Origin of the sequence: Paenibacillus sp. BR1-192 (genome assembly GCF_029542445.1) — a bacterium.
Taxonomy (GTDB): Bacteria; Bacillota; Bacilli; order Paenibacillales; family Paenibacillaceae; genus Paenibacillus_AQ; species Paenibacillus_AQ lautus_A.
Map to the genome: position 1 here is coordinate 7142501 of NZ_CP120718.1, position 57671 is coordinate 7200171.

Annotated in this window: 52 protein-coding genes, 2 rRNA genes, 4 pseudogenes and 1 riboswitch (2 of these 59 running past the window's edge); of the genes and pseudogenes, 55 read left to right on the forward strand and 3 right to left on the reverse strand. The window is 52.0% G+C overall.

Translation table 11 applies throughout. The features are described from left to right. The 3 genes from P0X86_RS32770 to P0X86_RS32780 form a co-directional block, all read left to right on the forward strand. A 23S ribosomal RNA gene (locus tag P0X86_RS32770) occupies positions 1-546 on the forward strand (it extends 2383 nt beyond the left edge of the window). Positions 547-696: 150 nt separating this feature from the next. Further along, positions 697-813: ribosomal RNA gene (gene rrf / locus P0X86_RS32775) — 5S ribosomal RNA — on the forward strand. A gap of 345 nt (positions 814-1158) precedes the next feature. Next, on the forward strand, positions 1159-1596 hold the full coding sequence (locus tag P0X86_RS32780) for a hypothetical protein (RefSeq protein ID WP_012818298.1): 438 nt from the start codon (positions 1159-1161) through the stop codon (positions 1594-1596). A 98-nt stretch (positions 1597-1694) separates the two neighbouring features. Here the strand turns inward: P0X86_RS32780 and P0X86_RS32785 are convergent, their stop codons facing one another. Then, on the reverse strand, positions 1695-2216 hold the full coding sequence (locus P0X86_RS32785) for a hypothetical protein (protein WP_277747434.1): 522 nt from the start codon (positions 2214-2216) through the stop codon (positions 1695-1697). Between the two features lie 233 nt (positions 2217-2449). Here P0X86_RS32785 and P0X86_RS32790 point away from each other — a divergent pair, with 233 nt between their 5' ends. The 10 genes from P0X86_RS32790 (at position 2450) to rsmI (ending at position 10532) form a co-directional block, all read left to right on the forward strand. After that, complete coding sequence (locus P0X86_RS32790) at positions 2450-2635, forward strand: sigma factor G inhibitor Gin (RefSeq protein ID WP_006207397.1); 186 nt, start codon at positions 2450-2452, stop codon at positions 2633-2635. 139 nt (positions 2636-2774) lie between these two features. Beyond that, a complete protein-coding gene (locus tag P0X86_RS32795; protein ID WP_277747435.1) occupies positions 2775-4442 on the forward strand; it encodes an aminotransferase class I/II-fold pyridoxal phosphate-dependent enzyme in 1668 nt (555 codons plus the stop codon). A 78-nt stretch (positions 4443-4520) separates the two neighbouring features. Next, complete coding sequence (tmk, locus tag P0X86_RS32800) at positions 4521-5165, forward strand: dTMP kinase (protein WP_012818301.1); 645 nt, start codon at positions 4521-4523, stop codon at positions 5163-5165. Between the two features lie 65 nt (positions 5166-5230). Continuing rightward, positions 5231-5560 carry a cyclic-di-AMP receptor gene (locus P0X86_RS32805; protein ID WP_006207400.1) on the forward strand — a complete coding sequence of 110 codons (330 nt, stop codon included), beginning with the start codon at positions 5231-5233 and terminating at the stop codon, positions 5558-5560. Positions 5561-5898: 338 nt separating this feature from the next. Next, the gene (locus P0X86_RS32810; protein WP_277747436.1) at positions 5899-6342 is read left to right on the forward strand and encodes a YaaR family protein; all 444 of its coding nucleotides are present in this window, start codon (positions 5899-5901) and stop codon (positions 6340-6342) included. An 83-nt stretch (positions 6343-6425) separates the two neighbouring features. Next, complete coding sequence (holB, locus tag P0X86_RS32815; RefSeq protein ID WP_277747437.1) at positions 6426-7412, forward strand: DNA polymerase III subunit delta'; 987 nt, start codon at positions 6426-6428, stop codon at positions 7410-7412. A gap of 57 nt (positions 7413-7469) precedes the next feature. Next, on the forward strand, positions 7470-8270 hold the full coding sequence (locus tag P0X86_RS32820) for a PSP1 domain-containing protein (RefSeq protein WP_009591910.1): 801 nt from the start codon (positions 7470-7472) through the stop codon (positions 8268-8270). A 32-nt stretch (positions 8271-8302) separates the two neighbouring features. Continuing rightward, on the forward strand, positions 8303-8671 hold the full coding sequence (gene yabA, locus P0X86_RS32825) for a DNA replication initiation control protein YabA (protein WP_009591928.1): 369 nt from the start codon (positions 8303-8305) through the stop codon (positions 8669-8671). Between the two features lie 203 nt (positions 8672-8874). After that, the gene (locus P0X86_RS32830; protein ID WP_096777326.1) at positions 8875-9642 is read left to right on the forward strand and encodes a tRNA1(Val) (adenine(37)-N6)-methyltransferase; all 768 of its coding nucleotides are present in this window, start codon (positions 8875-8877) and stop codon (positions 9640-9642) included. Further along, a complete protein-coding gene (rsmI, locus tag P0X86_RS32835; protein ID WP_012818305.1) occupies positions 9639-10532 on the forward strand; it encodes a 16S rRNA (cytidine(1402)-2'-O)-methyltransferase in 894 nt (297 codons plus the stop codon). The genes P0X86_RS32830 and rsmI overlap by 4 nt, the downstream gene beginning before the upstream one ends. A 265-nt stretch (positions 10533-10797) precedes the next feature. Here rsmI and P0X86_RS32840 read toward each other — a convergent pair whose 3' ends face one another. Further along, the gene (locus P0X86_RS32840) at positions 10798-11052 is read right to left on the reverse strand and encodes an AbrB/MazE/SpoVT family DNA-binding domain-containing protein (RefSeq protein WP_006207408.1); all 255 of its coding nucleotides are present in this window, start codon (positions 11050-11052) and stop codon (positions 10798-10800) included. 323 nt (positions 11053-11375) lie between these two features. Between P0X86_RS32840 and P0X86_RS32845 the strand changes: the two genes are divergently transcribed. The 13 genes and pseudogenes from P0X86_RS32845 to P0X86_RS32905 all read left to right on the forward strand — a co-directional run bounded on the left by P0X86_RS32845 (position 11376) and on the right by P0X86_RS32905 (position 24082). Then, the gene (locus P0X86_RS32845; protein ID WP_277747438.1) at positions 11376-12665 is read left to right on the forward strand and encodes an HD domain-containing protein; all 1290 of its coding nucleotides are present in this window, start codon (positions 11376-11378) and stop codon (positions 12663-12665) included. Between the two features lie 96 nt (positions 12666-12761). Beyond that, complete coding sequence (locus tag P0X86_RS32850; protein ID WP_009591897.1) at positions 12762-13526, forward strand: TatD family hydrolase; 765 nt, start codon at positions 12762-12764, stop codon at positions 13524-13526. A 205-nt stretch (positions 13527-13731) separates the two neighbouring features. After that, positions 13732-13946: riboswitch (cyclic di-AMP (ydaO/yuaA leader) on the forward strand. A 269-nt stretch (positions 13947-14215) separates the two neighbouring features. After that, entirely contained in the window at positions 14216-15403 is a 1188-nt protein-coding gene (locus P0X86_RS32855) for a resuscitation-promoting factor (protein WP_277747439.1), read from the forward strand. Positions 15404-15589: 186 nt separating this feature from the next. Beyond that, positions 15590-16135 carry a ribonuclease M5 gene (gene rnmV / locus P0X86_RS32860; protein WP_277747440.1) on the forward strand — a complete coding sequence of 182 codons (546 nt, stop codon included), beginning with the start codon at positions 15590-15592 and terminating at the stop codon, positions 16133-16135. Between the two features lie 3 nt (positions 16136-16138). After that, on the forward strand, positions 16139-17023 hold the full coding sequence (gene rsmA / locus P0X86_RS32865; protein ID WP_192570146.1) for a 16S rRNA (adenine(1518)-N(6)/adenine(1519)-N(6))-dimethyltransferase RsmA: 885 nt from the start codon (positions 16139-16141) through the stop codon (positions 17021-17023). A gap of 115 nt (positions 17024-17138) precedes the next feature. Further along, positions 17139-18041, forward strand: a complete 903-nt coding sequence (gene yabG, locus P0X86_RS32870; protein WP_012818311.1) for a sporulation peptidase YabG — start codon at positions 17139-17141, stop codon at positions 18039-18041. Positions 18042-18331: 290 nt separating this feature from the next. Beyond that, positions 18332-18607: a biofilm formation stimulator Veg gene (veg, locus tag P0X86_RS32875; RefSeq protein WP_006207415.1), complete on the forward strand. Its 276-nt coding sequence runs from the start codon at positions 18332-18334 to the stop codon at positions 18605-18607. Positions 18608-18838: 231 nt separating this feature from the next. Next, the gene (locus P0X86_RS32880) at positions 18839-19021 is read left to right on the forward strand and encodes a small, acid-soluble spore protein, alpha/beta type (protein ID WP_009591920.1); all 183 of its coding nucleotides are present in this window, start codon (positions 18839-18841) and stop codon (positions 19019-19021) included. 258 nt (positions 19022-19279) lie between these two features. Then, the gene (ispE, locus tag P0X86_RS32885) at positions 19280-20134 is read left to right on the forward strand and encodes a 4-(cytidine 5'-diphospho)-2-C-methyl-D-erythritol kinase (RefSeq protein WP_277747441.1); all 855 of its coding nucleotides are present in this window, start codon (positions 19280-19282) and stop codon (positions 20132-20134) included. 109 nt (positions 20135-20243) lie between these two features. Further along, the gene (gene purR / locus P0X86_RS32890; RefSeq protein WP_012818313.1) at positions 20244-21071 is read left to right on the forward strand and encodes a pur operon repressor; all 828 of its coding nucleotides are present in this window, start codon (positions 20244-20246) and stop codon (positions 21069-21071) included. Positions 21072-21254: 183 nt separating this feature from the next. Next, the gene (gene spoVG, locus P0X86_RS32895) at positions 21255-21539 is read left to right on the forward strand and encodes a septation regulator SpoVG (RefSeq protein ID WP_006207419.1); all 285 of its coding nucleotides are present in this window, start codon (positions 21255-21257) and stop codon (positions 21537-21539) included. A gap of 110 nt (positions 21540-21649) precedes the next feature. Further along, positions 21650-23045, forward strand: a pseudogene (gene glmU / locus P0X86_RS32900) (bifunctional UDP-N-acetylglucosamine diphosphorylase/glucosamine-1-phosphate N-acetyltransferase GlmU). Between the two features lie 83 nt (positions 23046-23128). After that, positions 23129-24082: a ribose-phosphate diphosphokinase gene (locus tag P0X86_RS32905; protein ID WP_006207421.1), complete on the forward strand. Its 954-nt coding sequence runs from the start codon at positions 23129-23131 to the stop codon at positions 24080-24082. A 160-nt stretch (positions 24083-24242) separates the two neighbouring features. Here the strand turns inward: P0X86_RS32905 and P0X86_RS32910 are convergent, their stop codons facing one another. Beyond that, complete coding sequence (locus P0X86_RS32910; protein WP_006207422.1) at positions 24243-24443, reverse strand: hypothetical protein; 201 nt, start codon at positions 24441-24443, stop codon at positions 24243-24245. Between the two features lie 107 nt (positions 24444-24550). Here P0X86_RS32910 and pth point away from each other — a divergent pair, with 107 nt between their 5' ends. The 29 genes and pseudogenes from pth to P0X86_RS33060 all read left to right on the forward strand — a co-directional run. After that, complete coding sequence (gene pth / locus P0X86_RS32915) at positions 24551-25114, forward strand: aminoacyl-tRNA hydrolase (RefSeq protein ID WP_012818314.1); 564 nt, start codon at positions 24551-24553, stop codon at positions 25112-25114. Positions 25115-25241: 127 nt separating this feature from the next. Beyond that, a complete protein-coding gene (locus tag P0X86_RS32920) occupies positions 25242-25472 on the forward strand; it encodes an anti-sigma-F factor Fin family protein (RefSeq protein WP_009591947.1) in 231 nt (76 codons plus the stop codon). A 185-nt stretch (positions 25473-25657) separates the two neighbouring features. Further along, positions 25658-29185, forward strand: a complete 3528-nt coding sequence (gene mfd, locus P0X86_RS32925) for a transcription-repair coupling factor (protein WP_213581012.1) — start codon at positions 25658-25660, stop codon at positions 29183-29185. Next, positions 29169-30254, forward strand: a complete 1086-nt coding sequence (locus P0X86_RS32930; RefSeq protein WP_192570144.1) for a peptidylprolyl isomerase — start codon at positions 29169-29171, stop codon at positions 30252-30254. The genes mfd and P0X86_RS32930 overlap by 17 nt, the downstream gene beginning before the upstream one ends. A gap of 322 nt (positions 30255-30576) precedes the next feature. Further along, complete coding sequence (spoVT, locus tag P0X86_RS32935) at positions 30577-31119, forward strand: stage V sporulation protein T (RefSeq protein ID WP_009591908.1); 543 nt, start codon at positions 30577-30579, stop codon at positions 31117-31119. 198 nt (positions 31120-31317) lie between these two features. Next, on the forward strand, positions 31318-32997 hold the full coding sequence (locus tag P0X86_RS32940) for a putative polysaccharide biosynthesis protein (protein WP_277747442.1): 1680 nt from the start codon (positions 31318-31320) through the stop codon (positions 32995-32997). Positions 32998-33091: 94 nt separating this feature from the next. Continuing rightward, the gene (gene yabN, locus P0X86_RS32945) at positions 33092-34609 is read left to right on the forward strand and encodes a bifunctional methyltransferase/pyrophosphohydrolase YabN (protein WP_277747443.1); all 1518 of its coding nucleotides are present in this window, start codon (positions 33092-33094) and stop codon (positions 34607-34609) included. A gap of 166 nt (positions 34610-34775) precedes the next feature. Beyond that, positions 34776-35048 (forward strand): HU family DNA-binding protein, encoded by a 273-nt coding sequence (locus tag P0X86_RS32950; protein WP_009591918.1) that lies wholly within the window; start codon positions 34776-34778, stop codon positions 35046-35048. Next, positions 35048-35326: an RNA-binding S4 domain-containing protein gene (locus P0X86_RS32955; protein WP_009591909.1), complete on the forward strand. Its 279-nt coding sequence runs from the start codon at positions 35048-35050 to the stop codon at positions 35324-35326. The genes P0X86_RS32950 and P0X86_RS32955 overlap by 1 nt, the downstream gene beginning before the upstream one ends. Positions 35327-35545: 219 nt before the next feature. Further along, positions 35546-35827: a sporulation protein YabP gene (gene yabP, locus P0X86_RS32960; protein WP_009591926.1), complete on the forward strand. Its 282-nt coding sequence runs from the start codon at positions 35546-35548 to the stop codon at positions 35825-35827. Then, positions 35824-36393, forward strand: a complete 570-nt coding sequence (yabQ, locus tag P0X86_RS32965) for a spore cortex biosynthesis protein YabQ (RefSeq protein WP_192570141.1) — start codon at positions 35824-35826, stop codon at positions 36391-36393. Before yabP ends, yabQ begins: the two co-directional genes overlap by 4 nt. Before the next feature lie 11 nt (positions 36394-36404). Next, positions 36405-36755 carry an FtsB family cell division protein gene (locus P0X86_RS32970; protein ID WP_009591911.1) on the forward strand — a complete coding sequence of 117 codons (351 nt, stop codon included), beginning with the start codon at positions 36405-36407 and terminating at the stop codon, positions 36753-36755. A gap of 114 nt (positions 36756-36869) precedes the next feature. Continuing rightward, a complete protein-coding gene (locus tag P0X86_RS32975; RefSeq protein WP_009591896.1) occupies positions 36870-37358 on the forward strand; it encodes a S1 domain-containing RNA-binding protein in 489 nt (162 codons plus the stop codon). 344 nt (positions 37359-37702) lie between these two features. Further along, positions 37703-40214: pseudogene (gene spoIIE / locus P0X86_RS32980) on the forward strand (stage II sporulation protein E). 165 nt (positions 40215-40379) lie between these two features. Continuing rightward, complete coding sequence (locus tag P0X86_RS32985) at positions 40380-41120, forward strand: vWA domain-containing protein (protein ID WP_009591933.1); 741 nt, start codon at positions 40380-40382, stop codon at positions 41118-41120. Further along, positions 41104-42024, forward strand: a complete 921-nt coding sequence (locus P0X86_RS32990) for a serine/threonine protein kinase (RefSeq protein ID WP_277747444.1) — start codon at positions 41104-41106, stop codon at positions 42022-42024. The genes P0X86_RS32985 and P0X86_RS32990 overlap by 17 nt, the downstream gene beginning before the upstream one ends. 459 nt (positions 42025-42483) lie before the next feature. Then, a pseudogene (gene tilS, locus P0X86_RS33380) lies at positions 42484-43913 on the forward strand (tRNA lysidine(34) synthetase TilS). Positions 43914-43981: 68 nt separating this feature from the next. Further along, positions 43982-44521, forward strand: coding sequence for a hypoxanthine phosphoribosyltransferase (hpt, locus tag P0X86_RS33005; protein ID WP_012818323.1), 540 nt, complete (start codon positions 43982-43984; stop codon positions 44519-44521). A gap of 99 nt (positions 44522-44620) precedes the next feature. Next, on the forward strand, positions 44621-46690 hold the full coding sequence (gene ftsH, locus P0X86_RS33010; protein WP_090914320.1) for an ATP-dependent zinc metalloprotease FtsH: 2070 nt from the start codon (positions 44621-44623) through the stop codon (positions 46688-46690). Positions 46691-46919: 229 nt separating this feature from the next. Further along, positions 46920-47857, forward strand: a pseudogene (gene nadA, locus P0X86_RS33015) (quinolinate synthase NadA). A gap of 38 nt (positions 47858-47895) precedes the next feature. Further along, on the forward strand, positions 47896-49512 hold the full coding sequence (nadB, locus tag P0X86_RS33020; protein ID WP_192570137.1) for an L-aspartate oxidase: 1617 nt from the start codon (positions 47896-47898) through the stop codon (positions 49510-49512). After that, a complete protein-coding gene (nadC, locus tag P0X86_RS33025; RefSeq protein ID WP_213581006.1) occupies positions 49502-50377 on the forward strand; it encodes a carboxylating nicotinate-nucleotide diphosphorylase in 876 nt (291 codons plus the stop codon). Before nadB ends, nadC begins: the two co-directional genes overlap by 11 nt. Further along, positions 50374-51138, forward strand: a complete 765-nt coding sequence (locus P0X86_RS33030; RefSeq protein ID WP_277747445.1) for a type III pantothenate kinase — start codon at positions 50374-50376, stop codon at positions 51136-51138. Before nadC ends, P0X86_RS33030 begins: the two co-directional genes overlap by 4 nt. Before the next feature lie 57 nt (positions 51139-51195). Further along, positions 51196-52080: an Hsp33 family molecular chaperone HslO gene (hslO, locus tag P0X86_RS33035; protein WP_009591925.1), complete on the forward strand. Its 885-nt coding sequence runs from the start codon at positions 51196-51198 to the stop codon at positions 52078-52080. 20 nt (positions 52081-52100) lie between these two features. Continuing rightward, positions 52101-53036, forward strand: a complete 936-nt coding sequence (locus P0X86_RS33040; RefSeq protein WP_277749111.1) for a peptidylprolyl isomerase — start codon at positions 52101-52103, stop codon at positions 53034-53036. A 429-nt stretch (positions 53037-53465) separates the two neighbouring features. Next, the gene (gene cysK / locus P0X86_RS33045; RefSeq protein ID WP_012818329.1) at positions 53466-54401 is read left to right on the forward strand and encodes a cysteine synthase A; all 936 of its coding nucleotides are present in this window, start codon (positions 53466-53468) and stop codon (positions 54399-54401) included. Positions 54402-54662: 261 nt separating this feature from the next. Further along, positions 54663-56327: an anthranilate synthase component I family protein gene (locus P0X86_RS33050; protein WP_277747446.1), complete on the forward strand. Its 1665-nt coding sequence runs from the start codon at positions 54663-54665 to the stop codon at positions 56325-56327. A gap of 1 nt (position 56328) precedes the next feature. After that, positions 56329-56910: an aminodeoxychorismate/anthranilate synthase component II gene (gene pabA, locus P0X86_RS33055; protein ID WP_009591892.1), complete on the forward strand. Its 582-nt coding sequence runs from the start codon at positions 56329-56331 to the stop codon at positions 56908-56910. Further along, a protein-coding gene (locus P0X86_RS33060; RefSeq protein WP_277747447.1) for an aminotransferase class IV crosses the window boundary here: on the forward strand, positions 56907-57671 show its 5' portion. The gene runs 123 nt beyond the window's last position; the window shows 765 of its 888 coding nt (coding positions 1-765); its start codon is at positions 56907-56909; its stop codon lies beyond the right edge, outside the window. Before pabA ends, P0X86_RS33060 begins: the two co-directional genes overlap by 4 nt.

Here is a 57671-nt window from a genome sequence, read left to right on the forward strand (position 1 = left end):
ACTGCGAGACCTACAAGTCGAGCAGGGACGAAAGTCGGGCTTAGTGATCCGGTGGTACCGCATGGAAGGGCCATCGCTCAACGGATAAAAGCTACCCTGGGGATAACAGGCTTATCTCCCCCAAGAGTCCACATCGACGGGGAGGTTTGGCACCTCGATGTCGGCTCATCGCATCCTGGGGCTGAAGTAGGTCCCAAGGGTTGGGCTGTTCGCCCATTAAAGCGGTACGCGAGCTGGGTTCAGAACGTCGTGAGACAGTTCGGTCCCTATCTGTCGTGGGCGTAGGAAATTTGAGAGGAGCTGTCCTTAGTACGAGAGGACCGGGATGGACGTACCGCTGGTGCACCAGTTGTTCCGCCAGGAGCATGGCTGGGTAGCTACGTACGGACGGGATAAGCGCTGAAAGCATCTAAGCGTGAAGCCCCCCTCAAGATGAGATTTCCCAATTAGTAAGACCCCTTGAAGACGACGAGGTAGATAGGTTGGAGGTGGAAGTGCAGCAATGCATGGAGCTGACCAATACTAATCGGTCGAGGGCTTATCCAAAAAACACCCCAAAAAGTGAAGCAAAGCTTTGAAGCAGATGCCGAATACTTTTCGGGGACCCCGATACCACATCGGGTGAATGCTACGGATTCTAATGTGCTGCAAATATCGTTTCGTATCTAGTTTTCAGGTGATCAATCATCTGAACCGTTTGGTGGCGATGGCGGAAGGGTTCCACGCGTTCCCATACCGAACACGACCGTTAAGCCTTCCAGCGCCGATGGTACTTGGACCGAAGGGTCCCGGGAGAGTAGGACGTCGCCAAGCGAAAAACCACTGTCGATGTAATCGATGGTGGTTTTTTTATTTGTTTATGGGACTTTTGATGCTTTGCCGTATTAAGAGGTCCAACGCTTAAAATAGCACCAAACGTAAGTGCCAGCGGCTTTTCTGTTATATAACATGATCATAAAATTGACGTAAACAGATGAAGATTTTGTTACCGATACCACACCGAAAATCAGTATAATAGAATTAGGCATAATCGGGTAAGTGTTTACCGATTTACGCAGGCTATAGGAATGAAGGCCTGATTGGAAGGTTCTCCATTAACCAACCAACTATGAATACTCATCTGGAGACCGGTTATTGTGGGGGAAGGAGGACAATGACATGTTGCGTAAAAGTGGTCTGCATGTGGCAGGAATGATCTGTGCGGGTACGATACTGTTAATCGGATCCGGATGCGGGGCATCCACGGAACCAAGCTGGAAATCCTTTGACGGGGCAGCGAATGTAAAATCATTCCCGGTTCCGAAGGAAGCGAATAAAACGGAGCAGACGACAGGCAATAGTGACTTGGATTATGTACGCTATGCGCTTCCAGGCTTGAAGGAAGACGACAGTATTCCTGAGCCTTACTTGGATGAAATCGAGTCCTGGGGATGGAAGCAGAAGGAAGTTGAAGACAACGGGTCTTCGTTAGTGTTTGAAAAAGGTAAAAGTATCGTCCACCTGTCGGTGCAAGACGATTTTCTCATAATCACGGTTCCTACTCAGCTTAAGAAACAAGTCATACAAGGATTGGAAAGCAATAAAGCGAATGAATAAAGACCTCTTCCGGCTTCGGAATGAGGTCTTTATTTCATGTACCAGAGAATATGGTTACAACGCTATGTAGTAAATTCAAACACGAAAAATCCTTTACTTTATTGCTGGTAGTATGAGATATCCTGCTCATTCATTTTTAACATCCCGTCTTTGCGCTGACCGCTCAGGCGCAGCATGGTATAACCTCGCGGAAGAAGCAGCCATAGATGCCAGAACACAATCGCAATGGCAAACGGCAGCGATGACCAGAAGGCCATGATAGCGCTTAAGACTATCCCTACCCAACAGGTATAGAACTGCACCAACATGAATACGCGACGGCTGACATGTTGATCTGGGATATAACCAAGCCAAGGCAGCCTCAGCCTGAAGCGCCAGCGCTTCCGATAGCCTGTTCCCAGGAGGACAAGCACGGTATGACCGATAACGTACTGGATCCATAACATAAGCGGAAAAGCGATGAGCATATAGAGCAGAATGTACGGAGACACCCATAGGGTCCCTGCAGCTGCAGCAAGCCAAGGCAGACTTAAGTAGAGGATGAGCAAGCTTCTGGAAATCTGGATTTTCTTGATTAATCGGTAGTGATAAAAGGTGGCTTGACCGTGTGGATCTGCCATTGGGCTATGCCGTCCCCCTTTAAATAGAAGATAAATTTCGATAGACGAAAAGTTTTAGTCTTTTATGTTTTTATCGGACAAAATCATATTTTTATTAAGCTGAAAAAAAAGGTACAGACACAAGGCCATCAAGGGGTACATATAAATAAAGCGTAGAAAGATATCCTATGAAAAGGTTTAAAATAATAGAAACTGTGTCATACTAATAGGAAAAGGATCAAGGTGGGATGGTTATGGAAGAATTGACCGAACACGTGTGTATCATATGCAATCAGTCGAAGACCGATGGAATCACCATTGTATCGCAATTCGTATGCGAGGAATGTGAATCGGAAATCGTCCATACCAGTGCGGAAGATGCCAAATATCATTTTTTTATCCGTCAATTAAAACAGATTGCGATGCCGAAGAATGCATAGGCGCGGGTACGCGTGTTAAATGGGCCTGAAGTAAGGGCCTTTTTTTGTTTAGAGAGGATTTTCAGGGCATGGAAACGTAGGCGTAGGTTTCAATTTGCGTTAAAATAGGTTAGAGAATGTAATCCGAAGGGATATGTCGATGACTACACATAGAGAGCGTGCCCCACTTACTGAAGCTTTAAGGTTATACCGGGAACGCGGGGCTTCATCTTTTCATGTACCCGGCCATAAGAACGGCAGGGCATACGGGGCAGAAGGTGACGCAGCGGAGATGCTGCTAGAGGCGATGCGCATCGATGTGACGGAAATTACCGGAACCGATGATTTATTTCATCCGGAAGGCGTGATTCAGGAAGCGCAGGAGCTGGCTGCCGATTGTTTTGGCGCCGAAGAAAGCTTTTTTCTGGTGGGCGGAAGCACGGCCGGCAATCTGGCGCTGATCCTGACGGTATGCCGTGAGCCGGGCGATCTCGTGCTGGTGCAGCGGAACGTACATAAGTCCGTGTTGAACGGATTGATGCTGGCCGGTGCAAGGGCGGTGTTTCTTCAGCCGGAGCTGGACAAGCAGAGCGGTTTAGCCGTTGCCCCATCAGAAGCTACGCTGACAGCGGCTCTTGAGGCCTTCCCTGAGGCCAAGGGAGCGATCATCACGATGCCGAACTATTACGGGATGGGGAGCGACATAAGGCCGCTGGCGGAGGCCTGCCATAAGCGCGGAGTGCCGCTGCTGGTGGACGAAGCGCACGGAGCGCATTACGGGCAGCATCCACAGCTGCCGATGAATGCTTTGTCATGCGGCGCGGACGGCGTGGTCCAATCCACGCACAAGATGTTAGCCGCAATGACGATGGGAGCCATGCTGCATGTACAGGGCGGGCTGCTCGACCGGAGCCTGCTGCGCCAGCGGCTGGCGATGGTGCAAAGCTCCAGCCCCTCGTACCCGCTCATGGCTTCGCTGGATCTGGCACGGCGCCTGCTGCACACGCAGGGCGCAGGCGCCTTCACGGCTGGCCTAGCCGCCGTGGATGCCTTCCGGCGCGGCCTCGCGAAGCTGCCGCGCTTCGGGCTGCTGCAGCCGCCGCAGCCCATGGAAGGCGCCGCGGGCACAGCCGCCGCGGCGTACACCCGCCAGGACCCGTTCAAGGCGGTCATTTATGACCGCACCGGGGCCCTTAGCGGGTATGCACTACAGCGCGCACTGGAGGCGCGCGGCTGCGTGCCGGAGATGAGTGACGAGCTGCGCGTCGTCTTATTGTTTACATTGGGATCGACCCGCGAAGATTCGAATCACGTCTTATGGGCTCTTGTGCATATTGTAGAGCAGGGGGAGAAGACAGATGAGACCGGAATGGAACCAGGCACTGCTGCGGAAGATACGGAATTACTGATCCGGAAATTGCGGGAACAGGGGGATTTCGCGAAGTACGAGCGGCCGGGGATCCACTTGAATGAGGGCTCTTCTCACTTCAATGTCGATGCTAACTTGTTAACTGAAGAAAATTCGGTCTCCGATGTTTCCACGTGGAACAATTTGCTGCGACAGGCTCCATATTCAGCTCCAGTCCCTTTCTCGCTTAAGCCGATTGACAAGGAGCGATTGGAATCGGTGCCGTTAGCAAATAGCGCCGGGCGAAAGGCGGCCGAGATGGTTATTCCGTATCCGCCAGGCATTCCGATATTATACCCCGGCGAAGACATAACAGCAGAAATGGAACAGAGAATGCTGGCATTGAGGATGGCCGGGGCCAAGTGTCAAGGAATAACCGATCCCACGCTGCAAACCATTGTCGTTTACAAGGAAACGTAAAGGATGGAAACCTCCGTAATGCGCCGGTACGTAAAACTTGGGGCATATGATCAACAAATGATGAAAGCAGGATACGCTATGAATAATCGCAGACCACTATTTATTACCGTAGAAGGAGGAGAAGGTTCCGGTAAAACGACCATGATGGGCAGACTCGCCGCCTTTATGCAGAATCATTCGATCCCGTATCTGATTACCCGCGAGCCCGGAGGCATAGACATCGCCGAGAAGATCCGCTCTATTATTCTGGATCCGGAGCACACCGCGATGGATGCACGCACAGAAGCATTGTTATACGCGGCAGCCCGCCGCCAGCATCTTGTGGAGAAGGTGGAGCCGGCATTAAGGCAGGGATTGACCGTCCTATGCGACCGATTCGTGGACAGCAGCCTGGTTTACCAGGGGTATGCGCGAGGATTGGGCATGGAAGAGGTATGGAGCATCAATCAGTTCGCCATTGATACCCGGATGCCGGATCTGACGCTGTTATTCGATATCGAGCCGAGGATCGGCCTGTCAAGGATCGCGGCGAATGCAGAACGGGAATGGAATCGACTGGATATGGAGAACCTGACATTTCACGAGAAAGTTAGGGAAGGCTATCTATTGGTAGCAGAGCGTAATCCGGATCGAATTCGCATCGTGGATGCTTCCAAGACGCCCGCGCAGGTCGAAAGGGAAATGAATCGTCACTTGGAAGACGCGATATTAAAGGATTTTTGAGGTTGTTTGTCAAATAAGTAGTGTTAAGGGCATATGATGCCCAAAATAAACAAGGAGGGTTTACCATGAAATTGATTGTTGCGATTGTCCAGGATAAAGATAGCAACCGTCTCTCCGCCGCATTGGTCAAAGCTAACTTTCGGGCGACAAAGCTTGCAAGTACGGGCGGCTTTCTGAAGGCGGGGAACACCACCTTTATGATTGGGGTAGACGATTCACAGGTTGAAAGTGTGCTCAGCGTCATTCGCACAAGCTGTAAGGTCCGCGAACAGCTGGTCACTCCGGTAACCCCTATGAGCGGTACAACCGATTCCTATTTGCCGCTTCCGGTTGAAGTGCAGGTTGGCGGCGCAACGGTATTTGTACTCCCTGTAGAACGTTTCGAGCATTTCTAAATTCATTCTCTAGATCTGCGATAGATACGTAACGGATGTTTTTATTGGGATATTTGACGGCTGTGTTCTCCTGTATTGAAAGTCTTCTGAACCACTTCTGTATCATAATAAAAATAGTTACCGTAGATCGCTGCAATCGGGAGATGATCTTTCATAAATGGATATTGTAGATGGACTCCGGATCAAGCACCCCGTATTTCGATCATTGTCGGCGAATCGCTTGACAAGATAACCATTTCAAGGTACGTTCACGTGAGGCATAGGTTGTTCGATATGAACGTACCAGATGCCTCCGTTTTATTAGATGCAACAAATAACGCAATAGGCGGTGGATTCAGGTGAAGATCAATCCGGGCTTTCGGCCCATGAAAAGCGAAATCACGGTGCCGGATGGCAACGCCAGACCGATTCAGAAGCGATCGTTCTCGGATATGATGCAGCAGCAGGGAGAACGTGCGACCCATGAAGAGCTGAGTCGTCAAATGCGTGAAATTGCAATGCAAGGGGATCGTTTGGCCAAAGCAATGACCGTCCGGGAGTTAAAGGCATATAAATTGATGGTTCACCGCTTCCTGGAAGAAACGGTTCGTCGCGGCGTAAAAATGAAGGAAACGCGAGGCTGGGACCGCAGGGGGCGCGGCAAGCGCTATAACGTAATCGATGAGGTCGATTCGGCGCTGCTCGAGATGGCGGATGAGCTGCTGGATACGGAACAGGGGAGAATTGATCTGCTGAACAAGGTAGGGGAAATCCGGGGCATGCTGATCAATCTTGTATTCTAGCCGCAAGCGTAAGAAAGTTTACTTGAAATGATGGACTGTTCCGTCATAGAGGATCATGAAGGATTGGTAGAAGGTGAGGACATATGTCTTTTAACGATATCGTAGGTCAAGAGACTGCGAAGCAACTGCTGCAAAATGCCTTGCGCCGTAATGCTGTCAGTCATGCCTATCTGTTTAGCGGCCCGAACGGTGCCGGACAGATGCAGACGGCGCTTACGTTTGCCAAGGCATTGTTTTGTACGGAACGGGAAGACGATGCTTGCGGGCAATGTTTGGAATGCCGCAAGGTGGAGCACGGCAACCATCCGGATCTGACGATGGTCGAGCCGGATGGGGCCAGCATCAAGATCGATCAGATCCGCGATCTTCAGCGGATATTCTCCTATCGATCGGAGAATCGGAACCCCAAGGTATATATTATTGACCGTGCGGAGAAGATGACCACGCAGGCAGCCAACAGCCTGCTGAAATTTCTTGAGGAGCCGCAGGCGCCTGCCGTCGCCATACTGATTGCCGAGAATGGACAAGCCCTTCTGCCCACCATTCAATCGCGATCGCAGTTAGTCCCGTTTCGGGCACTCGATCCGCAGATGATGGAAAAGGTCCTTGTAGGTGAGGGCTATCCTGCCGCGCTTGTACGCTGTGCCGTTCATCTGGCATCCGGGCTTGACGAGTGCAGGAAAATATTGAATGAGAATTGGTTTGCAGAAATTAGAAACGTAGTGTTACAATTAGGGAAGGAGTCTTTGAACCGCAGCGGCTCTGCGATGATCACCGCGAGTCAAAAAGTGTTCAAAACCGAACTCTCCGATCATCTGGACTTATTGTTCAGTATGTTTCATTTATGGTTTAAGGACATGATCCATGTCCAGTATGGAAGGAAAGATTCTCTCGTTTTCATAGATCAGGCAGAGTATATCTCTGGTCATGCATCAGCCCGCAGCACAGCACAGTGGGTGTCATACATGGATTTGGCCGCAGAGTGTCAGAAGAAGTTACGCTATAATGTCAATGGACAGCTCAGTTTAGAGCAGTTATTGATGGGTTTGGGCGGTAACACTCCGGCGTGAGCACACCCCCCAGGCCCGAAGAATGGCCAATATGTACAGGCACAAGGGGGTTTATTTTTGTACAGTGTAGTAGGTGTCCGCTTTAAGAAAGCGGGCAAAATATATTACTTTGATCCGCTCGACCTCCCCGTGGAGAAGGAACAATCCGTAATTGTGGAAACCGCGAGAGGGATCGAGTATGGTCAAGTTGTGATAGGAAAGAAGGAGGTAGGTGAATCGGACGTTGTCCTTCCCCTCAAGAAGGTCATTCGTATCGCTGGTGACTCCGATGCCCGTGTGGTTGAAGAGAACAAACAAGCGGCGAAGGATGCATTCACTACCTGTTTAAATAAAATTCGGGATCACGAACTGAAAATGAAGCTGGTCGACGTGGAATTTACCTTTGACCGAAACAAAATCATTTTCTACTTCACGGCGGAAGGCCGTGTGGATTTCCGTGAACTGGTTAAGGATCTGGCCAGCATATTCCGAACAAGAATCGAACTTCGCCAGATTGGAGTTCGCGATGAAGCCAAAATGCTCGGCGGTCTTGGACCTTGTGGACGCGTACTGTGCTGTTCCTCATGGCTTGGTGATTTTGAGCCGGTATCGATCAAGATGGCAAAGGATCAAAGCCTATCGCTCAATCCGACTAAAATTTCCGGGCTATGCGGAAGATTGATGTGCTGCCTGAAGTTTGAGCATGATAATTATGAAAGCGTGAAAGAAGAGCTTCCATCCGCTGGGAAACTGGTCGTTACTTCGCTTGGAGAAGGCAAAGTAGTCGGGCTCAATGCGGATAAGCGGACGGTTCATGTTCAGCTGTTTGAAATTGGAAAGGTCAAGGAACTTCCAATGGATGACGTTGTCATCAAATAGTCCAATAGAATGTTTATTTTCGGGGTGTAGACTTGGAGAAGAAAAACATTTTTGTGCTCATTCAAGAGTTGGAAACACAGATGGGACATATACACAGTGAACTGGGTGGACTTAAGCTGGTCATCAAGGAACTGCTGGAAGAGAACCATCGCCTCAGTCTTGAAAATGAACAGCTCCGGAAAATTTTAAAGAGGGAAGTCAATCCGGCAGAATTGGAAAACCCAGTTGCTTTACAACCTCAGCCTCATGTGAAGGATGAGGAACATGAAGATGTGGTCGGTGAGGGGTACGATAACCTGGCACGGCTGTATCATGAAGGCTTCCACATTTGCAATGTCTATTATGGACATCTGCGGACGGAAGGGGATTGCCTGTTCTGCTTGTCTTTTCTGAATAAATAAGAAGCCGTAGGGGAAATTGCCTACGGTTTTTTTCTAGAATCGAAAGGTTATACTGTAAGGATCGCGAGTGAGACATATGGCTGCTTGTCATGCAATGTGAAGAGCAGCCTTTTACGTATTTCATATCATCAGGCAAGGGTGGAAAGAGTTACACACCAAAGTAGCGGGGATATAACGAATTATAGAGATAAAGGGTTGAAACCATGAAATTGAAAGAAGTGTTATTGCAACCATCCGAGCGGATCGATGATCTGCTTACCCATGAGCTCGGCATCATTCAAAGCGAAGAGGTATTCAGCTTCTCCATGGACGCGGTCCTGCTTGCCAGGTTTGCCAGCATACCGCGCAGGGGCCGGATTCTGGATATGTGCACGGGTAACGGGGTAATTCCCATTCTGCTGTCGACACGTACAGGCGCGCCGATCGAGGGGATTGAAATTCAGCCCAGACTTGCGGATATGGCCAGACGGAGCGTAGCGATGAATGACCTTCAGGACCAGATCACGATCCATGAAGGCGATCTGCGGGAACTGTACAAGGAAAAGGGATATGGAGCGTATGACCTGATTACGGTCAACCCGCCTTATATGCCGATGAATGGCAGCGACTTGAAGCTGAATGAGCATCAGGCGATTGCGAGGCATGAAATTCACTGTACGCTTGAAGAGGTTATTGAGTCCTGTGCAAGGCTGCTCAAACAAGGCGGGAAGATGAGCATGGTTCATAAGCCTCTGCGGCTGGCAGAGATTATCACCCTGATGAGCAAATACCGGATTGAGCCCAAGGTCATCCGATTTGTGCATCCGCGCGTGAAGATGGAAGCCAACATGGTCCTGATCGAGGGCATTCGGGATGGAAAGCCCGAGGTTCGGCTGAAGCCACCGCTGATTGTGTATGATGAGCAGGGGAATTACGGCCCGGATTTTATGGAAATTTACTATGGAACACATGAGGATGAGACAAAAGAATGAGAAATCTTGTGCAACAGAGTTATGCCGACCGGGGAGCGGGAAGTCCGGGTTCGCTGTATTTGGTGGCAACGCCGATCGGGAATTTAGAGGATATAACGTACCGGGCCGTACGCATCCTGCAGGAATGCGATATTATCGCTGCAGAGGATACGAGGCAGTCACGCAAGCTGCTGACCCATTTCGAAATTCCGGCTAAACCGCTGTTTAGTTATCACGAGCATAATAAGGCGGCAAGCGGTCCTGAAATCATACGTTATATAATAGAAGGAAAAAATGTGGCACTCGTCAGCGATGCCGGTCTGCCGGCGATTTCAGACCCTGGCAGTGATCTGGTTTCGCTTGCGATTGAGGCAGGAATTTCGGTCATTCCGATCCCGGGAGCCAATGCGGCGTTATCCGCCTTAATCGTGTCGGGTTTGCCGACCGAACGGTTTACGTTTATCGGCTTTTTGCCGCGGGAGCGCAAAGATATCGTCCAGCAGCTGCAAGCTTTGCAATCGGCGCAGGGAACGTTATTATTTTATGAATCTCCGCATCGCGTGAAGAAGACGCTGGAGATCCTGCAGGAGGTACTGGGAAATCGGAAGGTGACCTTGGCACGGGAGCTCACCAAGCGCTACGAGGAATTTGTGAGAGGCAGCATTTCCGAATGCCTGGACTGGCTCACGGAGCATCCGCCGCTGGGCGAATATTGTTTGGTGGTGGAAGCCGGCAGTGCAGAAGAGGAGCAGAAAGAGAAAAATGCCTGGTGGCAGGAGCTTTCGCTGGAGGAGCATGTGGGGCACTATGAGCGGGAAGGACTAAGCCGCAAGGATGCCATGAAAAAAACCGCGGGTGATCGCGGCGTATCGAAAAGGGACATCTATAACGCACTCCTGACGGAGTCGTGAATATGGCTTGCCTGGCCCAAGGGGGATAAACAAAAAGCCCCACAAAGTGGACCCAAGCTTCGATGCTTATTCCAAATACTTTACGGGGACCCCAAAACATATAAATGGGATTAAAGAAAGGATACGCTTCACTGAAAACGTATAATTCTTTAATCCCAAAAAAAGACCCTCCTGCGGCCGGGTTCATAGCCGAGAAAGGCACCAAGGAGATATGAAAAAGGTTAGAATTAACAAAATGTAATAATGCTATTATATACTAAAAATCTTAATTTGTCACAGGTGTAGGGATTTCCGAGATACATTCATGGCAAACAATTTTACCTTTGAAGTAAGTGACGTTCTCAGCGTTACCACAGAAGATGCACGCAGGCTCATATTTCTTAAGCATGATGCGTTCGCCGTCTACATAAATCTCCAATGCATCTTTCTCACCAATTCCGAGCGTGCGGCGCAACTCAATCGGAATGACGACCCGTCCAAGCTCATCGACTTTCCTTACAATTCCTGTTGATTTCATCATAACTTATAAATGCCCCTCTCGCCATAATTTAAAAAAGTCATAATTCGACATAGTTCTAGTTTTTATGTTATTTATAGTACCAACGATTCCCAAAACAGTCAACCTATATTTTTGAGAAATCGGAACCTGTTTACGAAAGTATAGTGAACAAAAGCCTTATATAGCAACGGAATTACCATAATCGAACCAATTTTCACGACGATTTTGGATTTGTCGATTTGGAAAGCGCGATTTTACGTTATTCGACACAGTTCGACATTAAATGTCAAAAGAAGTGTTTATCGGCTAAAACCAAAGCGTGAACGAGAAGGAGATGAGATGAAATGCATTCACCCATTTCGGAAGAAAAAGTGTTTAAGGACCCCGTCCATAATTACATTCATGTGCAGGACGACATTATATGGCGGTTAATCGATACCCCGGAATTTCAGCGGCTTCGCCGGGTCAGGCAGTTGGGCACTTCTTTCCTGACCTTTCATGGAGCTGAGCACAGCCGATTCTCCCATTCTCTTGGAGTCTATGAAATTACGAGAAGAATCATCTCTCAATTCGAACGGAGAGGGTATTCCGATTGGCCTGCCGAGGAACGGCAAGTTGCGCTCTGCGCAGCGCTGCTGCATGATGTGGGGCACGGACCTTTTTCGCATTCCATAGAAGAAGCTTTTCATATGAACCACGAGGATTGGACATGCCGGATCCTGCTCGGAGATACTTGCGTCAATCGGGTACTTCAGGAGCTCGGTGCCGATTTTCCCGAGAAGGTCGCCTCCGTTATTAACAAAACCTACGATAAGCCAATTGTCATGAATCTGGTCACTAGTCCGCTGGATGCAGACCGGATGGATTATTTGCTAAGGGATGCTTACTATACGGGAGTCAATTATGGAACGATTGATATCGACCGAATCTTGCGGATGCTGCGGCCGTACCGCGATCGGGTCGTCGTGAAGGAATCGGGCATGCACGCGGTGGAGGATTATCTCATGTCGCGGTATCAGATGTACTGGCAGGTGTATTTTCATCCCGTCACCCGAAGCTCCGAAATCATCCTGCGCCAAATCTTTCGCCGGGCCAAGGAGCTGCATGACCGTGGATATGCTTTCCGTTTCATGATCGAGCCGCTGCCTGCGCTGTTTTCGGGGAATATCGGCGTGAAACAATACCTGCGTCTTGATGAAGCCTTGATTCAAACGGCCTTTCTGCAATGGACGGAGGAGGAAGACCCGCTTCTTAGCGAATTATGCGGCCGTTTCATGCACCGAAAGCTCTACAAATATGTAGAAATCGACAACATCGATCTGGAAACCATCGACGGGATCCGCCAAGCGTTCCGCGCCGTGGGGCTGCAACCGGAATATGACCTGGAGATTGATTTTCCAACAGATCTTCCTTATGATAAGGTTCATTCCGATATGCCGCTTAACGAGAAACAGATTCTCCTTCTGGACCGGCATGACGAGCTGAGGGAAATCTCGGAGGTATCCGATATCGTACGCTCGATCAGCGGCATTCATAAAGGGCGGTACCATCTTTATTATCCGGAGGAGAAGGTGGGCCCGCTCCTGGGTCAAATGCCGGAGACGATAGCCGACGTTTTCAAACAACAGCATTAAATCAGGCAAAACAGGACAACCGTTAATCCCCTTGCATTCAACCAACTAATGGAAAATAGACGACATAGAAACGACAGGAAGGAGAGTGTGGATAGTATGCTGTTCGACACGCACACTCATATGGACGCTCCCCAATTCGACGAAGACCGGGAAGCTGCAATTCAGCGGGCGCTTGAAGCCGGCGTTACGCGGATGATCAATATCGGATTTAACCGGGAGACGATCCCGACCACGATGAAGCTGGCTGAGACTTATGATTTTATATATGCAGCGGTAGGCTGGCATCCTGTAGATGCGATCACCATGGAGGATCAGGACCTGGATTGGATCGCCTCTTTATGCAGTCACGAGAAAGTGGTGGCAATCGGGGAGATCGGCTTGGACTATCATTGGGATACGTCCCCCAAGGAAGTGCAGCACCGCGTGCTTCGGCGCCAGATCGGGCTTGCCCGGGAATTGAACATGCCCATTGTCATTCATAACCGGGATGCGCATGAAGATATCGTTAACATTTTGCGTGAGGAAAAAGCCTCCGAGGTCGGCGGTGTCATGCATTCCTTCTCCGGAAGCTGGGAAACGGCCAAAATGTGCCTGGATATGGGATTCCATATCTCGTTTGGGGGGCCGATTACGTTCAAGAATGCGAAGCAGCCCAAAGAGGTTTTGGCAAAGGTTCCGCTTGATCGATTATTGATCGAAACGGACGCGCCTTACCTGACACCTCATCCCTTCCGCGGGAAACGAAATGAGACCGCATATGTAAAATTGGTGGCGGAGGCGGCGGCCGAAATTAGAGGGTTGTCCTATGAGGAATTGGCCCAAATTACCACCAAAAATGCGCTGGAACGATTTGGTATTTAACGAAAACAAGAGCAAAAGCCATGAAAAAGGGAGCATTTTCGATTAATTAAAGTTTTTTAATCAGAAAAGGCGTTGATATTACAATATTTTAACCTTTTACTTGAGAAAATGTGGTTGAATGTCGCTTTACAACCTGCATACAAACAGGATATCATCTTTTCAGTGATAAGAAGCTGCGATGTGCAGATCGCAGCCGAATATTTCATGAACCGTCTCGCTTAATCTCCGAAATTCTGGAGAACGGGGGAACCGATACTGCGGTGCATACTGGTCTGGATGCACGAAGCTGTATTTGATTTCTTTTTCGGGTCTTTGGGGTGAATTTGAAGGATCTCGCCATGAGCGGGCATCCGGATATAGGGCGTCTCTCTTACGTCCGAACCCGACAGCTAACTCCGTAAGCGAAATAAGAGGGGAAATCTCGTGCATACCATTTCCATGATTTCATTCATCAGGAAGCCACGTTAGAGCCTCTAGTACTCTTTCAATGGCTTCTTTTATTTTTGAATAATGGAGACGGGTCCATCATACTCTTGGTAAACAGGAGGTGATGGCAGATGGACGGAAGACGGGAATTGACGCAGGGTGTAGATAGATAGCAGGGCGCCCTGTGAGAAAAATTGCTATAGTCACGTCAAATGCATTCATGCGTTTACCTAGACGGCGGGACTATGAAGGAGGATGGAATAGTGGGCATTTTTCAACCTGAAGAAACCCATGAATCACAATCATCCAGCATGTCTTACGCATTGAGATGGAAGCATGACAATTTGCGTCAACTGATGTTGCTCGGCGCCATGGGTGCCGTTACGGTATCACTTCTCATATCGTTGGTTGTACATGACCAGGCAGGCAAGGAAGTTCAGCTTGTCGTCGACGGCCGGGTCACTACGGTGGAAACACGTGGATCGTTGCTGCAGGAATTGCTGGATGAGCAAGCGATCACGTTGAGTCCCCAAGATCAAATTTCGATGCCCCTGAACGGCGCAATCCGGGACGGAGACCGAATTATTATTGACAGAGCTATTCCAGTCAACGTTACGGTAGGCAGCAAAACCAAAACCATATTTACATCCCAGGATACAGTTGATCATGTACTCAAAGAGGCTGGCGTTACGATCCAGGGTGAAGATATAGTACAACCGTCGCAAGACACGAAGCTGACCAGCAATATGAATATCCATGTCGTTCGCGTCACGAAGCAAAAAGTTAAGGAAACGGAAGACCGCGAATTCCGCGTGATCAAGACGGCCGATCCATCGCTTGAAAAGGGCGATAACCGCGTCATTCAGCGGGGCGAGTCTGGTCTTATGGTGAACCATTACGAGAAGGTCTACCACAATGGCAAGCTGGTTTCCAAGACTAAGGTCTCCCAACAAATCGAACGCAGAACGAAGGATAAAATCATTGCCGTAGGCACGAAAAAAGTGGAGAAGCCTGTTATCGTCCAGGCGGCAGCCACCGATGTAAAAGCTACACCGGCTAAATTGTCCGGCACGAAAAAAGTAACGACCGCCAAGGCTGTTGAGAACAACGTGGTTTCCCGCGCAGGCGTTGATTTTAAATACAAGAAGGTATTGAACAACGTGTCGATGACCGCGTATTCCGCCGAACAGCAAGGAATCGGTACGCGTACCGCATCCGGCACACGCGTTACGGAAGGTCGCACCATCGCCGTTGATCCTAATATCATCCCGATCGGATGGTGGGTTTACATCGAAGGCATCGGCTTCCGCCGTGCTGAAGATACGGGCGGCGCCATCAAAGGCAACAAAATCGATGTCTATTACGATTCGTTGAAATCGGCCATGAATTTCGGCCGGAAAAGCGGCCGCACCGTTTACGTGATCGGTCCGGTTAAACCTGAATTGAACTAGACGCATGAATTCCAATTTACTTTGCCATTCTAATGCTATACTATTTAGCTTATAATATATGATGATCAAGAAGAGGGAATATTTCCTCTTCTTTTGTTTTGTTAAGACCGGAGTAATCAAGGCTAAACGGGTTGAGCCTTAACGTTGTACAGGCCTGCTCTGCTTGGGAAGGAAGAGAACGAACGCATGATTAAAGAAGTGATTGTCGTGGAAGGCAGGGACGATACCGTTGCCATTAAACGGGCCGTAGAAGCCGACACGATCGAAACCGGCGGTTCAGCGATCAACAAACAAATCCTGAAGCGCATAGCGCTTGCCCAGGAGCGCAGAGGCGTTATCATATTGACGGATCCTGACCATGCGGGTGAACGAATCCGCAAAATCGTGGATCAGGGCGTACCCGGCTGCAAGCACGCCTTCATTCCGGAAGCGGATGCTACCCGGAAAGGGGATATCGGAGTGGAGAATGCCTCGCCAGAGGCGATACGGCGCGCGCTGGAGCGGGTCCACACGTCTTTTGAGGGTGCAGAGAGCCTGATCAGTTTGGAGGATATGCTGGAGGCAGGATTATCGGCTCACCCGGAGGCTGCGGCAAGACGGATGGCGATGGGTAATTTGCTGGGCATCGGATACTGCAACAGCAAGCAGTTCCATAAACGATTGGCCATGTTTCAAATATCGCGGGAAGAATTTCTGGCAGCACTTGCACAGCTGGAAGAAGGGGGCGTTTAGCTAATGAGTCGGATCGAGGATATATCAACACCAAGACGGACGAAGGAGATCATCTCGCGCCATGGATTCTCCTTCAAGAAGAGTCTAGGCCAGAACTTTCTCATCGATCAGAATATTTTGTATAAAATCGTGGAAGCTGCAGGACTGGATGAAGATAAAGGCGCGCTCGAGATCGGACCTGGCATCGGTGCACTGACGGAGAAGCTGGCGCAGACGGCAGGAACCGTCACCGCGGTCGAAATCGATCAGCGCCTGATTCCCATCCTAAGGGAAGTCCTGGAGCCCTACGGGAACGTGAGGGTTCATCATGGGGATGTGCTGAAGGTGGATCTTCATGAGCTGTTCCGTCAGGATTTCGCGGACGTATCGAAGGTAAGCGTGGTTGCCAATCTGCCGTATTACGTGACGACGCCGATTCTCATGAAGCTGCTGGAGGAGAAGCTGCCGCTGGAGAACATCGTGGTGATGATTCAGAAGGAAGTGGCCGAACGGATGGCCGCTGCACCGGGAAGCAAGGATTACGGAAGTCTCAGCATTGCCGTTCAATACTACAGCGAGCCTAAGCTGGTCTGCATCGTGCCGCACACGGTGTTCATTCCGCAGCCGAACGTCGAGTCGGCCGTGATTCGCCTGGCGGTCCGGGAACAGCCGCCCGTCCGCGTGGAAGATGAACGATTCTTCTTCGAGGTGGTCCAGGCTTCATTTGCACAGCGACGGAAGACGATTGCCAACAATTTGAAGAGCCGGTTCTTCCCGGGTGAGGGACGTGAACGGCTGGAGCAGCTGCTGCAGGAAGCAGGGATCGAGCCTTCACGGCGCGGAGAGACGCTTAGCATTGAGGAGTATGCGCGGCTTAGCAACGTGCTGTTCGGCGCCAATATCCGTTGACGCAGCCGTTCAGGGAGTCTCTGGAGCTTACGGATGGCCTCCGCGCGATAAATTGGCGCTGAACAAGAACCAATAGTCACAGTAGCCCATACCATAGGGTAGGGGTGATGTTGTGATGAACTTGGGAGACTTGGTCGTTCGTAAATCCTACGGCGGCGATGTAACGTTCCGGGTAGAAGGCATGCGGCAAAATAACAATATCGTCATCAAAGGGACGGAATTCCGGTTACTGGCCGATGCTCCCGTTGATGATCTGGTTACGGTCCCGCATCCCACCTTAAGCGAACGAACAAAGCAGGCGCAGATCAAAGCCAATGAATCGCTGGACCGCCTGCAGAAGCAAAGACAGGAGCAGAGCGAACGTCAACTGGCCAGCCTGCGGCATACTGAAGGCGGCCAGCTTGCGGATAAAGGATACTTTGACGTGCCGGGCAAGGTGCTGCATTTGGATGGAGATCCCCAATATCTGAAGAAGAGCATGACCTTGTACAACCAGCTTCGGGTCCCAGCGGAAGGCCATTATATCAATGAGTCGGGGATGGCCGATTCATTATATCGTCTTCTTCCGCGGGTAAGACCTGATATCGTTGTGATCACGGGGCATGATGGGGTTCTGAAGAGACGTCAGCCATACGATTTATATAGCCTGGACAGCTATAAGAATTCCCACAACTTCGTCACGGCGATTCAGGTGGCGCGTCAATATGAGCGGAACCTGGATTCCCTGGTCATCGTGGCCGGAGCGTGCCAATCGCATTTTGAGGCGCTGCTGCAGGCTGGAGCCAATTTTGCCAGCTCGCCGGGGCGAATCCTCATCCATGCGCTGGATCCCGTTTACGTCGCCGCTAAAGCGGCCTATACGTCGGTCCGGGATACCGTGAACATCCATGACGTGGTCCATCATACGATCAGCGGCAGCCAGGGCGTAGGCGGAATTGAGACGAGAGGCAGCTACCGGATCGGTCTGCCCAAGCTGCAGGATTTGTCCACCTTGAAGGTTACGCCTTCAGTCAGTTAGGCGCCTAATCCGTTCGATCAGAGGTCCAATAACCGCTGGAAAATGAACCAAGAAGAACCCCACTCGCTGGGGTTTTTTTATTTTTCCTTTCCATTCGTTAAGAAAGTTGTCAAAAAGAATACATAAAGCTTGTCAATTTAGCACATATTAAAGCAAATGAGCGCGAGAATGGCAGGGTCAAAAAAAATACATTGACAATATATTTTTGATGCTGATATAATTAATGTTTTTGAATTGACAAATGATGTAATCTTCGGTATAATGGACAAGGAAAGAGGTGGTCGTCGACAATGGCTAAAAATGCGCTGTTGGAAATCAAACGCAGTCTCGATGCCCATTTAGGGCAAAAAATTACGCTTCGGGCAAACGGTGGCCGTCGGAAGACCGTCGAGCGTACTGGTGTTTTGGAAGAAACGTACCCTTCTGTTTTCATTGTGAAGCTGGACCAAGACCAGCAAACTTTTAAACGTGTGTCTTACAGTTATGCGGATATTTTGACCGAAACCGTGGAGATCATGGTCACCGGTGACGACAACGAGATGCGAATCACCTATATCAAGTCATAACGATACGTCATGAGAGCAGTCTCCGCTTACAGGGAGGCTGTTTTTTGTTGCCATCCTTCCGGAGGGATGACAAGGACGGGTTAAACGCATACTAAAGCTGCGCGAAGCTTATCCCAGCCGTTCTATGCGGTGACGGAGATTTAAGCATGCGTAAGGCCCATGGAAGGCCGCTGCGTCGCGCAGGATGCTGTTCATGCCATACTCAATACATTTTCCAAGGAGGCGGGATTGATGAGCAGAAGAAGACGAAGCATCATGTCCGATCAATTGAAGACCGAATTGGCTAAAGAATTGGGATTCTACGACACCGTGGAAAAAGAGGGCTGGGGAGGCATTAAGGCCAAGGATGCCGGCAACATGGTAAAACGGGCGATTGAGCTCGCCGAGCGGGCAGCCCGCAAATCCGACCTGTAAGAGTATGGCCGCATCGCAGCAGGGTCTTCCGATTAAGCGGAAGGCCCTGTTTGTTTCATCTTTAGCTTCCTGACTCGCAGGAACAGCTTACGTTATTCGCGTCGATAGGCGTTTTTCTTAAAGCCGGTGCATCGTAAACGTCATCAAACGGTCCCATGACTTCAAAGCCTGAGTTTGATAATATAGAGGCATTAGATGTTTTTCCTCGAATATGTTAAGTTCAAGCATATGGGAAAAGCTAAGGATAGGTGAACGTTCTTGAAAATATACGAAAAAGCACCGGCCAAAATCAATTTGATGCTGGATGTACTCCATAAACGTCCTGACGGCTTTCATGAGGTAGAGATGGTCATGACGATGATCGACCTCGCCGATCGGCTCGAAATGTCCGAACAGAAGCGGGACACCATCATCATCACCTCTCAGGCAGGATACATACCGCTGGACGAGAAGAATTTGGCCTTTCAGGCAGCAAGACTAATCAAAGAGCGCTACGACGTGAAGAAGGGTGTACATATCCACCTGGACAAAAAAATTCCCGTTGCCGCGGGACTCGCAGGAGGCAGCAGCGATGCGGCGGCAACGCTGCGCGGCTTGAACCGCCTCTGGGGGCTCGGCATCCCCCAGCAGGAGCTGCTCGCGCTCGGTGCCGAGCTCGGCTCCGATGTGCCGTTCTGCGTGACTGGCGGCACGGCATTGGCTACGGGGCGCGGCGAAGTCCTCACGCCGATCCAGAATCCGCTGCAATGCTGGGTGATCGTGGCGAAGCCGCCGATCAATGTGTCGACGGCGGAGGTGTATGGCCGCTTGCGCAGCGAGCAAATTCAGTCCCATCCCTCGGCTGAGCGGATGGTGGACGCGCTGGCGCAGGGCAGCTTCCAGCAGATGTGCCAGTCGCTGGGCAACGTGCTGGAAGAAGTCACCTTGAAGATGCACCCGGAAGTTCAGCAGCTGAAGGAAGGTATGCTGAAATTGGGCGCTGACGGCGCGCTGATGTCCGGCAGCGGTCCTACCGTCTTCGGGCTGGTCTCCAAGGAATCCAAGGTGGCCCGGATTTACAATGGCCTTCGGGGCTTCTGCAAGGAAGTGTATGCCGTTCGCCTGCTCACTTAGAAACGGTTGGAATTGACAATTCGGGGGCGAATTGCAATCAAAGTTGTATAAATACGTACAAAAGTGTTATATTTAACATATAATATTCGGATTTAGCGAGGAACCCTAGGTGAAAAAATTAAAACGAAGCGAACGATTGGTCGATATGACCCAATATTTACTATCCAAACCGCATACGCTGATTCCGCTGACAACGTTCGCCGAGCGATATGGAGCAGCCAAGTCGTCCATTAGCGAGGATTTGGCGATCATTAAGGACGTATTTGAGAGCGAGGGGCTCGGAGAGCTTCAGACGCTGGCCGGCGCGGCCGGAGGGGTAAGGTACATTCCGAAGCTGCGCAGAGACCATGCCCTGCGCTTTGCGGAGGAGCTGTGCCAGCAGCTTCAGCAATCGGATCGGATTCTGCCGGGCGGCTACCTGTACATGTCCGATCTGCTCGGACAACCTACGCTCATGAACGAAGCGGGCAAGATCATTGCGACGGCATTCTCCGACCGGGAGATCGATGTGGTCATGACCGTGGAGACCAAAGGAATTCCGTTGGCCTATGCGACGGCGGCGCAATTGAACCTGCCGGTCGTACTAGTTCGCCGGGACCATCAAGTGACGGAGGGGTCGGCCGTAAGCATCAATTATGTGTCGGGTTCGCACAAGAGCATCCATACGATGTCTTTATCCCGCCGGGCGCTCAAGGAACGCTCCCGGGTGCTGATCGTGGACGATTTCATGAAGGCAGGAGGCACCATTCAGGGGATGGTCGATCTGCTGGGTGAATTTAATGCCGAAGTCGCAGGCGTCGGGGTCCTCGTGGAATCGGGATCGGTAGAAACCGAGGAAAGACTCCTGGAGGACTATATTTCACTCGCGGTTTTGAGCGACGTAGACTCCAAAACCAAGAGAATTACCGTCAAACCTGGTAATTATTTCGAAAACTAGGCACGCGGTTTTTGTCGATATAATAGCGTTTTCATTCGAATCGGCACGAAGTCTGTCGAAAATATCACATTCTAAAAAAAATTCCTGTTTTTAGGACATTTTGTAGTAGAAAAAAGAAGGATTTCGGGTTTGCTGTGTGGAATTATACACCAAGTCTCTGATGGAAAAAGGTGGTGAACACATATGCAAATTACGGATGTCAGACTCCGCCGTGTTAACTCTGAGGGGAGAATGAAGGCAATCGCATCCATTACCATCGATAATGAATTTGTCGTTCACGACATTCGCGTCATCGACGGAAACAATGGAATGTTTGTTGCAATGCCGAGCAAACGCACTCCTGACGGAGAGTTCCGCGACATTGCCCATCCCATTTCTTCCGGTACCCGCGAGAAGATTCAATCGGCTGTATTGGCCGAGTATGAGCGAGCGGCTACTGAAGAAGAAGTGATTGAAGAAGGCGCTTAAGTTTTATAATTGGGGTTCAAGGAAAAGAGAGCCATACCTATGGCTCTCTTTTCTTTTTTTGTAGAATGATATATATTCAGTAGTGAGTTCAAGAGGAGGAGGCATGGCCCTTGAAAAGATTTGCTATTGTGCTCGCCGCTGGGCAGGGCAAACGTATGAAATCCAAACTATATAAAGTGCTGCATCCTGTTTGTGGCAAGCCGATGGTCGGACATGTGGTCCAAACGGTACAGCAGGTGAACTGCGAACGCAGTGTTGTGGTCGTTGGCCACGGCGCGGAAGCGGTTCGCACCTATCTGCAAGACGCAGCCGAGTATGTTCTGCAGGAGCAGCAGCTCGGAACGGGTCACGCCGTGAAGCAAGCCAAGGAACTGCTTGGCGGTGAAGAGAGGATCCACGATCGTCATTTGCGGGGACACTCCGCTGGTGACGTCTGAGACGCTGGAGAATCTTCTGAAGCTTCATGAAAGCAGCAACGCGGCCGCCACGGTGCTCACCGCGCATATGGATAACCCGAAAGGCTACGGCCGGGTCATTCGAGGCGAGGATGGAAGCGCGCTTCGGATCGTCGAACAGAAAGATTGCAGTCCGGAAGAGGACGCCGTCACTGAAATTAATACCGGTACCTATTGCTTTGACAATAAAAAGCTATTTGCTGCACTGGATAACGTAACCAACCAGAATGCGCAGCAGGAATATTACTTGACCGATTGCATCGGCATCCTGAAACAAGCCGGCGAGACCGTGCTTGCTTATCAGACGGATGACTACGCCGAATCGATTGGCGTCAACGACCGTCTGGCGTTGTCGGAAGCCGAAGGCTTCATGAGAGAGCGCATCAACCGCTCGCACATGTTGAACGGTGTTACCATCATTGACCCGGCTTCTACGTATATCGGAGCCGACGTTCAGATTGGTTCGGATACCGTGCTTTATCCCGGTACCGTTCTGAAAGGGAACACGGTAATCGGCGAAGACTGCGTCATCGGGCCGGACACCGACATCGAGGACTCCGTTATCGCGGATGGTGCCAGCGTCAAACATTCGGTGCTCAGCAGCGCTGAAGTCGGCTCCCGAACCTCGGTAGGGCCTTTTGCTTATCTCCGTCCGGGGGCAAAACTCGGAGCTGACGTGAAGGTGGGCGACTTCGTCGAAGTGAAGAACGCGACGATTGACGACGGCTCTAAGGTATCCCATCTCAGTTATGTTGGCGATGCCAAAGTCGGCAAAAACGTCAATATCGGCTGCGGTGCGATTACAGTCAACTATGATGGTTATAATAAGTCCATTACCGAGATTGAAGATGATGCATTTATCGGCAGCAACGTGAATTTGATTGCACCGGTGAAGGTGGGCAAGGGCGCATTCGTTGTTGCAGGCTCGACCATTACGCATTCCGTCTCGGACAATGATCTGGCCATCGCCAGACAGCGTCAGGAGAACAAGCCAGGGTACGCAGAGAAGATCCGGGCACGCGCCATCGCCAAGAAGAACAAGAAATCGTAATTATCCCTGCTTCTCTTTTCCAAGATAAGAAGCGGTGATCGGATAGCCTAATTCAACGAACCAGCACGGAGGGTTTTTATTCTATGACTTATCTTGATTCTAAATTAAAAATATTCACGTGTAATTCCAATCCTAAACTTGCCCATCAAATCGCTGATTACATCGGCATTCCGATGGGAGAGTCGCATACAACCAGCTTCAGTGACGGCGAGATTCAAGTTAAGCTCTCCGAGAGCGTACGGGGTTGTCATGTCTATATTGTGCAGTCCACTTGCTTGCCGGTGAATGATAACCTGATGGAGCTGCTGGTTATGGTGGATGCGCTCAAGCGGGCATCCGCGAAGAGCATCAACGTGGTTATTCCGTATTACGGATATGCCCGTCAAGACCGTAAAGCGCGTTCGCGGGATCCGATCACCGCTAAGCTGGTTGCCAACCTGATCGAAAAGGCAGGGGCTCATCGCGTCATTACGATGGACCTGCATGCGATGCAGATTCAAGGATTTTTCGATATTCCGGTGGATCATTTGCTTGGCGTGCCGATCCTTGCCCAATATTTCCGTTCGAAGCAGATCGAGAACCCGGTCGTTGTATCTCCGGATCACGGCGGCGTGGTTCGCGCGAGAAAGCTTGCTGATTTCCTGAATGCCCCGCTGGCGATTATCGATAAACGCCGGCCGGAGCCGAATGTCAGTGAGGTCATGAACATTATCGGGAATATCGAAGGCAAGACCGCCATTTTGATCGATGACATCATCGATACCGCCGGAACGATTGTGCTGGGTGCCAATGCGTTGATGGAAGGCGGCGTGAAGGAAGTCTATGCGTGCTGTACGCATCCGGTTCTCTCGGGCCCTGCCCATGAGCGTCTGGAAAACTCCCCGCTGAAGGAAGTTGTCGTAACGGATACCATTCCGATCACCAATCCGAACCCTAGCAGCAAACTGACGGTACTGTCGGTTGCTCCGTTGATGGGTGAAGCCATCATCCGGGTTCACGAGGAATTGTCGATCAGCAAGTTGTTTGAAATAGAATAATAAACCGTGTAAAAGGCAGGGTTACATCTCCTCATGAGGGAAATGTAGCCCTTGTCGGCTATGACGGCATTACGGCCCTTGTCAGATGCAGATGGACAGCCATCAAGAAAACGTTTTCAAAATCATGACCTGCCAATATCAGGGCGACGTCCATCCCCTGTCAGTATCCGGGCCTGGAGATGAAAGTGAACGTACTCCGGTTGTACAGCGTTCCCTCAAGCTCGACAAAATAGGCGTCGACCGCAGTGATCAGACCCACGTCGATGTGACAACCGAGTTCATAGACCTGAACAGGGATGCCATGCTTCATATGGTATTGAAAATGGCTGTGATGCGTTAATTTCTGTTCGAAAGCTTTCAATGCCGATTCACCTTCTTATGAGGGCATAACGCCAATAGGTTTTGTTCATATTGTACTCAGAAATGCGCAAAGAAGAAAGTATAAATCGTGAAAGGAATCAACCTGTGATGAAATGGATTGTCGGACTGGGCAACCCCGGTCCCAATTATGAGAAGACACGCCACAATGTTGGATTCATGGCATTGGATGCCCTCGCAGAGCGCCATGGCCTGAAGTTCAATCAGAATAAATGCAAATCGGTCATCGCCGAAGGAATGATTGGCGGCACCAAAACCGTCCTGATCAAACCGATGACGTTCATGAATCTCTCGGGCGAGGCAGTGCGTGCTTATATGGATTATTATAAGGTGAGCCTGGAAGACATGATTGTGGTTTATGATGATTTGGATACCGTCGTCGGTAAAATCCGCCTGCGGTATCAGGGCAGCGCCGGAGGACATAACGGCATCAAGTCCATCATTCAGCATACCGGGACCCAGAGCTTCAACCGGGTCCGAATGGGCATTTCGAGACCCGAGCCGGGTTATGCGATTGTCGACTACGTGCTCGGGACGTTCCCGAAGAAGGAGCGCGAACAGCTGCAGCACATGGTGGAAGAGACCTGTGACGCACTGGAATTCAGTTTGGGTCATACCTTTGAGCAGACTATGGCGAAGTTTAACAAGTCGTAGAAGAGCAACATAGATGAAGTATCCCGGTAAGATGACTCCGAGGCATTCGATAATGGGGACATCCGGGTCTTAAACAAGGGAAATCCGGACATACTGAAGGTAATATACGACCTTCAGGAGGCACATGATGGCGATAACCTATGTTTGCAGACATTGTCGAGCGTTCCAGGGCCGCATCGATTCCCATGATGTATCCGAAGCCCGTCTCGGATTTGATTCCTTGACCCCTGAGGAACGCAGGGATATAATAGCGTATGATTTTAACGGAGAAGTGATGGTTCGGGTAACCTGCGATCATTGCAGGGAAGCGCTCGAGGCCCATCCGGAACTCAGCCTTTTGGCAAACCCCCTGCAATGAGAGTATAATGGGGTACACGACGTTTTTTCGTAGATGACATACAGCGGCAGAGCCTGCCGCTGCTTTAGCCTTGGCAGTTTTGCTCAAGGCTTCTTTTCGGTTATAATTTTTCGGCAATCGTCTAAAATTCCATGAGAAATAGAGTCTAGGAAATTCATTTCTTTTGCATAAGAGAGGTGCCCCTTTTGTTACAAGCACTTATTGATGTATTTTCGAAGGATTCGGACTTCAAATCCATAACGTCTGGCGTTCATGCCGGCATGAGGGAGCAATTGATCTCCGGTCTTTCCGGGTCGTCCAGGCAGATCTTAATGGCTGCCCTGCACCAGGACCAGCAGCGCCCGCTGCTCGTGGTCACTCATAATATGTTTTCAGCCCAGAAAATCGCAGATGATTTACAGGAAGCGCTGTCATCGGATCAAGTGCTGTTATACCCTGCGAATGAACTGGTGGCGGCGGAGTCGGCCGTTTCAAGCCCCGAGACTCTGGCGCAGCGGATCGATGTGCTCGTCCGTTGTGCAAGAGGATTCCGGGGTATTGTCGTTGCGCCATTTTCCGGCGTGCGCCGCCTTCTCCCCGCTCCCGAGGTGATGTCCGATGCCCGAATCGTGCTTCACGACGGCGGGACCCTCGTGTTGGACGCCTTCCTCAACCGGATGATCGAGATGGGGTACGAACGCGTGGAACGGGTAGAGCGCCGCGGCGAGATGAGCGTCCGCGGGGGGATCATCGACTTCTACCCGATGACAACGGCCATGGCGTACCGCGTCGAGCTGTTTGATGAGGATATCGACTCGATCCGAACCTTTGATCCGACGGATCAGCGCTCCATCGACAAGGTCCGGGAGGTTATGATCACACCGTGCAAGGAAATCATTGCGGATGCGGAGCGGCTCAGCCGCACGGCGGATACGGTGGTCCGCCTGCTGGAGGCGCAGCTTGAACGCATGAGCGACCGTCAGGCCAAGCTCCGCCTGCGGGATGAAATACACCGGGAAGTCGAAATGCTGCGCGAGCGGATCTACTTTCCTGAAATCTATAAATATATCTCCTTGTTGTATCCGGAGAAGACCAATTTGTACGATTACATGCCGAAGGATACGATTCTGATCATGGATGAGCCTGCCCGTCTGCTGGAAACAGCCAAGCAGTTGGAGCGGGATGAAGCGGAATGGAATTTGCATCTGATGCAAAACGGCAAATCGCTGCCGGATCTGCCGTTGTCCCTGGATACGGAGGAGCTGATTTATCAGCATCCTTACCAGAGTCTGATGATCTCCATCTTCCTGCGCCAGGTGCCGAGAATGCAGCCGCAGAATATCGTCAATGTCATTACGCGCGGCATGCAGGATTTCCATGGCCAGATGAACGTGCTCAAGGCCGAGATGGAACGCTGGAAGAAGTCAGGCGTCCAGGTCATGATGCTTGCCGGCGATGCGGAGCGGATGGACCGGATGCGGCGGGTTCTGCAGGACTACGGCATCGAAGAACCGGTTATGCTGGAAGGCCATCTCCAGAACGGCTTCGAGATGCCCTCGGTTCACGCGGCCATTATTACGGAGAGCGAGATGTTCTCCTCAAAGCAGCGAAAAACACGCAAAACCACGAAGAATATGGACAACGCCGAGCGCATCAAGAGTTATACGGAGCTCAAGGTCGGCGATTATGTAGTGCATCAAAACCACGGCATCGGGAAATATATGGGGATCGGGACGCTCGAAATCAACGGAATCCATAAGGACTACATGCATATTCTCTATGCTGGGGGCGATAAGCTGTCCGTTCCGATCGAACAGATCGATCTCATCCAGAAATATGTAGGTTCCGAGGATAAGGAGCCGAAGGTTTACAAGCTGGGCGGAAATGAATGGACGCGGGTCAAGAACAAGGTTCGTTCCTCCGTTCAGGATATCGCCGACGATCTGATCAAGCTGTATGCCGAGCGTCAGTCTGCGCCGGGGTACGGATTTGAGAAGGATACGTCCGAGCAGCAGGAATTCGAGGACATGTTCCCTTATGATGAAACCCCCGATCAGCTTCGGGCCATTACCGAAATCAAAAAAGACATGGAGCAGAACCGGCCGATGGACCGGCTCTTATGCGGTGACGTCGGTTACGGGAAAACGGAAGTGGCGGTTCGCGCTGCATTCAAGGCGGCGATCGAAGGCAAGCAGGTTGCGGTGCTGGTACCGACCACGATTCTAGCCCAGCAGCATTACGAGACGTTCCGGGAGCGCTTCGCCAATTACCCGATCAATATCCAGGTGTTGAGCCGTTTCCGCAGCCGGAAGGAACAGAATGAGACGATCAAAAAAGTGAAGCAGGGCTCGGTCGATATTCTGATCGGCACGCACCGACTCCTGTCCCAGGATATTGTGTTCAAGGACCTGGGGCTGCTGATCGTGGATGAGGAGCAGCGCTTTGGCGTTACGCATAAGGAAAAATTGAAAAAGCTGAAGACCAATGTCGACGTGCTGACGCTGACGGCAACGCCGATTCCGCGCACGCTGCATATGTCGATGCTCGGCGTTCGGGACTTGTCCGTGATCGAGACGCCGCCGGAGAACCGTTTTCCGGTGCAGACGTATGTCGTGGAGCATAGCCAGACTTTGGTGCGGGAAGCCATTGAACGGGAGCTGGCCCGAGGTGGCCAGGTATACTATCTCTACAATCGGGTTCAAGGGATCCAAGAGATGGCAGCCCAGATATCGATGCTGGTGCCGGAGGCCCGCGTAGGCGTAGGGCATGGCCAAATGTCGGAAACGGAGCTGGAGAAGACCATTCTCGATTTCCTGGACGGCGAATACGACGTATTGGTGAGCACAAGCATTATCGAGACGGGTGTCGACATTCCGAATGTCAACACGCTTATCGTGCACGACGCCGACAAAATGGGCCTCTCCCAGCTGTACCAGCTGCGTGGGCGCGTCGGACGTTCCAACCGGATCGCGTATGCCTATTTCACGTACCAGCGGGATAAGGTGCTGACCGAAGTAGCCGAGAAGCGGCTGCAGTCGATTAAAGAGTTTACGGAGCTGGGCTCCGGATTCAAGATTGCAATGCGGGACTTGTCGATCCGCGGAGCGGGCAACTTGCTCGGGGCGGAGCAGCATGGCTTCATCGCTTCGGTCGGGTTTGACCTGTATTCACAGATGCTGGCAGAGGAGATTCAGAAACGCAAAGTCAGCATGCTGGGCGAGCCGTCATTGCCGTCGAAGGACTGGAACACGTCCATCGATTTGGGGATTGACGCTTACCTGCCGTCCGATTACATCTATGACAGCATTCAGAAGATCGAAATTTATAAAAAAGTGGCCGTCGTTTCCTCGATCGACGAATCGGCTGAGCTTGAGGACGAGCTGCTTGACCGCTTTGGCGAGCTGCCGCTGGCGGTAAGCAACCTGCTTGCCGTATCCCGTTTGAAGGTATATGGCCGTACGTACGGGATCGATTCCATTACCCAGCGCGGGGACGACGTTCTGCTGCAGTTTTATGAAGGGCAGGATAAAGCGGTGGACACCGCAGGGCTTGCGCAAATTGGAAATCAGTTCGAAAGACGTGTACAATTTGAACAAGGGCCGGCGATGGCCATTCGAATCAAAGGCAAGGGACTATCCGATCAACAACTGTTAGAATTGCTTGAGCAATTCCTGGAGGCTGCAAAAGGGCCATTCAACCTGAAGGGAGAACTACAAAATGCCGTCAAGAAATAATAAGGCATGGAAGACGTTTATTGTATCGATCACAGCTGTACTATCCATGTCGATGATCGCTGCGTGCGGAAACGACAAGACTAAAGGTGCCGAAGAAGATAACAGCAAAGTCATTGTCAAATATAAGGGTGGAGAAATTACCGAGAAGGAATTTGACCTGGAACAGCGCATGATTCAGTTCATGTCCCCGGAATATGCCCAATTTTTGCAAATGGATGAATTTAAGGAGTATTTGGCGAAACAGGGGGTAGCGTATGAGTACCTGTACGCCAAAGCTGACGATAAAGCCAAGGAAGCTGCCGAGAAGCAAACGGATGATTTGTTAAAGCAGCAAAAAGCCGGAATGGGCGAGGAACAGTTTAAATCCGCCCTGGAATCCCAAAAATTGACGGAGGACGACCTGAAGAATTATATGCTTCGCGTCATGACCGTCATGGAGCATGAGAAGAATCAGGTAACCGAAGAGGATATCAAGAAGGAATTCGATGCGAACAAGAAGGACTATACCAACATTAGCGTTCGTCATGTCCTGATTGCTTTTCAAGATGCCGAAGGCAAGGAGAGACCGGAGGGCGAGGCGCTCAAAATTGCCAAGGAAGTACAGTCCAAGCTGAATAAAGGGGAGGATTTTGCTGCTTTGGCGAAGGAATATTCCCAGGACCCGGGCTCCAAGGACAGCGGAGGCCTGTATGAGAACAAGCCGGCAGGCAGCTGGGTGCCTCAATTTAAGGAAAAGGCCTTAACGCTGGAACTGAACAAAATCAGCGATCCGGTAGAAACCGATTACGGCTACCATGTCATGAAAGTGGAGAAGCGCGAGGAAGTGACGTATGACAAGCTTCCAGCCGATCAGAAGGAAGGCATTCGTAGCGAACTGGCTTCGGCGAAGATCGACAACTTTATGCAGAATGAACTCAACAACCTGATTGAGAGCATGAACCTTCCGAAGAGCGAGAATGCGGACAAGCCTGCCGAAGGCACGGGCGACCAGAAGACGGACGGCACGACCGACAAACCGGCAGAGGGCGACCAAACACCGGATGCAGGCAAGGAAGATACGGGTAAATAAACCCGTGGCCCGGCATCGGCACAAGGATATTGTGCTGCGAGGCCAAATCGACGGCCAGCGTGATGATGAAATGGCGTGATCCTTTGAATCCATAACGTGCGATGCGCGCGTTATGGATTTTTTCTCCCCCCGGGCGGTGAAGTCGCTCCTGACGAGATTTATTTTTGGATTTCGCAACCAACAGAGGGTAGATGATGTATAAGGAATTGGGAATGGATGAATACTATGGTCAGACATTAACTCTTATATACCTGGGGACATCCTCTTCCCGAATGGAACAGTAGTTGAAAAATCTTCTTATGAAAGTGGGGCAACAAGTGACATGAAAGCTACTGGTATCGTCCGCCGTATTGATGACCTCGGGCGCGTGGTCATTCCAAAAGAAATTAGACGCACACTGCGGATTCGCGAAGGCGACCCGCTCGAAATCTTCGTGGACCGGGATGGCGAAGTCATTCTGAAGAAATATTCACCGATCGGTGAATTGGGCGATTTTGCGAAGGAATATGCAGAGTCCCTTTATGAGAGTACAGGCCACATCACGATCATATCGGACCGTGATACGTTTATCGCCGTTGCAGGCGGCTCCAAGAAGGAGTATTTGGACAAGCCGATCGGCAACCTTCTTGAAAACTGCATGGAAAATCGCAAGACGGTACTGGAAAGCAACAACGGTACGTATGAGATCAGCAAAGACAATCCGGAAGCGTTGTCCGCTTTTGTCGCCGCGCCTATCATTGCAGGAGGAGACCCGATTGGCAGCGTCGTGCTGCTGAACAAGGACGAATCCGTGAACATGGGCGAGATGGAAGTGAAAATGGCTGAAACTGCCGCAGGTTTCCTCGGCAAGCAAATGGAACAGTAGACGAGGACATCGTTCCTTGGATGGAGACTCCCGCTGAACGTTGATCACAGGGTCAATCGGCAGCCGGGAGTTTTTGTTTGTCCGGTCGATTTTTGTGCCACTCTCCCACCCTTGGTTATAATGGAGGTACGCATGGCAGCGTCTGCATGAGGATCGGCTTGCGATGCGAAAGAAGAGACTAGGGGATTGGAAGAGGATATGAAACCAGATCAAACCGGGGCAAGGCTGCTGCAGGGAGCGTTTATCCTCAGCGCAGCCGCCATTCTGTCCAAGCTGATTGGCACGCTGCAAAAAATACCGCTGCAAAACATGGGCGGCGATGCCGTCTTTGGCATCTACAACACGGTTTATCCGTTCTATATGATGATCATTACGATCGCGGCGATCGGCTTTCCCGCGGCCGTATCCAAGTATGTGGCAGAGTATGAGGCGGAAGGGCGCACGCGGGACGGTCATCGGCTGTTGCGCTTGTCCTCCGCCGCGTTGGTGCTGTTCGGTCTGATCCTCGGTTTCCTGATGTACGCCTGCGCTCCGTGGATCGGGAAGTGGATCGGCAGCAGCCAGGTAATACCGGCTCTCCGCGCAGGAGCTTTGGCTCTTGCCTTCGTGCCCTGGATGTCGGTACTGCGCGGTTACTTTCAGGGGCTGCATAATATGGTGCCGACGGCCATCTCCCAGATTACGGAGCAGATGGTCCGCGTCGGGGTCATGATCGTGCTGCTGCTCTACCTGATCCGTGTCGGCGCCGATGCCGACGTGATTGCGGCGGGGGCGCTGCTTGGATCTGCTGCCGGCGGTGCCGCTGGGCTTTTGGTGATGGGGATCTACTGGCGCAAGCATATCCGGGCATCTCGGAGCGCTTCGCGGGGAGCAGCAAGGCACGAATTCGGAGAGTCCGGTATGAACAAAACGGAGATGCGTGCCGATGTAACTAAAGAGGGAGCAGGTGTTCTGCTTGGCCGCCTGCTCGCTTATGGCATCCCGGTCTGCCTCAGTCTGCTGGCGGTTCCGCTGATCGGACTGGTGGACACCTTCACCGTGCCCCGGCTATTGGCGTCCGGCGGACTTGGCGAATCGCTGGCCATGGCGGAGTTTGGGGTCTATAACCGCGGCCTGCCGCTGGTCCAGCTGGTTACGATGCTGGCCGCTTCCTTGTCGGTGCTGTTCATCCCTGCGTTGGCGGAAGCCAAGTTCAAGGGAGAATCGGACCGGGTCGCAAGCCAAAGCCGCATGGCCCTTCGCTGGTTCTGGCTGATCGGCATGACGGCCTCCGTAGGCCTGGCTGTGCTCGCTGAGCCGATCAATATCATGCTGTATGAGGATGCCGCAGGTACGGGCACGATGCAGGTGATTGCCTTTACAGCGGCCGGGGGGACGCTGAGCACGATTACGGCAGCGCTGCTCCAGGGCATCGGCATGGTCAAGGGGCCGGCGATTCACCTGCTGGCTGCGGCAGGTCTGAAACTGCTGCTCAACCTGCTGCTGGTGCCGCAGTTCGGCATTACCGGCGCGGCCATCGCCGGCGTGGCTGCGCATCTGACCGCCGCCGCGCTCAACCTCGCGCTGCTCTCGCGAAGGGCCGGCGCCCGTCTTGACGCCGGCGGGATGCTCGCGAGGACGCTGCCGGTCCTCGCTGCGGTGGCGCTGGCCGCATGGGGCGCAGGTGCCGCGTCCGGCGGCCTTCTGGGGGCGGCCGGCGTAGCTCCGGGTCGCCTGACCCACGCGGTCGCGAGCCTGAGCGGCGTCGCGGCCGGCTGCGGCGCCTTCCTCATCGGCGCCGCGCTCACGAAGCTCCTCACCGAGGAGGAGCTCCGGATGCTGCCGAAGGTCGGGAGACCGCTGGCGGCCTTCTTGCGGGCCCTGCGCGTGCTGCGCTGAACCGGGCAGACGTGCAGATGTTTGATCTTCTGTGATATAGTAGTGTACGATAACGACGTCGACAAAGGCGGACGAAGACGAAAGGAAGTAGCTTATGAGTGCATCCATTACGGTGGTCGGCTTGGGTTCTGGCAATCCGGATCGATTGACGATAGGCATCATCAAAACCATGCAGCGGGCATCGAAGGTGTATGTGCGCACATTATCCCATCCCGTCATGGCTGCGTTGAAAGAGTTCCAGGTTCAGCCGGAATCGTTTGACCATGTGTATGAAGCGCATGACACCTTTCCCGAGGTGTACGAATCCATTGCGGCCGCTCTAATCAATTTGGCCAAAGCCGCGAAGGACGACGAGCGCGAGATCGTCTACGCGGTACCCGGGCATCCGATGGTAGCGGAGGCAACGGTCCGGCTATTGCGCGAGCGCTGCCCCGGAGAGAATGTGACGCTTACGGTGCTCGGCGGCGAGAGCTTTCTGGACGAGGCCTTCGTCCGCCTTGGTTTCGATCCCATTGAGGGCTTCCAGCTGCTCGATGCCGCTGAGCTTCGGGCAAGCGTCATCCAGCCGCAGCTGCATACCCTGATCGGCCAGGTGTATGACATGTTTACGGCTTCGGAAGTGAAACTGGCGCTGATGGAGCTGTATCCGGACGATTATCCGGTCATTGTCGGCCATGCGCTGGGCGTTGAGGGCGAGGAAGCGATCCAGCAAGTGCCGCTCTTCGAGCTCGATCGCATCGACGGCTACGGCAATTTGTCGCTGATCTATGTACCCCGAAGCGATGACAGCAATCTGAGGCAGCGGACGTTTGCGAGGCTTCATGAGATCGTTGGCATTCTCCGCAGTCCCGAAGGCTGTCCGTGGGACCGTGAGCAGACCCACGAATCCATCCGCAAAAATCTGATCGAAGAAACCTACGAGGTATTGGAGACGATTGACGAGGATGACCCCGAACATATGCAGGAGGAACTCGGCGACCTGCTCCTGCAGATTATGCTGCATTCCCAGATGGAAGAAGAGCTGGGCACCTTCACGGTGTACGACGTCATTCAAGCCCTGAATGACAAGCTGATCTTCCGTCACCCGCATGTTTTTGGCGAGAGCAGCGCCAAAGACGCGGAATCCGCCCTGCAGAACTGGGAGCAGATGAAGGCGGAAGAGAAACGGCGCAAGGGGCTCTCCCCGGAGAAGGCTTCGGCGCTGGACGGCATCCCGCGGGACCTTCCCGCCTTGATGAAGGCGTACAAGCTCCAGAAGAAGGCGTCCAAGGTGGGCTTCGATTGGGATAACATCGACGGCGTATTCCAGAAGATTGAGGAAGAGCTCGGTGAACTGCGACAAGCGGTGACGGAGGGTCAATCCGACGAGGAAACGGCGCTCGAGCTCGGTGACCTGTTGTTCGCGGTTTCCAATGCGGCAAGATTCATCGGCGCGGATCCGGAAGAGGCGCTTTCGAGAACGAACCGGAAGTTTATCCGTCGCTTCAGCTACATAGAGGAGCAGCTTGCCGCCCAGGGCAAAACCCTGCAGGAAAGCACCTTGGACGAGATGGAAGCCCTGTGGCAGTCCGCCAAAACGGGATCGGCGCATCACGGCGGTATCGAAGAGTGAAAAAACGCATCTTTTCACGTAAAAAATAAAAAAATAGGGATATGCGGCAGGAATTCCGCAAGGCATCCAGAATAATCATTAATGGTGAAATCTTGCAGAGTGCAAGGCGGTATAACCGAATAACCGTAAATCTTATATTTTTCTGATAATTGGGAGGATTTAATTCATGAACAAAACAGATCTGATCAACAACATTTCCGGTAAAAGTGGATTGACTAAAAAAGACGTAGAGAACGTCCTGAACGGCTTCCTTGGCGAAATCACGGAAGCTTTGGCTAATGGCGATAAAGTTCAATTGATCGGCTTCGGTACATTCGAAACTCGCAAGCGCGCTGGACGCACAGGCCGCAACCCGCAAACAGGCAACACGATCGAAATTCCAGAATCCAACGTTCCTGCGTTCAAGGCAGGCAACAAGCTTAAAGAAGCTGTAAAATAATGCGCGTCGATAAATTCCTGAAAGTATCGAGGTTAATCAAGCGGCGTACCGTAGCGAAAGATGTATCGGATCAAGGCCGGGTGCTGATCAACGGCCGCGAGGCCAAGCCGAGCAGCACGGTTAAAGTGGGCGATGAGATCACCGTCCAGTTTGGCCAGAAGCTGGTGACCGTCCGGGTCGAGCGTCTTACCGAGACAACCCGTAAAGATGAGGCGACCAGCCTCTATACCTTGGTCAAGGAAGAACCGATCGTTAAAGATCGCGGATTGGACTGGTAAACAGCCCGAGCCGTTCCATGAAACGTCCCTCTCACCATAAGGTGGGGGGGACGTTTCTGTTTTCATCCTGGCGTGTATATATGTACGGGAGATCCGGGCTCCCGTTCGTTTATGTAGCATCCCGGCTGCTTTCCGATCTTTCATGAAGGTGTGCGCCGCTTCCGGTTCTAAAGACAGGCACCTCCCCATAAGCTATTGTTAAAAGGAGGGGTACATGCCATGATCGACCAAGGGAAGGGCAAGTTTCATGATCTGCGGATGCAGAACCGGAAGCTGCTGGACATTACGGGTGTCCAAAACGTGGAGAGCTTTGACAGCGAAGAATTCCTGCTTCAGACCGAGCTTGGGCATCTGACCATTCGGGGGCAAAATTTACATATTAAAAATCTCAGCCTGGAAGAGGGGCTTTTGTCGATTGAAGGTCAGGTGCACTCCCTGATATATTTGAATCCCGGTTCGCAGACCAAGAACAAGAGTCTGCTGGGCAAGCTGTTTAAATGAATCCCAGCGTACAATGGATCACGCTGCTCTGGATGCTCTTCTCCGGAGCAGCGATGGGAGTCGCCTTCGACAGCTACCGGGTGCTGGCAGGGCAGCTCCGTTTCCCGCAATGGTCCAAGCATGCCCTGGACTTCCTTTACTGGATTGCGGCAGCCTTCTTCATTTTTCGCATGTTATACATGACCAATGACGGGCAGCTACGCTTTTATGTGTTTGTGGGGCTATTTATAGGGGTTTGGATCTATTTTTTATTATGGAGTGTCATAACCCAGCGTTTTGTGGTAATGTTAATTCAAGTGACAAAAGGCTTGCTGTCCTTTTTGTACAAGCTGTTCCGTATGCTATTATGGAATCCGATCAAAGGAATCCTGATGCTGGGCTTAGGGCTGTTAAGGTTTCTATGGAAGTTTCTCCTGTCGCTGTTGCGTTTAATCCTTAAATGCCTCATGCCTTTTTGGCGACTCCTGAAATGGACGCTGAGACCGATCACGTCCAGGGTCAGGCTGCCGGCATGGAGCAGGCAATTAGCGGACAAGGTTATCAAGGCGTGGAAGCGCTGGTTTTAGGAGGTATGGTCATGGGAAGATTTGCTGATCCATCGAAGCAGGCTCCCCAACAAACCAAGACAAAGAACAAAGGCGCCCGCCGGCGTAAGAGAATGTTTGTGGCGATGATGGCGCTGTTTTTGATCTGGGCAGGATCAACGCTCTGGTCCCAGAATGACCGCATCCGTAATCAGAACGAAGCGCTAGCTCAGAAGCAAGAGGATTATAAGTCCGTTGAACAGTCGCTCATCCAGATTACTCACGAAGTGGAGCGATTGAAGGACCCAGAATATATCGGGCAGATTGCCCGCAAGAAGTTCGGATTGTATCTGCCGAATGAAACGCCGATCATTCAGCCCCAAAATTCGGGCGAATCGCCGTAATTAGGCATGACAGACGTCTGTTGACCTTGTTTAGGTCATTATCGTATAATCAAATCACCGCAGCGCGATTTCTAAATCGGACTGTATATTTTTAAGGGAGGATCATTTTATTCTATGGCAATTGAAGTGGGCACCAAGTTAGAGGGCAAGGTGACAGGCATAACGCATTTTGGAGCATTTGTGGATCTGTCAGGAGGTGTCACGGGTCTCGTTCACATCTCGGAAATCGCCGACAACTACGTTAAGGATGTCAACGATCATTTGAAGATCAACGATGTCGTTACCGTGAAGGTGATTAATGTCGACAAGGACGGCAAGATCGGTCTTTCGATCAAGCAGGCTGTCGACAAGCCGGCTTCCGAAAGTCGTCCACCCCGCGCACCGAGACCGGAACGCAGTGGAGGCGGCGGAGAACGATTCGGAGGTGGCGGTGGAGGAGGATTCAACCGCGAACGCGGCGGACGCCCGTTTAAGCCTGCGGCCAACAAGCCTTCATTTGAGGATAAAATGTCACGCTTCCTGAAAGACAGTGAAGAACGAATCTCTTCGCTCAAGAAGAATACGGAAGGCAAACGCGGCGGACGCGGAGCCAAACGTATGTAATTCGATAAAATATAAACTGACCGCAGAGGGAAATTGCCTTCTGCGGTTTTTTTGTCGTTGCATCCAAGGGTACGACAGGTTCCTACGCATTTTACGGCGCCAATCTGCGGAATGAACGAGGGTGGCCGCCTCAATTCGGGAAATGGTCCGCCCGAACGCCCCAGGCTAGACCTGCGGAAACCCGGCTGGGCGCGGGGGATGAGCGGTCGTTTCCCGAACGTTCGCAGGGCACGTTGATTTTGTCGGAAATTTCTTTGGGGCTTGTCCGGTGTTCTGACAAACTTTCCGAAACGGGGGTTTTATAATGGGACCAACAAATTCGTGAAGAATGGGGTGCCAGCGTAATGGATAAAAGAAATCTGGTGATGTTTCCGGGTACTGAGGCAGTTAAAGGGGGAGCGGGTTCCATTCGTGCCCGCGTGGCGGAACGGTTAGGGCAGCTGCCTTTCCTGCAGCGTCCCATCCACTTCCTGGCCGCAAAGAAGTGGATGATCCTGCTAACCTTCATGGGTTTTCTGCTCGGACGAGCTATGATTTTGGGGGAACTTTCTCCATTTGCCGTCGCCTATTTCGCAGTCATCGCCTTTATGCGACGCGATGTTTTGCTGCCGGTAGGCGCAGCGATCGTTGCAGGAAGTTTATTTGCTTCCTTTCCGGTGGCATGGATGGTGCCGGCAGAGATTTTGATCTTTTATTTTATGATGCGGGGATTGGAGACGTATGATCGGGCGGAATTGTCTTATGCACCTTTGATGGTATTTGTCTCCACCTTCTTTGTGAACCTGTTCAGCGTCCTCATCGGACCAAGCATTACCTGGTACTCCATGATGATGCTCACCTTGAATGCCGTACTCAGTTTCGTATTGACGCTGGTCTTTATCCAGGCGATTCCGGTGCTGACGCTTCGTAAAAAAACGCATGTTCTTCGTAATGAAGAAATTCTATGCATCATCATTCTGCTGGCGTCGGTCATGACAGGTGCCGTCGGCTGGACCGTTCAATCCCTGTCGGTGGAGCATGTCTTATCCCGGTATCTGATTCTGCTGTTTGCGTTGGTAGGGGGTGCGCCGCTGGGCGCCTCGGTTGGCGTAGTGACGGGCCTGATCCTCAGTTTGGCCAATATATCGGCCTTCTCGCAGATGAGCCTGCTCGCCTTTTCCGGGATGCTCGCCGGTATGCTGAAGGAAGGGAAGAAGGGCGGCGTTTCGCTGGGCATGCTGCTCGGGGCAACCATTCTTTCCATCTATTTCAGCAATCCCGGAGAAGTCATGATCTCCACATGGGAAACCTGCGCGGCCATCGTGCTGTTCCTCATTACACCGAAAAGCGTGATGCAGGCCATCGGCAGATATGTGCCGGGGACGCAGGATCATACCCGTTCTCAGCATGAGTATGCCAAGCGGGTCCGGGACCTCACAGCCGATCGCGTGACCCAATTCTCCAAGGTGTTCCGCCAGCTCTCGCAAAGTTTCGGACAAACGTCAGGGGTCATACAGCCTCCAGGCAAACAGGCGGAGGAGATGAATCATTTCATGAATGCCGTGGCGGAAGGAAAGCTGCGCCACCTGCTATAAACGGAATCAGTGCTGGGACATGAAATTCTACCAGACTTATAAATATATGACCGATATGATGACCTCGATCGAGGAGAATCCCGAGATGGAAGCAGACGATCTGCCGCCGGAGTGGAGCCGGATCTGCGCCAAGAAGGAGGAGGTGCTCGGCATCCTGAAGCAGCAGTATCATCTTTACCAACATGATATGCAGTGGAAACGCCAAATATACGATAGCCGCCATCTGGTAGCGGAACAATTATCGGGCGTGTCGCAGGTCATGGAGGATTTGGCTCGAGAGATTAAACGGGAAAGCCAGACGATGCACATTCAGGAGGAGCAGATCAGGGAAGCGCTGCAGCAGTTGGGGTTATCGATTCAAGGCATCGATATTATTAGCCTGGATTCGGGTCAGGTCGAGATTGAGATCGTTCATGCATATACCCGCGGATACGACGAATGCAGGAAGATTATTGGGCCGCTGCTGTCCGACATTCTCGGGGAGCATATCGCCGTGATGGAAGAAACCCTGACCCATCCAAAGGACGGATTGGCGACGGTGCGTTTCGGTTCGGCCAAAACATTTGAAATTATGACGGGCGTAGCGGCAGCGGCCAAGGGAGGAGATATTTTATCAGGGGATAGTTTCAGTACGGTTGAGCTGGGCAACGGCACGTTTGCGGTAGCGCTCAGCGATGGAATGGGGAACGGGGAAAGGGCAAGGCTCGAGAGCAGCTCGGCCCTGAATATATTAGAGCAGCTGCTTCAATCCGGCATGGATGAGAAGCTGGCGATTAAATCGGTCAACTCGATTCTGATGCTGCGTTCGCCGGATGAAATCTATGCCACGGTCGATATGGCTCTCATCGATCAATACACGGCTCAGACCACTTTTATGAAGATCGGCTCGACGCCAAGCTTTATCAAAAGGGGGAATGATGTCATACCGGTCTCGGCCAGCAATCTTCCCATCGGCATTATCCAGGATATCGAGGTGGATTTGGTATCCCTGCAGTTGCAGGCGGGCGATGTTCTCATTATGATGACGGACGGCATTTATGATGCGCCGGGTTACGCGGTGAACAAGGAGTTATGGATGAAACGAATGATCCAGGAAGTGAACAGTGAAGACCCGCAGGAAATAGCCGATTGTCTGCTTGAGAAGGTGATCCGCTATCAACAGAATCAAATCCATGATGATATGACGGTGGTGGTCGGGCGCGTGGATCACTTCCATCCGGAATGGTCGAATGTGCATGTTCCGGGATTTGCCCGCATGGAGCGGCCTCGAACGGTTAGCTGAGGATTTACAATATAACAAAGCGATTACCCGGGAAATGGAGGCCCGGAGCCGATCAATTCTTTTCCGTCTATTCTTCCTGATTGTCGTTTGAACTCTCTTGAATGTGGAAATGATAGAGATAGAAATCCAATCGATAGGATGGATCAGACGGGAGGCAATTTGATTATGAAACAAATCTTGCTGATTACAGACGGGTGTTCGAATGTCGGTGCCAGTCCGGTTCTGGCCGCGGCGCATGCGCTGCAGGATGGTATTGTCGTCAACGTGGTGGGGGTCCTTGATTACGGGACGATCGGTGAACTTGGGGGATTGGAAATACAGGAGATAGCCAAAGCGGGAGGAGGCATACACCGGATCGTGGGTACCCCGCAGCTTGCGCAGACGATGCAGATGATGACTCGGAAAACGGTGGTTCAGACGATCCAACAAGCGGTAAATAAGGAGATACAGCATATTTTGGGAGGCGGGACCCTGGAGGAACTTCCGCCGGACAAGCGTTCGCAAGTCGTCGAAGTGGTGGATGAGCTGGCCGAGACGTCATCCCTTCAGGTTGCGCTGTTAATCGATGCAAGCGCAAGCATGAAGCCTAAGCTGGCAGCCGTTGAGGAAGCGATACGCGACCTGATGCTGAGCTTGAAAGCGCGCGCAGGCTCAAGCGAATTGTCGGTATTCCACTTTCCCGGAAAACATAGCGGCGAGGATATCGTCATGGACGTGGATTGGACCTCGGATCTTGACGGTGCCCGCGGCATGTTCAGCAGGTTGCAGATGAAGGGGGCGACGCCGACAGGACCTGCCTTGTTAAAGGTGATTGAATTTTACCGATATGGTACACTAGAAGGTAATCAATCATGGCAGGGTCGTTCCAGCCAAGAGGAAGGGATGCTCGGTGACTACGTTGTCTAACCCGGGTTATCCGCCAGGAACCGTAATTAAGGGCAAATGGCGGAACAGCCGGTACATCGTGGAACGTATGCTCGGTAAAGGGGCTAACGGCAAGGTGTATCTGGTCCACCGGGCAGGAGTGCGCGAGCGTTATGCTTTAAAAGTAGGCTATGACGCTCTGGATCTACAATCCGAAATTAATGTGCTGAATGCGCTCAAAGAACAAATGACGGACCCTTACCTCGTGGAGGCGGACGATCATCATGACGGCAGCGGCGAAGTGTCCTTCTATGTCATGCGTTACATCGAGGGGAGCCCGCTGCATCATTTTATTCGCAAACGCGGCACCGAGTGGGTCGGCCTGATCGGGCTGAAGCTGCTTGAGAAGCTGTCCGTTCTGCATGCATCCGGTTATGCGTTCGGAGATTTGAAGCCGAATAATGTGATGGTTTCGGCCTATGGAAGGGTGGATCTGATCGATTACGGCGGCGTCAGCTCCTTCGGGCGCAGCGTAAAGCAGTTTACGGAATGGTACGACCGGGGATACTGGAATGCCGGGAGCCGGACATGCGACGTATCCTATGATTTGTTCTCGTTTGCCGTGATGTGCATCGGCCTGCTGGATGAGAAGTCGCTTAAGGAGGCGTCTTGTCAGCTTCCCCAAACCCGGAGCGTTGCCGACCTGCAGCTGGTGCTGCGAAGAAACCCCGTATTCAAGCCGTACGCCGTCTGGCTGAACAAGGCATTGTCGGGAGAATTCGCGGATTCACGGGAAGCGCTGAACGAGTGGAGAAAACGGATATATGAAGGCTCGAGCCGAGGCGGGCGACCCGTTCCGGGACGTACGCCGCGCTGGCTAAGGAATGCGTTTGGGTTGTCCTTGGTCATTATGGCCTGCGCCGTTTATTTCTTCTTCCGCTCATGAGTAGTTGCCTTGTTACTGGAAGTTCATAAAGGTGCGAGTTCAAAAAGGTCGGTTTTCAGCACCGAGAAGGTTATGCTCCCGATGTGCGTTTTTTCAAAACGCTTCAGTTGAATGAAACTAGGGACGTCAGGAGTGGAGCTAAACGTTTTCGCAGAAAACGCCTTCGAAAGCATCTGCTGTTTTTGGTACGTGAGCACCTGAAATGTTTCCGCAGGAAACATACTTCGAAAGCATCTGCTTAGGCCCGGCTGAATTCAAGATTCGATGCCGAGTGGCTTCCGGATTCACTTCGTGTTAGATATAGAATTTATGAGTTATCAGTGGAACTGGTGAAATTCTATATCGCAAGAAAACCTACCTATGCATCGCGGTCGCTCATCCTTGAAGTGGCCTCTATCTCGATAAGGGTTTTCTTATCAAAAGCGGACTTTTTGAACAACCTCTAAAGGGGATCTGGAAGTGAAACAGGATTATTTACGAACATTCGTCCAACATATCGAGCGTACCGCCGCAGAGTTTGATTTGTGGTCGGAAGGCGACGGTATCGTGGTTGCCGTTTCCGGCGGACCGGATTCCGTTGCGCTTCTTCACGTTCTGCATGAAATCTCAAAGAACCGTACGCCGCTCCGATTGATCTGCGCTCATGTGCATCATGGTTTTCGAAAAGAGTCGGATCAGGAGGCGGAGATGGTGCGCGAGCTGGCGGAGTCGCTCGGACTTCCATTGGAAACGGCGTTCATCGATATTCCCGCTTATATGGAAGAGAGCGGCAAGGGTGGACAGGAGGCGGCAAGAGAGAAGCGTTACGAATTTCTGCTGCAAACGGCCCGGAAACACAATGCGCGCTCCGTGGCTCTGGCTCATCATGCCGACGATCAAGCCGAGACGGTATTCATGAGGCTACTGCGCGGAAGCGGTTTGTCGGGCCTGGGCGGCATCAAATTTAAGCGCACGGAAAAAAAGTGGAACTTATCCGCCCGTTCCTTCGTATGTACAAGGCGGATATCGTGGAGCTGTGCCGCGTATGCGGATTCCAGTATGCGGTGGATCACAGCAATCTGCAGACGAAGTACCGCCGTAATGCGATTCGCCTGGAAGTATTTCCTTTTTTGGAGCGATACAACGGGCAGTTCTCCTCCTCACTCAATCAGCTGGCCGAAATTGTCCAGCAGGAGGATGATTTTGTGGAGCTTGAAGCTGCGAAGCAATTTCGGAGTTTGGTACAGGAGAACGATGGGAGGCTCGCTTTCGACGCGCCTTCCTTTTTGGGCTTACATGTCGCTTTACAACGGCGTTTGATTAAACTAATATTAAATTACCTGCCCTCAGATCAGGAAAACACCGATTTTGTCAAGATTGAAACGGTGCGCCACGGCATTCTTAACGATCAGCGAAGCAACTGGCGTCTGGATCTGGGTGACGGCATTACCTGTGTTCGTGAGTACGGAGTGATCCAGTTTTGGCCTAAACCTCCGGAAGAACAGGGACAGTACATATACATTCTTGATTCTCCTGATGCGTCAGAGCTTTATGTTAAGGAAATCGGAAAAATGCTGACATTGTCGTTAAAGACAGGAAGCGAAAGCCGGAGCGGCTCCAGACCATCGGCCTTTGTGGCGGATTTTGATGCGGATGAGCTGCAGTTTCCTTTAACCGTGCGCAACAGACAGCCGGGAGACAAGATGAAGATCATGGGATTAAACGGAAGCAAAAAGGTGAAAGATATTCTCATTGATGAGAAAATCCCGCCGTCTGTCCGTGCCCGGATTCCTATTCTTTGTGACGGTTCCGGCAGCATCGTATGGATTCCAGGTGTACGACGTTCCGTTCACGCCGCTTGCGGGCGGCACACATCGCGAGTTCTCCGAATGGAGCTGTCGGATGTTTAAGGCAAGTGTAAAACGAAGAATGGCCCGTTTCACGCTTTCATAGTATAAACGTAGGAGGTCCACTTAAGTTGCAGAATGACATTCAGGAAATACTCATCAGTGAAGAAGAGATTCGCGCAAAAATTAAGGAACTCGGTTCCAAGCTCAGCGCCGAATATGAGGGACGCAATCCGCTCGTTATTTGCGTTCTTAAAGGTGCGTTTATTTTTATGGCCGACTTGGTTAAATCCATATCAGTACCTCTGGAGCTTGATTTCATGGCTGTATCCAGCTATGGAGCATCAACCAAATCCTCTGGCGTGGTCAAGATCATTAAAGATCTGGACGCTTCCGTTGAAGGAAGGGATGTTCTGATTGTGGAGGATATTATCGACAGCGGTCTTACGCTCAGCCATTTGATTGAGCTTCTTAAGAGCCGCAAGGCAAACTCGGTGCGTGTTGTCACCCTGTTCGACAAGCCGGCACGCCGTACGGTGGATTTGCAGGCTGATTATACCGGATTCGTGCTGCCGGATGCTTTTGTTGTCGGATACGGGCTCGATTACGCCGAGCATTACCGGAACCTCCCCTACATCGGGATTCTGAAACCGGAAATCTACAGCAGTTAAACCGCGCCAATGGGCTGCTGCCACAGATCGGGGGCCTTTGTTGAGATGGCCAGACAGGCTGTGGTAAAATATCTTATGTGTCTTGAGAGGAGGTAGGGGATGAGTCGGTTCATCCGGAATTCTGGTTTTTATTTGATTCTATTTTTAGTCGTGGTGGGCATAGTACAATTCGTCACCAATGGCGGCGAGCAAGCCGATGCCCCTAGTTATAATCAACTGCGGCAGGAAGTCAAAGCTAACAACATAGAGGAAATGACGGTACAATTTGACGGTTACGCTTATCTGGTGACCGGTAAGTATAGGGAGATATCCGAAGAGAAAAAATCGGAGAATTTCTCGACCTATATTCCTGCCACGGATGCAGCGATGCAAGAGCTGACTGCAGCCAGTGATAGCAACAATGTCAAACTGTCCGTGGTGCCAATGGAAGGCCAAAGCATTTGGCTGACATTGCTTTCATCCTTTATTCCGCTCATCATTATGTTTGTTCTGTTCTTCTTCCTGTTCAATCAGGCTCAGGGCGGCGGCGGCAAAGTGATGAACTTTGGTAAGAGCAAAGCCCGCTTATATAATGAAGAGAAGAAACGGATTACATTTGAAGATGTAGCCGGAGCAGATGAAGAGAAGCAGGAGCTTGTCGAGGTTGTTGACTTCTTGAAGGATCCGCGCAAATTTAACACGGTTGGCGCTCGCATTCCGAAGGGCGTCCTGCTTGTCGGTCCTCCGGGAACCGGTAAGACGCTCCTTGCACGCGCCGTTGCCGGCGAAGCGGGAGTGCCGTTCTTCAGTATTTCCGGTTCCGACTTCGTAGAGATGTTTGTCGGCGTCGGTGCTTCTCGCGTACGCGACTTGTTCGAAAACGCGAAGAAGAATGCACCATGTATCATCTTCATTGATGAGATTGATGCTGTAGGTCGTCAGCGCGGCGCCGGTCTCGGCGGCGGTCATGACGAGCGCGAGCAGACGCTCAACCAATTGCTGGTTGAGATGGACGGTTTCGGAGCGAACGAAGGCATTATCATCGTCGCTGCGACCAACCGACCGGATATTTTGGACCCGGCGCTTCTTCGCCCGGGACGTTTTGACCGTCAGATTACCGTCGATCGCCCGGATGTGAAGGGCCGTGAAGCCGTACTGAAGGTTCATGCACGCAACAAACCGTTGACGAAGGATGTCAAGCTCGACATCATCGCCAAACGTACAACCGGTTTTACGGGCGCCGATCTGGAGAACCTCCTGAACGAGGCTGCCTTGCTTGCGGCTCGCCGCAACCGTAAAGATATCTCCATGCGAGAAGTGGATGAAGCGATTGACCGCGTTATCGTGGGTACCGAGAAGCGCAGCCGCGTGATCAGCGACCGCGAGAAACGCATCGTAGCTTACCATGAAGCCGGTCATACCATTGTGGGTTACTTCCTTGAGCATGCGGATACGGTGCACAAGGTAACGATTATTCCTCGCGGCCGTGCCGGCGGATATGTCATCATGATGCCGAAGGAAGATCGGATGCTCGTAACGAAGCAGGAATTGCTGGACCGCGTAACCGGTTTGCTTGGCGGCCGTGTCGCCGAGGAGCTGTTCATCGGCGAAATCGGAACCGGAGCCTACAGCGACTTCCAGCAAGCAACGGGCATCATCCGCAGCATGATTGTTGAATACGGTATGAGCGAGAAGCTCGGACCGATGCAGTTCGGTACATCCCAAGGACAAGTGTTCCTGGGACGTGATATCGGACACGAGCAGAACTATAGTGATGCAATCGCTTATGAAATCGATCAGGAAATGCAGCGGTTCATTAACGAATGTTATGAGAAGTGTAGAGAGCTTCTGACCAAGCATTCCAAAGAGGTTCATCTGATTGCCAACACGCTTCTGGAGAAGGAAACACTGGAGCTTGAGCAAATCAAGAACCTCATTGAGACCGGATCGGCTGAAGGCGATGGCAGTGGCGAAGGTGAAGGTTCCTCGGAGAACGGCGAACCGATCATCGACAACATTGGCGACGTGAAAGTTCGCATCCAAGGGAAAGAAGACGGCGGGCAGCCGACTTCCACGGAAGAAATTCCGAACAACCCGATGGATTCGAATGATCCAGCACCGGAAACCAAAGATTCCGAACGCAAGGATCCTCCAGGCGGATCGGACAACGGTAACAGCAGATTAACGTAATATTCGTTGATAAAACATCGAATACCGAATAAAAAAGAAGAACCGGAGAACGATAATTCGTTTTCCGGTTCTTTTTGTGCTTTCTATCACATTGACAGGGGACAGAACGAACGTGTACATTAGTTGTTAAATAAGGATGCGCTTCCTTTCACAAAGGTGGAAACCATCCTGAAAGTCACATGGTCATCAGCGGCGAACAGCCGGACTACATAAAGGGAGAGGGTCGATCATGGAAGCTTTGGCACTGGAGCGCAAGGCAGAACAGAACCGTGAACTGCGTGAGCGGTTAATGCAGTTGAAGAAGGAACGCAATGCAATTATTTTGGCTCATTATTATCAACGGGACGAAATTCAGGAGGTTGCTGATTTCCGGGGGATTCCTTCTTGCTCGCGCAGAAGGCGGCACAAACCGACGCCGAGGTCATCGTATTCTGCGGCGTGCATTTTATGGGCGAGAGCGCCAAAATCCTGGCACCAAACAAAACGGTTCTCATTCCGGATGAACGGGCCGGCTGTCCTATGGCCGATATGGTGAACGTGGACGGACTGCGGAAATTGAAAGCGCAGCATCCGAATGCGAAGGTGGTTACGTACATCAATTCATCCGCTGAAATCAAGGCCGAAACGGATATCTGCTGCACTTCCTCCAACGCCGTGAAAGTGATTCAGTCGGTGGATTCGGACGAAATTATATGGGTTCCCGATAAGAACCTGGGGCATTATGTTCAGCAGCATACCGACAAGAAACTCATTATTTGGGAAGGATACTGCAACACGCATGACATGCTGACCGTTAAGGATGTCGTCGAGATGAGGGCCAAATATCCTCAGGCTGAATTTGTGGTGCATCCGGAATGCCGTCCGGAGGTTGTTGCCATGGGTGACTTTGTGGGAAGCACAACCGCCATTCTGGAATATTGCAAACAGTCATCGGCCAAGGAGTTTATCGTGGGAACTGAGGACGGTACCGGTTATCAGCTTCGATTGGATAGCCCGGATAAATCGTTCCACTTCGCGACGAAATTCCTGGTATGTCCGAATATGAAAGTGAATAATCTCAAAAAGCTGGTGAGAGCACTTGAAACGATGAAGCCGCAGATCTATGTGCCGCCGGTCGTTGCAGAGAAAGCCAGAACTTCATTAGAGCGCATGTTACAGGTTAAGTAGCATGCGCTACTCTTTCGTGAAAAGACAGGTGAGGCAACGTGATACCGCAGTATTTGATTGATTTTGAGCTGAACGATCTCCCGGTTGTAGAGACGGATGTCATCGTGATCGGTTCAGGCATTGCGGGTTTATATACGGCGATCATGGCAAGTGCGACTCAGAATGTGCTTTTGATTACGAAAAAATCGCTCCTCGAGAGCAACACGCGTTATGCTCAAGGCGGGATCGCGGCCGTAACGGCGGAGGATGACTCGCCAGCATATCACCGTCAGGATACCCTCCTTGCAGGGGCCGGTTTATGTTCATCTGCCGCGGTGGATGTGCTTGTAAACGAGGGTCCCGTCGGGGTTCAAGAGCTGATTCGCCTCGGCACGACGTTTGATGTGGAGAACGGCGAGCTTGCTTTGACCAAAGAAGGTGCGCACAGCCACCGACGGATCCTTCATGCCAACGGGGATGCTACCGGTTATGAAATTGTGCGCGCTCTTTCCATTCAGGTCGAAATGCTTCACAATATAGAGGTATGGGACGATCATTTTGTCATTGACCTGATTACCGAGCAGGGAGAGTGTCACGGCGCATTGGTACAGATGCCGGATGGCAAGCGGGTATTCGTGCGCGGCCGTGCGACGATTATGTGTTCCGGCGGGGCCGGTCAGTTGTACCGGTACACGACCAATCCGGAGGTTGCGACCGCAGATGGCATCGCCATGGCTTATCGGGCCGGCGCGGAAATTCGGGATATGGAGTTTATCCAGTTTCATCCGACGGCGCTAAGCTATCCGGGCGCTCCCCGTTTCCTGATATCAGAGGCGGTTCGCGGCGAAGGTGCCGTGCTTCGTAATATAAGAGGGGAACGGTTCATGCCGAAATACCATGAGTTACAGGAGCTGGCACCCCGGGATATCGTGGCACGGGCCATTGTCAGCGAAATGGAAGCGACGGGATCGACCTTCGTATACCTGGATATTACCCATGAGTCGCCGGAAATGGTCAAACATCGATTCCCAACGATTTATGAAACATGCATGCAGTACGGGCTGGATTTATCGTCCGATTGGATTCCGGTCTCCCCGGCTGCCCATTATATGATGGGGGGCATCAAGACCAACCTGCACGGCGAGAGCAGCGTGAAGCGATTATTTGCTTGCGGAGAGGTCTCGTCTACCGGTGTTCACGGAGCGAACCGGTTGGCCAGCAATTCGCTTTCGGAGGCGGTCGTGTACGGCAGTCGGATTGTCGAGCGCATTAAGAGCCTCCCGAAACCCTCTGGGGATCCTCTTGGGGTATCATTTCATCTGGGCCGCAAGGACGCTCCGTCGCAAGCGATGGTGGAAAAACGCTTGAAGCTTCAGAAGGTCATGGTGCGTTATGCAGGACTTCGGAGAAATCGGGATACTCTAATAAGAGCGGCGGAAGAGCTTGGCCGTCAGCTGCCCTTGTTCCAATCGATGCTCTCCAAGCGTGAAGAATACGAATTTGCGAACATGCTGACTGCATCCCTGCTGGTGGTTCAAGGCGCGCTGGGACGGGAAGAAAGCCGGGGAGCTCACTACCGAGAGGATTATCCGGAGCGAAATGACAGCGAATGGCGCAAGCATATTGTGTTTATACGGGACCAAGAAATGACGGAGGAATTGAGCGATGATGTTTAACGGATATAACGATGGCCTTCTCCAGAGCATACGGACTTGGCTTCAGGAGGATATTGGGTCGGGGGATATTACGACCCTCACCACGATCGAGCCGGGTCACCAATCCAAAGGGGTTATCCATGCCAAAGAGGCAGGCATCGTGGCAGGCATGCCGGTGGCAGAGCTGGTATTCGAAACGGTAGATCCAACGCTTACGTTTACGGCATTGGTCCGTGACGGAGACGTGGTGGAAAAAGGGACGGTTCTCGCTGAGGTGGAAGGAAGCACCCATCGTATTTTGACAGGCGAGCGGCTCGCGTTAAATTTGCTTCAGCGTCTATCGGGCATTGCAACCAAAACACGTTCTTTTGTTGATGTGCTTGAGGGATTGCCGACAAGGCTGGTGGATACCCGCAAAACGACGCCAGGCCACCGGATGCTTGAGAAATATGCCGTGCGGGTCGGCGGCGGCGCGAATCATCGCTTCGGCCTGTACGATGCCGTCATGATCAAGGATAATCACATCAAGGGTGCGGGCGGCATCGCCCAGGCGGTCAGCCGGGCCAGAGCCCATATTCCGCACACCATGACGATCGAAGTTGAAACCGAGAGCCTGGCACAAGTGGAAGAAGCCTTGGCTGCAGGCGCGGATATTATCATGCTGGACAACATGAGTCATGACATGATGACGGAGGCCGTGCGGAGAATCAAGGCCAAGTCGCCCCACGTTCGCGTCGAAGCGTCGGGGAACGTGACGCTGGAGACCGTGCGCGGGATTGCGGAGACCGGGGTCGATGTCATTTCGGTTGGACGGCTGACGTATTCATTCCATAGTCTCGATATTAGTTTGGATCTGAATGCAAAGAAAGGAGGAGCAGAGGGTTGATTCTCGTTGTGGACGTAGGGAATACCAATATTGTGCTGGGTGTGTACCAGGGAAAGAAACTGCTGCATGATTTTCGGATCAGTACATCGCGTCAGTCTACCGTGGACGAATATGGTGTATTGATCCACAATTTGTTTCAAATGTCCAATATATTGGTAAGCCAAATAGAAGGCGTTATTGTCTCTTCCGTAGTTCCTCCGCTTGTGCGCGTGGTCGAGGAAATGTGCAATAAATATATTGGCAAGGCGCCCCTTATCGTTGGGCCGGGGATCAAAACCGGACTCAATCTGCGGTATGAGAATCCGCGCGAGGTGGGGGCTGACCGGATCGTGAATGCAGTAGCAGCCGTCGAGCAGTACGGGGGGCCGCTGATCGTAGTGGATTTCGGTACGGCGACGAAGTTTGATTGCATTGATGAAGCAGGCAACTATCTGGGCGGCGTAATTGTGCCGGGCATTGGCATTGCCACGGAAGCCCTTGTGCAGCGTGCTTCCAAGCTTCCTCGCGTAGAGCTCGAAAAGCCGAAAAAGGTGATTGGGCGCAACACCGTTCATGCCATGCAGGCCGGCATCGTATTCGGTTATGCAGGACAGGTCGATGGCCTGGTTAAACGCATAAAAGCCGAGATGGGAACGGACAATGTTAAGGTTATCGCCACGGGGGGAATGGCTGAGCTGATTGCCGGCGAAACGGAATCCATCGAAGAGATTTCTCCCCTCTTGACGCTGGAAGGCTTGCGTATTATTTACGAGCGTAACTAGAACCGATATAAAACCGTTAGATATTACAAACAACCAGAAAGACAAGGAGGCCTCAAGATGGGTAATCAAAAAGACCGTATGCTGCGGGGAACGGCGTTAAACGGGAAAGTGCGGGCATTTGCCGTTCGGACAACCGATCTGGTGGAAGAGCTTCGCCGAAGACACGATACGTTCCCTGTCGTCACAGCCGCTTTGGGCCGCACCGTGTCAGCAGCAGCGATGATGGGAGCTATGCTGAAGGGAGATGAGCGTCTTAGCATTCAGGTTCGCGGCGATGGACCGATCGGTCTGATTGCGGCGGAGAGCAATGCCAAGGGCGAGGTACGCGGTTATGTCAAAAATCCGCATGTGGAGCTGACGAATATACGTCCGGGCAAGATGGACGTAGCCGCTGCGGTAGGGACTACCGGTCAGATTGATGTGGTCAAGGATTTCGGATTGAAGGAGCCTTACCGTGGCAGCGTGCCGATTATCTCGGGCGAGCTGGCCGAAGATTTCACGTATTATTTTGCCGTATCCGAACAGACCAACTCGGCGGTAAGCTTGGGCGTGCTGGTTTCGCCGGATTATTCCGTGGCCAATGCCGGCGGCTTCATCATTCAGCTTCTCCCCGGCGTTAGCGATGAAGAGATTACGGAGATCGAGCTGGCGTTAAGCAAGATTCCTCCGATCACCGAGATGCTGGAGGAAGGGCTGGATCTCGAGGATATCCTGAAACGCGTCGTTCCGGATGTGACGATTCTGGAGGAAACGGAAGTCTACTTCAGCTGCGACTGCTCGCATGAGCGGGTGGAGCGCGCACTGATCAGCTTGGGACGGGAAGAGCTTGAGCAGATGATCGAAGAGGACGGCAAAGCAGAGGTTTCCTGCCATTTTTGCAATGAACGATATACGTTTGACCGAGAACAGCTTAAATCCGTGCTAGAGCGGGCCAAATCTTAATGTTGGGATGAGCGACCGTGATGACGAGACAAGAGAAGGGATTGTGGGCGACCGTCATTGTCTTGACAGCATGCGTATTGGGTATGGGGGGCTGGATGCTGTTTTCCGGGGGCTTTTCGCAGGAGGCTTCACCGCCGTGGGAAACAGGCTCCCAGCCCGTTGCATCCATCCAGGACAGGGCGATTACCGAAGACGAGTGGGTTGACGAGCTGAAGAAGCGATATGGGCGCGAAATGCTGATGACCATGCTGAATCGGCACGCCGTGGCGCTGGAAGCGAAAGCGAAGGGCATTGATGTGACGACCGCGGAAGTCGAAACGGAAATCGAAGTCATGAGCCGAAGCTATGGCTCTAAGGAACGGTTCTTATCGGAAATGGAAGATCAGCTTGGCATTACGGAGAGTGAGTTAAAGACGGAGACGACTTATCGGCTCCTGCTTGAGAAAATTGCGACTTCCGATGTTCACATCGAGGAGCAGCAAATCGATTCGTATCTGGAACAGTACCCTGATCAATTTCGGCCCAAGAAACAGCTGAATTTATCCATGATTGAAGTCGCTTCGGAAGATGAGGCGGAACGCGTCATGGATCGGCTGGAAAATGGGGAGGATTTTGCGGATCTCGCAGCTCAGGTATCCCTTGACGAGTACACTCGGGAAGACGGCGGACAGATCGGCTTGGTAGAAGAGGATGACCCCTTTTTGCCGCCAGAGCTGCTTGAAGCAGCTTTATCGCTCGAGCCCGGAGATATTGCGGGACCTGTATCGCTCACGGACACATACGCCATAGTATATGTGAGGGATATTATTGAGCCTCAAGCTCCTAGCGAGGAAAGTATCCGGAAGGCGGTTCGCAAGCAGCTGGCCCTGGAGCAGTCGGTGTCCTTATCGGAATTGGAGCGGCAGCTTCGCGAGAAATACGAGGCACGGATCAGTGCGGGTACGGTTACGCTGTAAATAGAGCAACAACATGAGGAAAGCTCGCTGTGGCGGAGAAAGATCTGGCTGCAGGGGCTTTTTTCGCTGTAGTTAATGCCTGAGCTTGGATGGCTGAGGAAAATTGGCGGTTATCCCGCATGAAGTCCTCCGAAGGATTTCGCGTTCGGCTCGTTCGTGAGTCGCAGGAAAATTCACCTAGAAATGTTGATTTTCGAGCAGCTGGATATTGACAATGGCCTGTAACGTTGATAAGATGAAGGTACAAAAACCTACCTTTTTTACTCGGATATTGGAGAGCCATTGAACAACAGGAATTTTATTAATCCGCCGGCTCCCATTTTTTTAACATCGAGAACCTACAAATTCATGATTCGACATTCGAATGAATAACACCATTATGTATTCACTATTTTTATCCAGATCCATATTTAGAGGAGGTCTTCTTTCATGGCAAAAGTCGTAAATAATGTGACAGAATTAATCGGTGAAACCCCGCTCGTCCGTTTGAACCGGATCGTACCTGAGGATAGCGCAGAGATCTATCTGAAGCTGGAATACCAGAACCCGGGCGCCAGCGTTAAAGACCGGATCGCGATCAGCATCGTGGAAGAGGCAGAGAAGGATGGACGTTTGAAGCCGGGCGATACGATCATTGAAGCGACCAGCGGCAATACCGGCATCGGCTTAGCTATGGTGGCAGCGGCTAAAGGCTATAAAGCGGTTATCGTCATGCCTGAAACCATGAGCTTGGAGCGCCGAAACCTGCTGCGTGCTTACGGAGCGGAACTGGTCCTGACACCGGGATCTGAAGGAATGAACGGTGCCGTTAAGAAGGCCGAAGAAATCCTGAAGGAAAATGCCGGATTCTTCATGGCCGAGCAGTTCAAGAACCAAGCGAACGTGAAGATCCACCGTGAAACGACTGGTCCGGAAATCGTTGAAGCGATCCAATCGATCGGCGGTTCCCTGGATGCGTTCGTGGCTGGCATCGGAACAGGCGGTACAATTACAGGCGCTGGGGAAGTGCTGAAGGAGCAATACCCTGACATCAAGATTATTGCGGTGGAGCCTGCTGCATCGCCAATCCTTGCCGGTGGCAAGCCAGGCCCTCACAAAATCCAGGGCATTGGCGCAAACTTCATCCCGGAAATTTTGAACCAAGAAGTGTATGATGAAATCGTTCATGTAGAGAATGACGATGCCTTTGAAACTTCCCGCCGCGTGGCGAAGGAAGAAGGCGTTCTTGGCGGTATTTCCTCCGGTGCGGCTGTATATGCTGCCTTGAAGGTCGCCAAAGAGCTTGGTAAAGGCAAGCGGGTTGTCGCTGTCATTCCAAGCAACGGAGAGCGTTACCTGAGCACGCCGCTCTATAACTTCGAATAAAATGTTCTGGAATAGGCTGTGCATTTTCATCTCACCCAAGTGAGGTAATGTGCTGCGAGAAGGGAGCCCTCAATGTGTTTTTTATAGCATTGAGGGCTTTTTGCGTATACTACTCCCTAAGATAACGCTTTAATGGAATCAAGGGCTGACCGCTTCAAAAATTATTGTTGGACAAGCCTCTATTTAGGGTTTTCAAGAGAAGCGGGATACAGTATACTGACAGGCAACAGTAAGGCTTTTGAAGACTAAGGGAGGATCGGCATGGAGAGAAGAGTGGAGCTGGCCCAGTGGCAGTCATGGGCTAAAGAGGGCTGGTCCGTCGTTCCCTATCTGGTTCAATATAAAGGAGCAACACGAGGATTACCCCTGTCATGGAGACATGCTTGGAAAGCGGCCTCGCCTTATGCCTTTGTGCTGGAGAGCGGTAAGGGCGGACGCTACACGTATCTTGGGTTACGACCGGTGTCCATTTTGCAGGGAAAAGGAAGCCAGGGCGAGGTCGTCGAAATGTCAGGCGGATTGCGAACGCAGGTAACGGGAGAGCCGCTGCGTCTGTTGGAGCAGTGGATGAAAGCGTGGAAATCACCCCGAGTGCCGGGATGGCCGGATTTTCGGGGAGGCTGTGCAGGCTTTCTGAGCTACGATGTCATCCGCTCGATCGAGCAGCTGCCCGTGATGGCCAAGGATGAGCCTGGCTTTCCGGATTATTTGTGGATGCGCATGGAAGAAGTCTGGATTTACGATCATGCGGATGACAGCCTATACTGCTCGGTGCATGTTCCTCTGCCTTGGGCTTTCGGGAGCGGGGAAGATTCGAAGGAGGCGACGGCGCTTGAGGATTCAGCGAATGTTTCTGAAGGTTCTGAGCTCTCACAGGGGCAGGAAGGAATTTTGGAGGAATTATATGAGAAGGCCGGCTTAAGAGCCGAATCGATGCTCTCCCAATGGAATCAAATGTACGGAACGGGGCCGGAGAACGATTCGAATTCCGAAGATGAACGGGTGCGGCAGGAACGATGGAAGAAAGCGCAGGAGCTGTCAGGGCCGAACGTGGAGGTATGGGATCGGCTGGAGATTGATTTTTCGCAGGAAGCGTTCGAGCAGGCGGTTTTCTCGATCCAAGAATATATTCGGCAGGGCGATGTTTTTCAGGTCAACTTGTCTCTTCGCCGGCATCTGCAGCTCCATGCGGAACCTTCCGATATTTACGAGTGGCTGCGCATTCTGAACCCTTCACCTTATATGGGGTATTTATCCTCGCCAGGCTTCAGTTTGGCCAGCGGCTCGCCGGAATTGCTGGTGAAGCTGGATGGCGATACCGTGTCAGCCCGGCCGATCGCGGGTACCCGCCGCCGGGGGAGAAATCCGGAAGAGGACGCGGCCATGGAAGCGGAGCTGCTTGGCAGCGAGAAGGAACGGGCCGAGCATATTATGCTGGTCGACCTGGAACGGAATGACATCGGCCGCATTGCCGCATACGGGACGGTGCATGTACCGGAGCTGATGACCGTGGAGAGGTACTCGCACGTCATGCATTTGGTGTCCCAAGTGGAAGGGCGGATTGCTGAGGGCAACAATGCATATGATGTCATTGCGGCAGCGTTCCCTGGAGGCACCATTACCGGCGCACCCAAAATCAGGACCATGGAAATCATCGAAGAGCTGGAGCCCGTGACGCGGGGGCCTTATACCGGCTCCATGGGCTGGATCGATTATAACGGCGATATGGAGCTTAACATAATTATCCGAACCCTCGCCGTGAAGGATGGGGTCGGTTACATTCAGACAGGTGCTGGGATCGTCATTGATTCCGATCCTTATCGGGAATACCGGGAGTGCCATAACAAGGCCAAAGCTTTGATAGCGGCGCTGATGTGCAGTGAAGAAGAAGCCGCAGCGGCGGCTGCCTATATAGGGGGGAAATAACATGATACTTGTCATCGACAATTATGATTCGTTTACGTATAACCTGGTTCAATATTTGGGGGAGCTCGGCGAGGAAGTCAAGGTTTACCGGAATGATGAGATCGACATCGCCGGCATCGAAGCGTTGGCGCCGGACCATATCCTGATATCGCCGGGACCGTGCACGCCGAATGAAGCGGGCATTAGTCTGGACGTGATTTCGCATTTCAAAGGGATCATTCCCATCTTCGGCGTCTGCCTCGGCCATCAGGCGATCGGGCAAGCCTTTGGCGGCAACGTCATCCGTGCGGAGCGCCTCATGCATGGAAAAACATCCGCCATCCAACACACAGGAGAATCGGTCTTCGAAGGTTTGCCGGTTCCGTTCACCGCAACGCGATATCACTCGCTGATCGTTGAGAAGGAGACCCTCCCCGAGGAGCTGGAGATTACCGCCTGGACGGAAGAGGGCGAAATCATGGGGCTTCGGCACAAGCATTATCCCGTGGAAGGCGTGCAGTTTCATCCGGAATCCATCATTACCGACCATGGCCATCAGATGCTGCGCAACTTCCTGAAGCGCACGGCTGGCGCAAAGGCATGAAATATATAGGCATGAACGGCGGCATCGTTGAAGCTGCCGACGCGGTCATACCTGTGATGGATCATGGGCTTTTGTACGGAATGGGTCTATTCGAGACCTTCCGCACGTATCAGGGGAAGCCCTTTTTGCTAGAGCGGCATTTGAACCGGCTGACGGACAGCTGCCGGAAGCTCGGGATCGCCCACAAGGCGGATGCCGAGAGGATCAGCGGCTGGATTGCCGAGCTGATGGAGGCGAACGGCCTTCACGATGCCTATATACGGTACACCGTAACCGCAGGAGAAGGATTGCTCGGTTTGCCTGCCGGAGATTATGCGAAGCCGGCCGAGATACTATTCGCCAAAGAGCTGCCGGCCGCCAACGCTGCGCTCTACGAGACAGGCAGAGCCATGAGGCTGCTGTCCCTACCGCGGAACACGCCGGAATCATCGGTCCGGATGAAATCCCTGCATTATATGAACAATATACTCGCAAAGCGGGAATTGGCAAGATATCCGGAACCATCGGGTGGTCCGGCAGAGGGGCTGATGTTAACTTCGGCGGGAGACGTGGCCGAAGGCATCGTCAGCAACGTCTTTTTCGTCAAGAAGGGGCGTTTATATACGCCGGACGTGGGTACCGGCATTTTGCCGGGGATTACCCGTGCGGTGGTACTGGAATTGGCTGCCGATCTTGGCATCGAGGCCGAAGAAGGCCGTTACGATTGGGATGTATTTACCGGAGCGGATGAAATATTTACGACAGGCTCTGTTCAGGAGATT

What these genes read in the sequence shown, in the direction of transcription:
- yabP (WP_009591926.1), top strand. Translation starts at nt 35,546, where the DNA reads ATGATCGACCAAGGGAAGGGCAAGTTTCATGATCTGCGGATGCAGAAC.
- P0X86_RS32975 (WP_009591896.1), top strand. Translation starts at nt 36,870, where the DNA reads ATGGCAATTGAAGTGGGCACCAAGTTAGAGGGCAAGGTGACAGGCATA.
- P0X86_RS32950 (WP_009591918.1), top strand. Translation starts at nt 34,776, where the DNA reads ATGAACAAAACAGATCTGATCAACAACATTTCCGGTAAAAGTGGATTG.
- P0X86_RS32780 (WP_012818298.1), top strand. Translation starts at nt 1,159, where the DNA reads ATGTTGCGTAAAAGTGGTCTGCATGTGGCAGGAATGATCTGTGCGGGT.
- nadC (WP_213581006.1), top strand. Translation starts at nt 49,502, where the DNA reads ATGATGTTTAACGGATATAACGATGGCCTTCTCCAGAGCATACGGACT.
- P0X86_RS32985 (WP_009591933.1), top strand. Translation starts at nt 40,380, where the DNA reads ATGAAACAAATCTTGCTGATTACAGACGGGTGTTCGAATGTCGGTGCC.
- rsmI (WP_012818305.1), top strand. Translation starts at nt 9,639, where the DNA reads ATGAGAAATCTTGTGCAACAGAGTTATGCCGACCGGGGAGCGGGAAGT.
- P0X86_RS32920 (WP_009591947.1), top strand. Translation starts at nt 25,242, where the DNA reads ATGGCGATAACCTATGTTTGCAGACATTGTCGAGCGTTCCAGGGCCGC.
- P0X86_RS32840 (WP_006207408.1), bottom strand. Translation starts at nt 11,052, where the DNA reads ATGATGAAATCAACAGGAATTGTAAGGAAAGTCGATGAGCTTGGACGG.
- P0X86_RS32850 (WP_009591897.1), top strand. Translation starts at nt 12,762, where the DNA reads ATGCTGTTCGACACGCACACTCATATGGACGCTCCCCAATTCGACGAA.
- P0X86_RS32955 (WP_009591909.1), top strand. Translation starts at nt 35,048, where the DNA reads ATGCGCGTCGATAAATTCCTGAAAGTATCGAGGTTAATCAAGCGGCGT.
- spoVG (WP_006207419.1), top strand. Translation starts at nt 21,255, where the DNA reads ATGCAAATTACGGATGTCAGACTCCGCCGTGTTAACTCTGAGGGGAGA.
- P0X86_RS33040 (WP_277749111.1), top strand. Translation starts at nt 52,101, where the DNA reads ATGACGAGACAAGAGAAGGGATTGTGGGCGACCGTCATTGTCTTGACA.
- pth (WP_012818314.1), top strand. Translation starts at nt 24,551, where the DNA reads ATGAAATGGATTGTCGGACTGGGCAACCCCGGTCCCAATTATGAGAAG.
- P0X86_RS32905 (WP_006207421.1), top strand. Translation starts at nt 23,129, where the DNA reads ATGACTTATCTTGATTCTAAATTAAAAATATTCACGTGTAATTCCAAT.
- tmk (WP_012818301.1), top strand. Translation starts at nt 4,521, where the DNA reads ATGAATAATCGCAGACCACTATTTATTACCGTAGAAGGAGGAGAAGGT.
- pabA (WP_009591892.1), top strand. Translation starts at nt 56,329, where the DNA reads ATGATACTTGTCATCGACAATTATGATTCGTTTACGTATAACCTGGTT.
- yabG (WP_012818311.1), top strand. Translation starts at nt 17,139, where the DNA reads ATGAACTTGGGAGACTTGGTCGTTCGTAAATCCTACGGCGGCGATGTA.
- P0X86_RS32790 (WP_006207397.1), top strand. Translation starts at nt 2,450, where the DNA reads ATGGAAGAATTGACCGAACACGTGTGTATCATATGCAATCAGTCGAAG.
- cysK (WP_012818329.1), top strand. Translation starts at nt 53,466, where the DNA reads ATGGCAAAAGTCGTAAATAATGTGACAGAATTAATCGGTGAAACCCCG.
- veg (WP_006207415.1), top strand. Translation starts at nt 18,332, where the DNA reads ATGGCTAAAAATGCGCTGTTGGAAATCAAACGCAGTCTCGATGCCCAT.
- P0X86_RS32880 (WP_009591920.1), top strand. Translation starts at nt 18,839, where the DNA reads ATGAGCAGAAGAAGACGAAGCATCATGTCCGATCAATTGAAGACCGAA.
- yabN (WP_277747443.1), top strand. Translation starts at nt 33,092, where the DNA reads ATGAGTGCATCCATTACGGTGGTCGGCTTGGGTTCTGGCAATCCGGAT.
- hslO (WP_009591925.1), top strand. Translation starts at nt 51,196, where the DNA reads ATGGGTAATCAAAAAGACCGTATGCTGCGGGGAACGGCGTTAAACGGG.
- P0X86_RS32940 (WP_277747442.1), top strand. Translation starts at nt 31,318, where the DNA reads ATGAAACCAGATCAAACCGGGGCAAGGCTGCTGCAGGGAGCGTTTATC.
- P0X86_RS32970 (WP_009591911.1), top strand. Translation starts at nt 36,405, where the DNA reads ATGGGAAGATTTGCTGATCCATCGAAGCAGGCTCCCCAACAAACCAAG.
- P0X86_RS32830 (WP_096777326.1), top strand. Translation starts at nt 8,875, where the DNA reads ATGAAATTGAAAGAAGTGTTATTGCAACCATCCGAGCGGATCGATGAT.
- spoVT (WP_009591908.1), top strand. Translation starts at nt 30,577, where the DNA reads ATGAAAGCTACTGGTATCGTCCGCCGTATTGATGACCTCGGGCGCGTG.
- P0X86_RS32805 (WP_006207400.1), top strand. Translation starts at nt 5,231, where the DNA reads ATGAAATTGATTGTTGCGATTGTCCAGGATAAAGATAGCAACCGTCTC.
- P0X86_RS32845 (WP_277747438.1), top strand. Translation starts at nt 11,376, where the DNA reads ATGCATTCACCCATTTCGGAAGAAAAAGTGTTTAAGGACCCCGTCCAT.
- yabQ (WP_192570141.1), top strand. Translation starts at nt 35,824, where the DNA reads ATGAATCCCAGCGTACAATGGATCACGCTGCTCTGGATGCTCTTCTCC.
- P0X86_RS32785 (WP_277747434.1), bottom strand. Translation starts at nt 2,216, where the DNA reads ATGGCAGATCCACACGGTCAAGCCACCTTTTATCACTACCGATTAATC.
- ftsH (WP_090914320.1), top strand. Translation starts at nt 44,621, where the DNA reads ATGAGTCGGTTCATCCGGAATTCTGGTTTTTATTTGATTCTATTTTTA.
- rnmV (WP_277747440.1), top strand. Translation starts at nt 15,590, where the DNA reads ATGATTAAAGAAGTGATTGTCGTGGAAGGCAGGGACGATACCGTTGCC.
- holB (WP_277747437.1), top strand. Translation starts at nt 6,426, where the DNA reads ATGTCTTTTAACGATATCGTAGGTCAAGAGACTGCGAAGCAACTGCTG.
- P0X86_RS32795 (WP_277747435.1), top strand. Translation starts at nt 2,775, where the DNA reads ATGACTACACATAGAGAGCGTGCCCCACTTACTGAAGCTTTAAGGTTA.
- rsmA (WP_192570146.1), top strand. Translation starts at nt 16,139, where the DNA reads ATGAGTCGGATCGAGGATATATCAACACCAAGACGGACGAAGGAGATC.
- P0X86_RS32930 (WP_192570144.1), top strand. Translation starts at nt 29,169, where the DNA reads ATGCCGTCAAGAAATAATAAGGCATGGAAGACGTTTATTGTATCGATC.
- P0X86_RS33050 (WP_277747446.1), top strand. Translation starts at nt 54,663, where the DNA reads ATGGAGAGAAGAGTGGAGCTGGCCCAGTGGCAGTCATGGGCTAAAGAG.